Origin of the sequence: Flavobacterium ammonificans (assembly GCF_020886115.1) — a bacterium.
GTDB lineage: Bacteria > Bacteroidota > Bacteroidia > Flavobacteriales > Flavobacteriaceae > Flavobacterium > Flavobacterium ammonificans.
The window spans coordinates 1,787,818-1,845,488 of sequence record NZ_AP025185.1 but is presented as its reverse complement, the minus strand read 5'-3'; the positions used below and the strand labels follow the sequence as shown (position 1 = coordinate 1,845,488).

Below are 57,671 nucleotides of genomic sequence, written 5' to 3'. Positions count from 1 at the left end.
TTCTATTGGATTCATACTTTTAGTGATGTATACAATGTAAAAAGGAATAAAAATGCTTAAAAGAAAAGCTCCAATTCTACTGTTTAAATTTGCTTCAGAATCTAGAGTTAGAAAACCTATTACAAACATTAAAATTATATTTAATAATAAGTAGAAACATATATTCAATAAAATATATAAAACACTTTTTTTATGATTATTCATTGTGTTAGATTTAAATTCGGAGGGGTCAATTTCTAATATATCACAAATTAATTTTAAAGTTTTACCCCGAGGTTCGTTTTTATCATTTTCAATTCTTTGGATAGTTCTAAGATTGATTTTAGATAATTCTGCTAATTCCTCTTGAGTGTAACCTTTTACTTTTCTTAATTCAGAAATTTTATTACCAATTGAATTCATAATCATATTAAATTAATTTTATTCCAAAGTTATTCAATAATTATTTTCATTGTAACGGTTATATCTGACATTTATGCGGCATTTTAATTGTCGGTTTTAATGTCTTTCATAGTCTATTATAAAATGTTATTGATATTCCCTTTATCATAAAAGCACAATTCAAATTAAATCAACTAAAAAGAATTGATTTTGACTTTACTTTCATAAAACCCGTACTTGTTTTTCTACTGTTTGGCGTAGTTATTACTTTTTTATGTGATTTAAGATTTATTCATTTATAATGGTTGCTTCATTGATGAAACATTCAAAACCATTATGAAATTATGTTTTCTTATAAGCATTACAGTCTTGACGATTAATTCTATAACTCCAATAAATTAGCTTAAAAACTAAAAATTTAGTTAAATAACTATAAAAATAGTTGTTTAACTAAAATAATAGTTTTACGTTTGGTCTATAAAATTTATAGCCATGCAAAAACTTACCAACAAAGAAGAAGAAATAATGCACATTTTATGGAAGCTAAAAAGAGCTTTTGTAAAAGACATTATGGAAGAAATTGTAGAGGATAAACCACACTACAATACACTCTCAACAATTGTTCGAAATTTAGAAGAGAAAGGGTATGTAGGGTATAATGCCTACGGAAAAACCCACCAGTACTTCCCTATTGTTCCAATTGAGGAGTATCGAAAAGCATTTATGAATACCGCTATTACAAATTACTTTAATAGTTCATACAAAAATCTAGTTTCCTATTTTGCTGAAGAAGAGAAAATATCGGCTGAGGAGCTCCGTGAAATTTTAGCTTTAATCGAAAAAAAGGACTAGTATGGAAAACTTCCTACTCTATTTTGCTAAAGTAAATGGACTCATCATAGCGTTCTATTTATTGTATTTAGCATTCCTTCGTAAAGAAACTTTTTACGTTGGCAATCGATGGTATTTATTAATAGGATTGGTAACGTCAATTGTTTTACCCTTAATCACTTTTACTAAAACCGTTTGGGTTGACCCTGAACCGATCTCTCAATTCATAGAAGTAGTTCCAATAACTGAGAGTAAAGTTATAAAAGAACCCGTTGATTGGTCGCTAATTTTGAGTTCAGCTTATGTGTTGGTTTCCCTAATAATTATACTAAAAGTAGGAATCGAAATTGCTTCTTTTTTTAATAAGATTATCAAATTGAACAAACAGAAAGACACCAATTTCACTTTGATTTATTCTAACTCGACAGAAAATCCATTTTCTTTCTTTAAGTACATAGTAATTAATCCTACTCTTTTTTCTAAAGAGGAATACGAACACATTATAACGCACGAACGTATTCACGTCAAACAATTCCATTCCATTGATGTATTAATCTCAAAAGTTTACTGCGCGTTATTTTGGATTAATCCAATCATTTGGTTGTACCGAAAAGCGATGTTACAAAATTTAGAATTCATAGCAGACAATCACTCTTTGGAACAAATTGAAAATAAATACGAATATCAAAAAACACTTTTAAAGGTAGTCGCTAATCAACAATCATTAAGTATTACCAATCCCTTTTATCAATCTTTAATTAAAAAACGAATTATTATGTTACAAACAAATCAATCTCACAAAAGAAATGCTTGGAAGTATGCCACCATTCTTCCAGTATTAGTTGGCTTTATGTTGTTATTTCAAATTGAAACTATTGCACAAACCAAAATTGTAGTAAATTCAAAAGTTGTTGGCTATTATACCGAAGTTGAAACCGATAATTTAATCACTTCAAAAACAACAAATGATGAAATTAAAGCAATTGAGAAAAGTTTTACTACAGATGATACTACTCTAAAAATAAATAATGTTAAACGTAATAAAGACGGAGAAATCATTGCAATACGTTTAGAGTTAACTTCAAAAAAGAATCCTAAAACAAAAACTGTAAAAGAAGTTAGAGGAAACGAGCCTATAAAAACTATAGAAATTTATAATGAAAAAGATGAATATAATAAAAACAGTATAGGTTTTAAAGAGGTATCTAATATAGCCACTGCTTCATTAATAGCGAGTGAAACAGATAGTACTGATACTCCAAACTTAAAACAAGATAGGGCTTTAATTGTAAATCGCTCCGATTCAAACAATCAATTAAAAATTACCGCTGTTAAAAGTAATTCACCGGCTTCAATTGATAATGAAACTATAATTTACCTTAATGACAAGAAGATTTCTAAAGACGAAATGGAAAAAATTGTTGCTAGTACAATTAAATCAGTTGATGTAAAAAAAGGAAAATCAAATGGTGAAATTAGAATTGTAGCTAGTTCTAATTTTGTAAATGATGACCCTGAAATTCTTCTCGATAACAAAGTGATTTCTAAAGATGATTTAAACAAATTAGATAAAAATGAAATCGAATCTATTAATATAAATAATTATAATAGAAAAAAAATCATTGAAATACAGAGGAAAAATGCTAAAGCTATTCGTGAAAATTCCTTAATAGAAATTTCATATGAAGATTTAAACAAATTTGATAAATTAAATAAAAATGAAATCGATTCCGTTAAAATAGATAACAGAAAAAAAATCATTGAAATACAGAGGAAAAATGCTAAAACTATTCGTGATAACTCGATGAAAGAAGCAAAAGAAGAATTATCCAAAGCAAAAGTCGAATTAGAAAAGGCAAAAGCCGAAATTGAAAAAGCAAAATTAGAATTGGAAAAAGCCAAACTCGAAATAGCTAAATCAAGATCAAAAAACAAAAAGAAATAACTTAAAAATCCCGATTCACTCGGGATTTTTTTTAATTGAATAAAGCGCTACTGTTTAAAATGTTTTTAGATGTTTAAAAGAAGCTTGTTTTCTTATCAAAAAGTTAATTACGTTAAATTTTTGTAAAGGTGTTTTTGAGTGTAGAAATCAATTAATAGGTTTGCTTGTTTAATATCATAAATCACAACTTTTAATTTATTTTTTTTACTATGAATACTAGAAAACATTATTTCACATTAGCCCTTGCTTTTAGCTTAATTATTGGTGGTTCTATTTCTATTTTGGCACAAAATCAGAAGAAAAGAGAACTCATCGAAATCAACAATGAAAATAACGATGTGGTAATGACTTGGAACAAAACCACGCCCGAATCAGAAATGAATGACGATGTAAAAGCGCTAAAAGAATACGGCGTTACCATCAACTACTCCGATGTGAAACGCAATGATAAAAACGAAATTACGGGTTTAAAAGTGAGTTATGAAGATAAAAAAGGAAATAAAGGCGAATTGAAACTTAGCCAACAATCTCCTATTTCAACGATCCACTTTTACAAGTCTGGAAACGAAATTGGTTTTGGCACTCCTGAAAATTCCAACGGAATGGAAAATTTGTTCTTAAACGGAACTCCAAATAGAAAAATGCTAAAACAATTTGGATTCCACGACGAAGAAGGAAATCCATCAACTGACAATTTTAGTTTTAGTTTTACTGACAAAAACAAGTCTCCAAAATACACCACTAAATCCAGAATTATTGTTAAAAAACCGAATAAAAAAGATTTGATTATCGAAGATGGTATTGTTATCTCTGGTGCAGAAGATTATTCTGAAGAAGAAATAAAAAATTTAAAGAAAGATGCTCCAAAAAATCCCAATATATTTGACAATTCTGACCTGAGTGAATTAGGGGAATTTGATTTACGAAACGAAAATGGAGTTAAAGAGTTCAAAAAGAAAATCAAAAAAATGATTAATTCTGAAGATTCCGATGCTGACGAAAAATCAGAATTGGCTAAAGCCAAAGACGAAATGATCAAAGCAAAAGAAGAATTAGAAAAAGCCCGTATCGCCTTAGAGAAAGCCACCCAATCGAAATCTAAAAAGAAATAAATTAAAAAAGACCATTATATTGATGGTCTTTTTTATTTTTACCAAAAAAAAGCAATGTTCAAAGTCTTAGCTAAAATTAATAAAGTGCTGTTACCAAGTTTAACCAAACAACGCTTGGATGTGACCAAAGCAAAGAAGTGGCAGATGGCATTGATAGGATACCGTTATTATGTAACTTGTAGAGCCTTAGATAAATAAATACCAAAAAGCAGTAATAGTCCAAAAAAAGCCGTTATTTTTTAATTTTCGATTTGGATATCTATCAATTTTAGCTATATTTGCACCCGCAACAAGGCCTCGTGGCGCAACTGAATAGCGCATCTGATTACGGCTCAGAAGGTTACTGGTTTGAATCCAGTCGAGGTCACGAATAAATACAATGAAAAGAAAAAACGCCAAGCTCGCTTGAGCGTTTTTTTATTTTAATTGTCTTTTCAAAGCGGAGTTTTGCTGGAAATATAATCCAGTAAAATATAAATCCCTTCATATTATGACAACCTATTTCTTTGATAGCACTTACCAAGACACCACTTATGGTGAGGAAGACATGCACCTCAAAGAATTTGAATCCTGTCAGTTTATCCATTGTGATTTTACCGCTTGTAATTTCATTGGAGTTACTTTTATTGATTGCACGTTTACCAATTGCAATTTTAATAACACTAAACTCAATCATACTGCTTTACGAACCGTACAGTTCAACAACTGCAAAATGCAAGACATTAATTTCTCCATGTGCGATAAATTAATTTTTGAAATAGCATTTAACCGTTGTAATCTGGATTTTTCTAAATTTTATACGCTAAAATTAAAAGAAACACAATTTAAAAACTGTAGTTTGATTGCCGTCGATTTTATGGCAACCGATTTATGTGAAGTAGTATTTGATAACTGTGATTTGTATCGCGCAGAGTTTGACAAAGCGAACGCCACAAAAGCCGATTTTAGAACCAGCTACAATTACACCATTGATCCTGAAAAGACCAAAATTAAAAAAGCAACTTTCGCTTTAGAAGGTTTAAAAGGATTGCTGTATAAACACAATATCATTGTAGAGTAATTCTGTTTTAAATTTGAAATCGAAATTGAAATTGATTTTTGATTTTTGATATTGCTAACCGTGAATAGTCTCGTTTTTGCCATAGTTGGAAATAATAGAAGCTTCAAAATCCAACCATTCTCTCCAGCGTTTTTCTACATCGATACCTTCTCCGTATTTTCGAGCATAACCAATAAAAGTAGTGTAATGACCCGCTTCACTTTCCATCAAATTTCTATAAAAAGTAGCTAATTCTTCGTCTTCAATATTTTCAGAAAGTACTTTAAAACGCTCACAACTTCTGGCCTCAATCATAGCAGAGAACAACAAACGTTCTACCAATCCCGAAACCCTACTCCCAGTATTGCTGCGTTTCATGTACAAATACAACTCATTCACATAATCGTCTTTGCGTTCGCGACCTAATTTAAGTCCGCGTTTGATAATGATATTGTGTACTTGTTCAAAATGGTCGATTTCTTCTTTGGCCAAAGCCAATAAATCCTGAACTAAATCTTGATGCTCCGAATTGTGTGTAATTATTGTAATCGCATTGGTAGCTGCTTTCTGTTCGCACCAAGCGTGATCTGTCAGAATTTCTTCAATATTTGTTTCTACAATATTTACCCATCTTGGGTCGGTTGGCAATTTCAATCTCAGTATGGACATGAAATAGTAATTTAAAGTTTCAAGTTAAGCCTAAAAATAAAAATAAGGTTCTGCAAATACGTTTAGTAAATACAAAACCTCATTTTTTTGAATGTAATAAATTTAGAAAACGAAGATGGCTCTTTCGCTCATCATTTCATTTACTTCAGCAGCAACTTCTTCGATCACATCTTCGTCAGTATGATTCATCAAGACTTTATCAATAAGTGCTACAATAGTTTCCATATCTTCTTCTACTAAACCACGAGTAGTGATAGCAGCAGTTCCAACACGAATTCCTGAAGTAACAAATGGCGATTTGTCATCAAATGGAACCATGTTTTTATTTACAGTAATTTCGGCTTTTACCAACGCATTTTCAGCGTCTTTACCTGAAATATTTTTGTTTCTTAAATCAATCAACATCATGTGATTATCTGTACCACCAGAAATGATTTCGTATCCTCTTTTCACAAAAGCGTCAGCCATTGCTTTCGCATTTTTTTGCAATTGCATCGCATATGTAAAAAACTCATCTTGTAATGCTTCACCAAAAGCAACCGCTTTAGCAGCGATGATGTGCATTAATGGTCCACCTTGATTTCCTGGAAAAACAGCCAAGTCTAATAAATTAGACATCATTCTGATTTCTCCTTTTGGAGTAGTTAGTCCAAATGGGTTTTCAAAATCTTTACCCATTAAGATCAATCCACCACGTGGTCCACGCAGTGTTTTGTGAGTTGTTGTGGTAACAATATGACAGTGAGGCAATGGATCGTTCATCAATCCTTTGGCAATCAAACCTGCAGGATGCGAAATATCAGCTAATAAAATAGCACCAACGCTATCTGCAATTTGTCTGAAACGAGCAAAATCCATATCACGAGAGTAAGCCGAAGCTCCAGCGATAATTAATTTCGGTTGTGATTGAGTCGCAATTTCTTGAATTTTATCGTAATCCAATCGTCCTGTTTCCTTGTCAACACCGTAAAAAACAGGGTTATACAAACGTCCAGAGAAGTTTACTGGCGAACCGTGAGTCAAGTGACCACCGTGTGCCAAATCAAATCCTAAAATAGTATCGCCTGGTTTGATACAAGCGTGGTATACCGCAGTATTGGCTTGAGATCCAGAGTGAGGTTGCACGTTAGCATATTCAGCTCCAAATAATTCTTTAGCTCTATCAATAGCAATTTGTTCTACAACATCCACTACTTCACAACCGCCGTAGTATCTTTTTCCAGGGTATCCTTCAGCATATTTATTGGTTAAAACAGAACCTGCAGCTTCCATTACTTCGTCACTTACAAAGTTTTCTGATGCAATTAGTTCTATTCCGTGAATTTGTCTTTCTTGTTCTTCTAAAATAAGGTCAAAAATTTGTTCGTCGCGTTGCATGTGTGTAGTTTTTGTTATTGAACTGCAAAATTACAAAAAAAGCTTGTCTAAATAATGTGGTAAGTCTATATTTGGCAGAGTACTTTTTAACAAACTAATTAACAAAAGACATCTTGCCATTCGCTAGTATCGTTTTCGAAATAATAAAGTATCCCAAATTTAAACCAAGCCCAATGAAAAAAATTATTACCATACTCATCATCAGTTTACTAGTTAGTAATTGCGCTGTCAAACACACCCAAAAATTAGTCTATTCTGGCGACTATGATAATGCCATCACAATAGCCGTTTCAAGTTTAGCATCAAATAAAGATAAGAAGAGTAAGCAAGAATACGTTTTGCTTTTGGAAGAAGCTTTTGCTAAAGCTAAAGAAAGAGATTTAAATTCCATTTCACTACTCGAAAAAGAAGCCAACCCAACACAAATAGAACGCTTATATGAAATATATGTTGGGTTAAACAATCGCCAGGAAAAGATAAAACCTTTGCTTCCACTTCAAATAATCAACCAAAACCGAGAGGCGGTATTCCAATTTGACAATTACAATGAAAAATTAGTAGGTACTAAAAATGCACTTTCAAATTATTTGTTAGATAATGCGAAAGCGTTACTTAAGAAAAATATCAAAAAGGATTATCGCAAAGCGTTTGATGACTTATCCTATCTAAATCGAATCAATCCTAATTTTAAAGAGGTCAACGAACTCCTAAATGAAGCTAAATTCAAAGGCTCAGATTATGTTGTAGTTAGCACTAAAAATGAAACCAATATGATTATTCCCGAACGATTGCAAAGCGATCTATTGGATTTCAACACTTATGGGTTAAACGACAAATGGACTGTATACCACAATCTGGAACAAAATGGCATTACCTATGATTATGGAATTTCTATTCGTTTTAGAGATGTGATCATTTCGCCAGAGCAAATCAAAGAAAGAGAATTCATCAAAGAACGTAGAATCAAAGACGGTCAAAAGAAATTGATTGACGCGAATGGAAAAGAGGTTATAGACGAAAAAGGAAAAGTAGTTTTTGTAGATAATTTAAAAGACATTACGGTACGAATTAATGAATTTAGACAATTCAAATCCTGTCAGATTGAGGCGAAAGTAGAATATTCGAATTGGAAAACGAATGAATTGTTGCAAAGTTTTCCGTTGCGTAGCGAATTTATTTTTGAACATGTTTATGCCAATTATAAAGGAGATCGAAGAGCTGCAGAAGATAATTACTACTCCGTTTTTGATAAAAGAAGCATTCCCTTCCCTACAAATGAACAAATGATTTATGATACAGGAGAAGATTTAAAACAAAAACTTAAATCCATTTTATCTCGAAATAATTTTGATAAATAATTTCAAGTGATCTATTTAAATCATAACAAAGGCTTATAAATATGTTAGATATTTAAAAGTGTTACGTTTAATCGTAAAAAAGTAGTACTATTGCATTTCAAATGAATAACAAGAGTCTACATACTACTTCATTGTCACGGACAATTTTATTTTCTGCCTCTCCCGAGGTACGGACACTATAATCATAGTTTCCTCAGAAATAAATTATTTATTCATACAATCCTTTTTTTATTTTGAAAATTTTACCAATTCATTTGGAGTTAGTTATTACTAATTCTAAATCACTAAGAATTATCTTTTTGCAACAATTGTTTCCCTTTTGGGTAGTCTATTTTATTGATCAGTTGCATTCAAAACAAATAAATATCAATCATTAAATTTTAATTCAAACGCTTAAAATGGATATCAAAATAGTTGTAACCCAAGAAGAGCATTATCAATACGCTGAAACAATTTGCAATACAATTGAAATTTCTGCTAAATTAAGAGGTACTGGAATAGCCAAAAGAACACCCGACTATATTTTACAAAAAATGCAATCCAAAGATGCTATCATTGCTTTGGTCAATAACGAATTTGCAGGTTTTTGTTATATCGAAAGTTGGGAGCACGCCAAGTTTGTAGCGCATTCTGGTTTAATTGTTCATCCTAAATACAGAAATTTAGGCCTTGCCAAAAAAATCAAATCCAAAGTTTTTGATTACTCACTCAGAAAATACCCTAATGCCAAAGTCTTTGGAATCACTACTGGTTTACCCGTAATGAAAATTAATTCTGATTTAGGATACAAACCTGTTCCATTTTCAGAGTTAACAACTGATCCAAGCTTTTGGAAAGGATGTAAAACCTGTACTAATTATGAAATATTAAAGAGTAAAGACAATAAAATGTGCCTGTGCACTGGAATGTTGTACGATCCAAAAGAGAAACAAAAAATTCCACCTAAACATCCATTTAACCTAAAAGTTCTCAATAGATTAAAGAAAATAAAAGAAGCCTTATTCTTAAAAAAATAAAACTATGAAAAAAGTTGTATTAGCCTATAGCGGAGGATTAGATACCTCATATTGCCTGAAATATTTAAAAAATGAAAAAGGATATGAAGTGCATACTGTATTAATCAATACAGGTGGTTTTGACGAAGCAGAATTGAAAGCTATCGAAGAGAGAGCCTATGAATTAGGAAGTGCGCAACACGCAAATCTTACTATTCTGGACAAATACTACGATAAAGCCATTAAATATTTGATTTATGGCAACGTATTGAAAAACAACACCTACCCACTTTCTGTAAGTGCAGAACGTGTTTTTCAAGCTATTGAAGCGATTAAATATGCAACGTCAGTTGGCGCAAGCGCTATTGCTCACGGAAGTACGGGTGCTGGAAACGACCAAATTCGTTTTGATTTGATTTTCCAAACCATCGCTCCTGAAATTGAGATTATCACTCCTATTCGTGATTTAAAATTATCACGTCAGGAAGAAGTCGATTATTTGGCTAAAAACGGCGTACACTATTCTTGGGAAAAAGCACAATATTCGATCAATAAAGGACTTTGGGGAACTAGTGTAGGCGGAAAAGAGACATTAACTTCACACCAAGCATTACCAAGTGAAGCCTACCCTTCTCAATTGCAAAAACAAGGCGAAGAAAAAGTATCTTTAGAATTTCATGAAGGGCAATTGGTTGCTGTAAATGGTAAAAAAGACACGCCTCCAAACAACATTGTGATTTTAGAAAAATTGGCAAATGTCTATGCAATTGGCAGAGATATTCACGTGGGTGATACTATTATTGGAATCAAAGGAAGAGTGGGATTTGAAGCCGCTGCACCATTAATTATCATCAAAGCACACCATTTACTGGAGAAACATACTTTAGGAAAATGGCAACAATATTGGAAAGAACAATTGGGCAACTGGTATGGTATGCTATTCCACGAAGGACAATTTCTAGATCCAGTCATGCGTAATATCGAAACCTTCTTAGAAGACACTCAAAAAACTGTCAACGGAACGGTAACGGTAACTTTGAAACCGTACCACTTTTCATTGGACGGAATTGAATCTAAAAACGATTTGATGAATACTGGATTTGGACAATATGGCGAAATGAACAATGCTTGGACATCCGATGATGCCAAAGGATTCATTAAGATTTTAGGAAATGCACAAAATATATTTTCATCTGTAAACCAATTGAGTTATGATTAAAGTTGGAATAATTGGAGGTTCTGGATACACAGCGGGCGAACTCATCAGAATTTTGATGTTTCATCCCAATGCGACCCTAGATTTTGTTTACAGCACGACTAATGCTGGCAAACCCTTATCTATAGCACATCACGATTTGATGGGCGATATTGAAATGAATTTCACCGACCAAGTAAATCCTAACGTCAATGTGGTTTTCTTGTGTTTAGGGCATGGTAAATCAAAAGCGTTTTTAGAACAAAACCAATTTTCAAATCACACTAAAATCATTGACTTAGGAAACGATTTTAGATTGACAAAAGACGCTGAATTCGACGGAAAGCAATTTGTTTACGGTTTGCCAGAGTTGAACAAAACAGCAATTCAATCCGCTAATTATATTGCCAATCCGGGTTGTTTTGCTACGGCGATTCAATTGGCTTTATTGCCATTGGCAAAAAGTGGATTGTTAAACGATGACGTACATATCAATGCTACCACTGGAAGTACAGGAGCTGGAGTTAGTCCTTCAGAAACGACACATTTCAGTTGGAGAAACAATAATATGTCGCATTACAAAGCCTTTGAACACCAACATTTGGGAGAAATCAATCAAAGCATTCAGCAATTACAAGCGGGATATCCAAACGAATTGCTATTTGTTCCTAATAGAGGGGATTTCGCAAGAGGAATTTTTGCCACTTTATACACTACAATAGAAGAAAGTTTAGAAGATATCGTAGCAAAATTCGAAGCTTTTTATGCTGAACAACCCTTTGTAACGGTGACTACTACGAATATCAATATGAAGCAGGTAGTGCAAACCAACAAATGCATCATCAGTTTAATGAAAAAAGGAAACCGGCTTTTGATTACGTCAGTAATTGACAATTTAACCAAGGGCGCCTCAGGACAAGCCGTTCAAAATATGAACTTGTTATTTGGCTTAGAAGAAACCACAGGATTGCATTTAAAGCCTTGTGGATTCTAAATAAAATTGTTTCAAGTTTAAGGTTTAAAGTTCACTCGAAACCTGAAACCTGAAACTTCAAACTTTAAACTTTAAAAAAATGAACTTATTTGACGTTTATCCTTTATATAATATCACCCCTGTAAAAGCTGTGGATTGCACTATTACAGACAATAAGGGTGTAGAATACTTAGATTTATACAGTGGTCACGGTGTAATTTCGATTGGTCACACTCACCCCTATTATGTGTCAAAATTGAAAGAACAACTGGATGCCATTGGGTTTTACTCGAATGCTATTCAGAATCCATTGCAAGTAGAATTAGCCGAAAAGCTTGGAAAATTATCTGGTTATGACGATTACAGTTTGTTTTTATGCAGTTCTGGGGCTGAGGCCAATGAGAACGCACTAAAATTAGCTTCTTTCCATAACAACAAATCGCGTGTGATTGCTTTTGACAATTCCTTCCACGGAAGAACATCAGCAGCGGTTGCCGTAACTGATAACAAAAAGATTGTAGCGCCTTTGAATGCACAGCAAGTGGTTACCTTTTTGCCTTTGAACCAAATTGAATTGGTCGAAGCTGAACTTCAAAAAGGAGACGTTTGTACTGTTATCATTGAAGGAATTCAAGGTGTGGGCGGTTTGGACGAGGGAACTACCGAATTCTTTCAAGATTTAGAAAAAGTTTGCGCAAAATACGACGTTGTCTTTATTTTAGACGAAGTACAATCCGGTTATGGGAGAACAGGGAAATTCTTTGCACACCAACACCACAACATCAAAGCTGATATCATTTGTTTGGCCAAAGGAATGGGCAACGGTTTCCCTATTGGCGGTATTTTAATTTCACCCAAATTCAAAGCGAGTTATGGTTTACTAGGAACTACTTTTGGCGGAAGTCATTTGGCTTGTGCCGCAGGAATTGCTGTTTTGGATGTCATTAAAGAGGAAAATTTAATGGACAATGCAAATGAGATATACGCCTATTTCTTAGAAGTCATTCAACAAATTCCAGAAGTAAAAAAGGTAAAAGGAAAAGGTTTAATGCTTGGTGTAGAATTTGATTTTGAAATCAATGAGCTGCGTAAAAAAATGATTATTGACAAGCATATCTTCACTGGAAATGCCAATAACAAAAATCTATTACGAATACTTCCTCCATTGACAATCAATAAGAAAGGTATCGATACTTTAATTATTGCTTTAAAAGAAAGCTTAAAAGAAATATAGCCAATTCGTTGCCGCATTAATCAACAAATAAAATGAATTATACTACTATACAAGGAATAGATTCGCTTCAAGAATGGGTAAATGAAGCTATTGCAATCAAAAAAAATCCATTGCAAAACAAAGCCTTAGGCGAAAATAAAACCTTAGGAATGTTGTTTTTCAATCCTAGTTTACGAACGCGTTTGAGTACGCAAAAGGCGGCTTTGAATTTAGGAATGAATGTGATGGTGATGAACTTTACCAATGAAGGTTGGACACTCGAATTTGAAGATGGAGCCATCATGGATCAAGGAGCATCCGAACACATCAAAGAAGCAGCTCAAGTGGTATCTCAATATTGTGATATCATTGCCATTAGAGCTTTTGCTGAGCTGAAAGACAAAGAAAAAGACAATGCCGAAACTGTATTGTCAGGATTTTTAAAATACGCTACAGTCCCCATTGTGAATATGGAAAGTGCTACGGGACACCCCTTACAAGCGTTGGCAGATGCTATCACGATGGAAGAACACAAAACAGTTCACCGTCCAAAAGTAGTTTTATCTTGGGCGCCACATCCTAAAGCACTGCCACAGGCTGTTGCCAATTCATTTGTGCAAATGATGCAATTACAAGATGCTGATTTTGTTATCACGCATCCGGAAGGATATGAATTAAATCCTGAGATTACAAAGGATTCTAAAATTGAGTACGACCAAAACAAAGCGTTTGAGAATGCCGATTTCATTTATACCAAAAACTGGAGTAATTATAAGGAATACGGAAAAGTAACCAATACAGACCCGAACTGGACGGTTACCGCTGAAAAAATGAAATTGACTAATACTGCTAAATTCATGCACTGTTTGCCTGTAAGACGTAATGTAATTGTAGCAGACGAAGTGATTGACAGCGCAAATTCAATTGTGATTGAACAAGCTAATAACAGAACCTATGCAGCACAATTGGTTTTGCAAAAAATTTTAAAAGATGGAAAATAGACAATCCGTATCCATTATAAAAATTGGTGGAAATATCATTGATAATCCTACCGAATTAGCATCGTTTTTAGCTGATTTTGCAGCTTTGGAAGGCAAAACTATTTTAGTGCACGGAGGTGGAAAATTAGCAACTAAATTAGCGCAAAACATGGGATTAGTTCCTCAAATGATTGAAGGCCGTCGCATCACCGATGCACCAATGCTAGAAGTGGTGGTAGGAGTTTATGCTGGGCAAATCAACAAAGAAATAGTGGCGAGATTACAAGCTAATGGATTGAATGCAATGGGATTTTCAGGTGCTGATGGCAATTTAATTCTATCCGATAAACGAAATCATGCTACTATCGATTATGGTTTTGTAGGCGATGTAAAAAAAGTAAATACCAACTTATTAGCTAGTTTACTTGATAATGGCATTACACCCGTTTTTTGCGCTATTACGCACGATGGAAAAGGACAACTAATAAACACGAATGCCGATACCATTGCAAGCGAATTAGCCATTGCTTTGTCTGCAATATATGATGTAACACTAACGTATTGCTTTGAAAAACCAGGTGTTTTGTTTGATGCTGAAGACGATAATTCGGTTATTGAAGCAATCCATCCCGATTTGTATTCCAAATTAAAAGCGGAACAAGCGATTCATTCCGGTATGATTCCGAAATTAGACAACTGTTTCAACAGCTTATCCAAAGGGGTACAACAAATCCGAATTGGACACCATCGCATGTTACAAAACAAAAGGGCGACTTATACGACAATTACTTTATGAAGACTATAGAAATACTTACACAAGAAGCTATTGACTTGTTAAAAGCGCTAATTGAAACGCCTTCCTTTTCTAGTGAAGAAAATCAAACCGCTTTATTAATAGAGAATTGGTTTACTCAAAATGGAGTTCCTTTTCAAAGAGAGAATAACAATATTTGGGCTTTCAACCAACATTTTGACGAAAGCAAACCAACACTTTTATTGAATTCGCATCACGATACAGTAAAGCCTAATCAAGGCTATACGAACGATCCTTTTGAAGCCATTGTAAAAGACGGTAAGTTATTTGGTCTAGGAAGTAATGATGCAGGAGGTTGCTTGGTTTCGCTTCTAGCAACATTTGTTCATTTTTATGGACAAGAAAATTTACCTTATAATATAGTTATCGTTGCGTCAGCAGAAGAAGAAAGCAGCGGCAAAAATGGATTGAACAGTGTTTTACAACATTTACCCGAATTGGATTGTGCCATTGTCGGTGAGCCTACTTTAATGCAATTGGCAATAGCCGAAAAAGGTTTATTAGTATTGGATGTTATCGTCAAAGGAACAGCCAGTCATGCGGCGCACCAAAACAATGACAACCCAATTTACAAAGCAATGCCTATAATTGATTGGTTCAAAACCTATCAGTTTGAAAAAATCTCTGAGGTTCTAGGGCCTGTAAAAATGACCGTAACCCAAGTGAATGCTGGAAAACAACACAATGTAGTTCCTGCCGAATGTCATTTGGTTATCGATATTCGAGTGAATGATTGCTATAGCAATGTCGAAATTTTAGAAATAGTAAAAACTCATGTTCAAGCAGAAGTTAATCCGCGTTCAATGAATTTAAACGCTTCTTCTATTCCGTTGGAACATGGTTTAGTTCAAGCTGGAATTGCTCTGGGAAGAACTACTTATGGTTCGCCAACCCTTTCAGATCAGTCAGTATTGAGTTGTCAATCCTTAAAATTGGGTCCAGGAGAAACGCTTCGCTCCCACTCGGCTGACGAATTTATATTTATTAACGAAATAGAAGAAGGAATTCAGTTGTATATCAAAATACTAACTGACTTTTTCAAGCAATAAAAAATACGCCTATGAAACTCTGGGAAAAAGGAATTGCCACCGACAAACAAATCGAACATTTCACTGTTGGAAACGACAGAGAATTAGATTTAGTTTTAGCCAAATACGATGCGCTAGGCTCTATTGCTCATGCGAAGATGTTAGGTCAAATTGGTTTATTGACTGCCGAAGAAACCAATTCTTTGGTTTTGGCATTGGAGGAAATCATTAAAGAAGTCGAAGCCGGAAATTTTGAAATTGAAGATAGTTTTGAAGATGTGCATTCCAAAATCGAATACCTATTAACTGTCAAATTAGGTGATGCTGGCAAGAAAATCCACACAGCACGTTCTCGAAATGACCAAGTTTTAGTTGACGTCCATTTGTATTTAAAAGACGTAGTCAAAGAATTGAAAGAACAAGTAAAGGTGCTTTTTGATGTATTGATGGAATCGGCGGAGAAACATCAAAACGTTTTATTACCTGGATATACGCATTTACAAATTGCTATGCCCTCATCTTTTGGAATGTGGTTTTCGGCTTATGCTGAAAGTTTGATTGACGATATTACAATGCTGAATGCCGCTCTAAAAGTAGTAGATCAAAACCCATTGGGTTCTGCTGCAGGTTATGGAAGCTCCTTCCCTATTAACCGTACATTTACTACTCAGGAATTGCAATTTGAAACCTTAAAATTCAATGCGGTAGCTGCTCAAATGAGTCGCGGAAAAGCGGAGAAAACAGTCGCTTTTGCAATGAGTAGCGTAGCAGCCACTTTGTCCAAATTTTCTATGGATGTGTGTTTGTATATGAGTCAGAATTTTGATTTCATCAGTTTGCCGTCTCATCTTACAACGGGTTCTAGCATTATGCCTCACAAGAAAAATCCAGATGTATTTGAGTTGATTCGTGGAAAATGCAACAAAATACAAGCCCTACCTTATGAAATCACTTTGATAACCAATAATTTGCCAAGCGGTTATCATAGAGATTTACAATTATTGAAAGAAGGATTATTTCCTGCCATTCAAAATTTAAAAGCCTGTTTGGATATTGCAATTTTCGCTATCAAAGACATTACAGTAAAAGAACATATTTTAGACGATAAAAAATACGACTATTTATTTACGGTGGATTCCTTAAATGAAATGGTAGTGGCAGGAATTCCGTTCAGAGATGCTTATAAAGCCGTGGCAGAGCAATTAGAAAACGGAAGTTTTCAATCGCCTAAAGCTACCAAACACACTCATGAAGGAAGTATCAACAACTTATGTTTGGATGCTATAAAAGATAAAATGATGCAATCCTTTTAATTCAAATAGTTGCATAAAAAAAAGCTCCAATTTCTTGGAGCTTTTTTTATGTTTTTATACATCTTATTTTTTTACAACCAGTCGGAAACCTTCTCCGTGAATATTCAAAATTTCAACATTCTCATCTGATTTTAAATACTTTCTTAGTTTGGCAATATACACATCCATACTACGAGAAGTAAAATAATTATCATCTCTCCAAATTTTAGTTAAAGCCAATTCTCTTGGCATTAAATCATTTTCATGAAGAATTAACATTCTTAGTAATTCATTCTCCTTAGGTGATAATTTAATAGGCGCATCATTTTCAAAGGTCAAGAAACGCAACTTAGAATTTAGGTGAAATTTACCAATGTTAAACTCAAACTGTACTTGCTCAGTTTTCACATCAGATGATTTTCTCTGAATAATTGCTTTGATTTTCATTAACAAAACCTCTGAATCAAATGGCTTGTTCAAATAATCATCTGCACCCGCTTTGTATCCTTTCAATACATCCTCCTTCATGGATTTAGCAGTCAAAAAGATAATAGGCACTTCGGCATTTTTCTCTCTAATTTCTTTAGCTAATGTATATCCATCTTTATAAGGCATCATGACATCTAAAATGCATAAGTCATAATTTTCCTTCTTAAATTTCTCAAAGCCTTCCATACCATTTTTGGCCAAAACAACATCAAAGTCATTTAGTATTAAATAATCTTTTAATACTGCTCCAAAGTTAAGATCATCTTCAACCAGTAGGATTTTCTTATTATTTTCCATAATTTAATTGATTAATGGTAATTTTATGGTAAAGGTACTTCCTTTTCCTTTTTCACTTTCTACGTAAACTTGACCATTATGGTCGTCAACTATTTTCTTAACATAAGCTAATCCTAAGCCATGTCCTTTTACATTATGAATATCACCTGTATGTTCTCTGTAAAACTTCTCAAAAATTCGTTTTTGAGCAATCTTACTCATTCCCAATCCTTTATCTTGAACTTTAATCAATACCATATCTTTAATGTTTTCTGTGTAAACATCAATCTCTGGCGGATTAGGAGAATACTTTACAGCGTTCTCTAAAATATTCACGATAACATTTGTAAAATGATTATCGTTCACTAAAACAGAAGTTCGGGTAGCATTAAAATGCGTTTTAATGGTACCATTACGATCCTCTAAAATTAGACTAACATGCTCTATTGCATCGTTAATTACATCTTCAATAGGAATCGATTCCTTTTCTATCTCTAATTCTTTTTTCTCTAATTTAGAAATTCGCAAAACATTTTCCACTTGAGCATGCATGCGCTTATTTTCGTCGCGAATCATAGCTAAATAACGCAATACCTTCTCTTTGTCATCAATTATTTTTGGATTCCTAATGGCGTCCAAAGCTAAATTAATTGTTGCTATTGGTGTTTTAAACTCGTGCGTCATATTATTAATAAAATCCGTCTTGATTTCAGAAATTTGACGTTGTCGAATTAATTGACTTAAAGCACTTGAATAAGCAATGATAATAATGAGTGTAAATATAATCGACAAAATAGTAATACTCACCAACTCAGACAATAAGAATCGCTTCTTTTGAGGAAAACTGACCATCAACTTATATTGTTCATGTTCCTCATTATCTGTTAAAATTGGAATGGAATAACTGTTCTTTGGATTGTATTTAAAATTAGCAGACGCTACTTTAGTAGAAGCACCACTATTGTATACACCAAACTCAAAATTTATTTTTACTCCGTATTCTTCTAACTCCCTCTTAATTAAACTTTGAATATTTTCTATACTAACACGCTCTTCTAAAGGCATAGCTGAAGCAATATCTTTATAAAAGATTTCAAATTGTGCATTGTCTAAAACATCCAAACTTCCTGATTTCTCAATGCGTTCATCTGGAATCAAACTTTGATCCAACATTGCATTATCCAGCGGCTTATTGTTATAAATTTCAGTAATTCTCTTCGAACTAAAATTTTTAAACTTCGAACTATCCGTTTTCTTGTCAAAGAGAGAAGAACTAATATTAAAATCCTCAGCAATAATACTATTGGAGTACACAATAGTTTTATTTGTTTTCAAATTCTTTTGTACATAAGTAAATTCAAGTAAATCGTCTTTCTGTGGGATTTTACCTGTACTGTCTTTTAACTTGTTGTATCTATCGTAAAAACTATAGGCTTCTTGCTTTTGCAATTTTTCGGCAACATTACCTAAAACCTGCTTCACATGAAACTTAAATTGTTCTTCATTATTTTCAAACGAAGTATTAAACCAATAGACTTGCACGAGAATAATCCCAATTAGGGAAAGACTCATTAACAAAACTAATAATCTAAAAAACAACTTACTCATCAAAACAAAATTAGTATTTTAACAATATAGTTAATTATACATTAACCAAACATTAACATCTTTAATGTATATTGCTAATTGTATAAACTTTTAAGAATATGATCTATTTGTTGTTTCGCAGTTTCAGTATCTGCATTTTCAACAACAAAATCACTTTTAGCGATACGCTCTTCATCAGTCCATTGTGCACTGATGCGTTGCAAAACCTGTTCACGAGTACAATTATCTCTAAGCATCACACGGTTAATTCTATCTTCTAAAGGGGCAGTAATAGTAATCGTATAATCGCAAATAGTGTAACTACCGCTTTCAAATAAGATTGCTGCCTCATAAATCACAAAAGGTGCTGATTGGTATTGGTCAAGCCAAAGTTGAAACTGGGATCGCACCGCAGGATGAATAATACGGTTTAATTGATCTAACTTTTCTGCATCTGTAAAAACGATCGCCGCTAGTTTTTGCCTACTCAATTGCTTGTTATCAAAAACAATATCGCCAAAAACAGATTTGATCTGATCCAAAACTTCTGGCAACTGTGTTACCTTTTTAGCTTCATCATCAGCAATAAATAAAGGAATACCTATGGATTCAAAATACCGAACTAGGGTAGTTTTACCGCTTCCTATTCCGCCAGTGACTCCAATGATTTTTGCCATTACTATTTTTTAAAAAACAATTTTGGGAAAGCAACTTCAGGTTGTTGTTTCAAAATAATCACTTTAACATACGATTCTAAAAAACCCAAACCATAGCCATAAAATTGTTTCCAAACAGCAATTAAAGACAAATAGCCAATTTTAATGCTTCGATTTTGAATAGTAGAAGTTACAAACAAGATGAAAAAATACAACATATACAATTGTAATAAATGATCAAATGTCAATAACAACAAGGCTACCGAAAGAAAGAATCCTAAAATAAAAACCGTTGGAAAGAAAAAAGTCAACTTGTTGTGTTTTGGATACCAACTGTTCAAAATAGGTCGGGCTTTACCAAACTTACTTACTTGAACAGAGAATTTATCCCAATCAATTCGGCGTTTATGGTACACAAACGCTTTTGAAAACAAACGAGTTTCAAAACCTAAATTCCACAAACGAATAGATAAATCTGGATCTTCACCTGGGTGAATATTACCAAAACCTTTGGAAGCTTCAAACGCTTTTCGAGACAATCCCATATTGAAACTTCGTGGTTGGAACTTTCCTATTTTCTCTGAACCACCTCGAATTCCTCCTGTTGTTAAGAAAGATGTCATAGCAAAATTGATTGCTTTTTGAATGTCTGAAAAACTATCTAAAGCTTTGTCTGGTCCTCCAAAACAATCCACATAATCCTGCTTCAATGCCTTATCTACTTCATTCAAATACTGTTCAGGAATAATACAATCCGAATCAAAAATGATGAAATAATCCCCACTCGCCTTTGTCATTCCGTAATTTCGAGAATCTCCAGGCCCTGAATTTTCTTTATAAAAATAGGAAATGTTTAACTGCGCTAGGTATTTCTGAATCACTTCACCACAAGGAATAGTTGATCCATCTTCTACTATAACAATCTCAAAATCATTTTGATAAGTTGTTTTTGACAAGCTTTCCAATAACTCATCTACTTCGTCAGGACGGTTATATACCGGTATAATAAGAGAAAAATGCATATTCAAAGTTAAAAGTTGATTCCATAATGGATTGTAGTACAAATATAGTGTTTAAAGGCAATTGGCAGCAAAAAATAGTTGGGTCGATACAATAAGTAGTAAACCAATTAAAAAAAATCATTTCAAAATGGATTAAACTCAATAATTCGACTATTTTTGAACTCTTATTTTTATTGGGAATTCATGACATTATTTCTGCACTAATCCCAACAAATTTATATCCAATTATAGAAATAAATCTACTGAAGCTAAAGAATCCCATGAATAAAAAATTAATTTTTACACTACTAGTTGTTTTTATTACCAACCTAAGTTTCTCTCAAAATTCAAGATTACATCATAACAACACCATTGGATGGTATAACTATTTCGGAACTTTCAAACTGTCTGAAAAATGGGGTATTCATACGGAATATCAATTTCGTAGAGAAGAATTGATTACCAATTGGCAACAAGGACTTTTACGTGTGGGTGTAAACTTCTCCGTAAATCCAAGGGTTTTAGTTCGTGTAGGATATGCAATGGCAGAAACCTATCCTTATGGTGATGTTCCTTTGAACGGTATGGGTAAAGATTTTACAGAACATCGTGCTTATGAAATGCTACAACTTTCGCACAAAGAAGGTAGTGTAGATATTTCTCATCGTTTTATGCTTGAACAAAGATTTATTGGTCGTTATAGTAATGCTAATTTAACTTCAGAAGACGAATTCCCTTTTTCCAACCGAGCGAGGTACATGATTCGGGTTCAAATGCCTTTGAAAGGAAAAGAGATGAAAGATAAAACGCCCTATATAGCTGTTTATGACGAAATCATTATTGGTTTTGGAGAAAATGTAAATGCGAATATTTTTGATCAAAACCGATTAGGTGTAGCTTTAGGATATCGCTTTAATAAAGGCTTCCGACTTGAAGCAGGTTATCTAAACCAAGTAATTCAATTTGGGCGCTTAATTAATGGCAAAAACATCATTCAAAACAATAATGGTCTGGTGTTGAGTGCCAACTTTAATTTTGACTTGACTAGGTAGTGTTCAAAAAATAGCATAAAAAACTTACGCTACATAGCTTTTATTTAAAATAATTGAATTACTTTTGATTACGTTTTTATTATAAATGCAGTTGTACTCCCCACAATACACAACTGCACTACAGTGACTTTTCTGTCATTGTATTTTCACAAAAGAGGTAAAATAGATTAGTCTAGCAATGGAATGGCTTTGCCGTTGTTATTGATTAGTTCAAAGGAATTATGCTATACTATAATTTCTACAAAAAACACATAGATCTAAAGCACTCTATATGAGTATTATAAATAAATGTTTAACTTAAATAAATTAAAAATGATTAAAAGAGCAATGAAAATGATGGCAGTTCTATTTGGCGCATCAATGGTTTTAACTTCTTGTTATTCTTACACAAGTGTAGTTGGTAAAGGTGCACAAGGGAATAGTCAAACTACAAAATGGAATCATTATGTGATTTATGGACTAGCTCCTGTTGGAGTTTCTGACTCAAAACAAATGGCAGACGGTGCAGAAAATTATACCGTTCATACAAGACAAACTTTTGTAAACGGTTTAGTTTCAGGTTTAACTTTTGGAATTTATACACCAACCGTTACAACTGTAACTAAGTAATTGTAATTAAGGGTTTGTCTAATTGACAAACCCTTTCTATTTATACTACATGAAAAAAATCATATTTTACCTATCATCAGTGGTATCGGTTATATTGCTCATAAATACATTCAAAATCATTTCAACTGACAGTAATAGACTAACAAATTATGGATTTGGTTACTTGGTTGGAAAACTTTTTTTGTTGGTAGTATTTGTGACAATTGCATTTAAATCTAGGTCAAAATAATCTTAAAGAGAATCGAATCAACCACAAGAAAATAGCATTAAAACAAACAAAATAAACTGCTGAGAGAATATGTTGCTAGAACTATACTAAGCACATCAATTCTAAAAGCGAATTTTTACTAGCAATCTATGAATGTGTAACCAAAACTATCTCATTTATGAAATTGAAATTCAAGAAAAAAAGATTCATTTATAATTTACTCTTAGGAGTATTTTGGACTGGGATAGCATTAGACAGCATTCTAGAATTAGAAAAAATCCGTTGGACAAAATATATCGTTTTAGGTCTAGGAATATCCTATTTAGCAAAGTTTCTCTACGAAATGAAATACCAGTACATTATAATTAAAGATGGGACCCTACAACGAAGCGGACTTTTTCATTTTCACAGAAAAATAAATTTAAAAGAAGTATATGCTATAAAAGAGATACAGGGCACCTATTATCTTAAAACAGATAAAACAGTATTTAAAATCGATACCGATTTAATTGACACCAGCTCCCTCCTACACCTACATAGTTTATTAAAAGAGCTTGATTTACCTGCTAACAAAACACCTTTTTATAACTAATCCATTTGCAAGTTGAACCAATCGCCCCCAATAATAAAAATCAAATTCAAGAAAAAAAGAATAGTGTACAATCTAATATTTAGCACTATATATGTGGCAGTTGGACTTTACCGAATAGTCTCAAACGAACATATCTACTGGATCAAATCTGGTTTTTTTGTCATAGGAATACTTTATTTAATTAGTGCTCTTTTTGAAATCATCACGCACTATATTGTTATTAAAAACGGAACCCTCAGAAAATATAGCTTTTGGGCATTTCATAAAGATATTGAACTTCAGAATATCATTGAAATCAAAAGCGTTGCGGAGGATTACATTGTTTTTACCGAAAGCACAAAACTCAAAATTCAAGTCGAACTCATAGCTGATGATTCCCTTGAGGAACTGAAACGCATTTTATCTGAACTCGATTTACCCGCTGATAAAACACCTTTTCAATAAAATCAATTCTAATCTCTCGAAGGGTTTTGAAACCCTTCAAAATTTAAAAAAAAATGCACCCAATTGGGTGCATTTATATAATAGTGTAACTCTAAATTACGAAATGCTAGGTATTTGTACCATCTCGTTAGCATCAGCTAAATAATCTACTCCATCAAATCCAAAACCAAATAGGTTCAAGAAATCTTGCTTGTATCCAGCTAAATCACCAATTTCTGGTAATGATTCTGTAGTAGATTCTTTCCACAATGCAGCCACACGAGCTTGAACATCTTCACGCATTTCCCAGTCGTCAATACGAATTCTTCCTTGATCGTCTGTAGGAACGGCTTGTCCTGAGTACAAACGTTGTTGGTACAAACGTTGAATTTGCTCGATACAACCTTCGTGAATGCCTTCGGCTTTCATTATTTTGTATAACAATGAAATATACAATGGAATCACTGGAATAGCTGAACTCGCTTGGGTAACTAACGCTTTGTTAACAGAAACATAGGCTTTACCATTCAAAGAAGCTAAGTCTTTTGTAATTTCAAAAGCAGTTGCCTCCAAATGATCTTTGGCACGACCAATAGTTCCTTTTCTGTAAACCGCTTCAGTAACTTCAGGTCCAATATACGAATAGGCAACTGTTGTAGCGCCTTCCGCCAAAACATTAGCCCCTTTCAAAGCGTCCATCCACATCGCCCAATCTTCACCACCCATAACCACAACCGTGTTATCGATATCTTCTTGAACCGCTGGTTCGATAGAAACTTGTGTAACATTCCCGGTATGGAAATCAACCGTTTTGTTCGTAAACGTCCCTCCAATTGGTTTCAAAGTAGAACGGTGCAATACTCCTGTTGATGGGTGCATACGGACTGGCGAAGCCAAACTATAGATCACTAAATCTATCTGACCCATATCCGCTTTGATTACATCAATCGCTTGTTGTTTTACTTCGTTAGAAAAAGCATCTCCATTGATACTTTTAGCATACAAACCTGCTTTGGTTGCTTCTTTTTCAAAAGCAGCAGAATTGTACCAACCTGGTGAAGCTGTTTTCCCTTCTGAAGGTGCTTTTTCAAAGAAAACACCTAATGTTGCTGCATTAGAACCAAACGCACTTGTAATTCTTGATGCTAATCCAAATCCTGTAGAAGCACCAATAACCAATACGCGTCTTGGACCATCAATAGCGCCTTTAGATTGTACGTAAGCAATTTGATTTTTTACATTTTGCTCGCATCCAGCTGGGTGCGCTGTCAAGCAAATAAATCCTCTCATTCTAGGTTCTATAATCATATCTTTAATTCTAATTAATATTCTTGTTTAGTAGTGTGCAAATATAAACCAAATCTTTAGTTCAACAAGGATTTAGCGTGATTTAGCGCCGAATCAGAAACAACTGCACCGGATAACATTTGGGCAATTTCTAAAACTCTTTCATCCTCATTTAATAACTTCAATTCCGATTGTGTATCGTCTCCAACGGTAGATTTGAATACTTTGAAATGTGCATTTCCTTTAGCCGCAATTTGTGGCAAATGCGTAATGGCAAAAATTTGCATCGTCTGACTCATTTCTTTCATAATCTCCCCCATTCTAATAGCGATTTCACCAGAAACTCCAGTATCTATTTCGTCAAAAATTAATGTAGGTAATTTGGAATACTGCGCCAAAATCGCTTTTACAGCCAACATAATACGTGACATCTCGCCTCCTGAAGCTACCTTTTTAAGCAAACCAAAATCAGTTCCTTTATTCGCCGAAAACAATAACTGAATTTCGTCTTTACCGTTTTGGAAATAGGTTTCAGTAGCCTTAATTTCAATATTAAATCGCACATTGGGCATTCCCAAAGTAGCTAAAATAGCAATCAATTTGTCTGATAAAACCGGAACGGCTTTCGTTCTTTTTTGATGAATAGCCAAAGCTAAAGCATCCAATTGACTCGTTTTATCTTGAATCGATTGGGTCAAAGTAGCAATGTCACTTTCTAGATTTCCTAGTTCAAAAAGAGTCGTTTCTAAAGTATTTTGTATCGCCAATAACTCTTCGACAGTAGTGACTTGATGTTTCTTTTGCAGATTGAATAGCAACTGTAGTTTCTCACTAATCAAATCCAATTGAATTGGATCATTGATTAGTTTTTCGGAACAATTGGTTAATTCATCTGAAATATCGTTTAATTCAATAGCTAAACTACTAATACGCTCTAACAGCAAAGCATATTCTGGCGCGAAAGAAGCTATTTTTTGTAAGGCAATCTTAATCTCTTTCAAAGTAGACAAGGCTCCTATTTGCTCTTCATTGGCTAAAGCCAACGATTTATCTACCGCTTCTTTAATAGTTTCTACATTATTCAGCTTTTCAAAATCAGCTTCTAATTGTTCTTGTTCACCGGATTTCAATTGAGCAGCAACTAATTCGTTCAATAAAAAGGTGTTGTATTCTTGTTCCTTAATGGATTCTGCTTGCTTTTTTAAGAGCGAATTCAAATTGGACTTATCTTCTTTGTAGCTTCTTAAAAGTGTTTGATAACTACTAATTTCAACTTGATTATCAGCTAGAGCGTCAACAATTTTGAATTGCACCGTTTCATCGGATAATTCTTGGGTTTGCTGTTGCGAATGAATATCAATTAAAAACAAACTCAAATCCTGCAACTCTTGTAAATTCACCGGACTATCATTAATAAAAGCTCTTGATTTTCCTGAAGGAAGTATTTCTCGACGAATAATTGTCTCGTCTTCGTAATCCAAGTCATTCGCTTCAAAAAAGGGTTTTAAATTGTATTTCGAAACATCAAAATAGGCTTCAATAACACACTTTTCTTCTTTATTTTTAAGCGACGTTAAATCGGCTCGTTTTCCTAAAACCAATCCCATCGCCCCCAAAATTATCGATTTACCTGCACCTGTTTCTCCAGTAATAATAGAGAATCCTTTTGAGAAATCGATAGCCAATTTCTCAATCAATGCATAGTTTTTTATCGAAAGTGATGTAATCATAGTAGCAATTGAACTTAGGGTTAATTTAGTACTTAATACTACTCCATTTACTAGAGTTCATAGGAGAAACTCGGTTCAAAGTAGTCACCAAATCGGTGATAGATATACTAGGTCCGCCTGAAAAAATTGAAACAATTTCATCTGATTTGGCATCAAAAAATACTCTAGTTAAAAAAGCATTGGGACGAACCGAATGCACTTTACTCAATCCCATAAGAGCCGATTTCACATTTTCCTTTGCTGATTTCAAATCCTTACTCATTCCGTCTAAGGCAGTAGCATAGTTGTAATTTGCAATACGAATATCATTAAATGTAGGCGAAACCAAATCGTTGATTAAAAAGTACCTGTTTTGATTGCCATCTCCTTGCGTCCAACCTTTATAACCACTTAGCTGACCCAAGTTAGCAATGTTTAATGCGGCATCGTAGTAAGTTGTACCGCCTAGTTCTTGAAAAGAATCCGCATCCAATCCTAAAATCAGATTGCAGTAAAATGCGATTACGCCAACTAAATTAGAATCAAAAGAATTGGGGTTGTACACTAAATTTTCAAATTCAGCATAGGAAAAATTAAAATCTTTATCGTTAAAATTGAAAATCGGACTAGAATAAGAGGAATCAAAAATCGGTCGAGATGATAGAACTTGAATTGTTCCTGAAAATTGATTGGTAGTTCCGCTTTGAAGCGTAATAAACATAGAACAATTAATGCGTTCATTTTGATTCAAAAGTTGACCATTCCAATCGGTTTTATTCACTAAATCAGTTAATGCACTTTGAAGATTGGTAAAAATTTGAGGATTGATATTTGCCAATTTTTGAGCATTCACAGTAACCGTACAATTCAACTGTTGTGAATGAACGAATACGCTACAAACTAAAGAAAGAAAAACTAGTAGTTTACGCATTAAAATGGCTAATTATCTTGTTTACAATATCGGTTGCAACTGCCTCCTTTGACTTTAATTCCATTGGTTCAACACTGAAATTTTTATCAATAAAAGTAACTTTATTGGTTGCTTTTTTGAAACCTGCTCCCTCATCTTGAAGCGAATTCAAAACAATCAAATCTAAGTTTTTTTTCTGAATTTTCAACTTGGCATTTTCAATTTCATTTTCAGTTTCTAAAGCAAAGCCAATTAAGAATTGATTCTTTTTGGATGCACCTAATGAAGCCAAAACATCTTGCGTTTTTTCTAACTCAATAGATAACTCAGCCTCTGATTTTTTTATTTTTTGAGAAGCAATTGTTTTGGGCTTATAATCAGCAACAGCTGCTGCTGCAATTGCAACATCAACTTTAGCATAATGCAAATGACAAGCGTCAAACATTTCTTGAGCAGAAACAACAGGAATTAGTTCGATAGCAGAATGTGTTACTTTGCAATGTGAAGGTCCGGAAACCAATACAACAGAAGCTCCTTGTTCTGCCGCAGACTGCGCAATATCATAGCCCATTTTACCCGAAGAATGATTCCCAATAAATCGAACTGGATCAATTGCTTCGTAAGTAGGGCCTGCAGTAATCAATATTTTTTTACCTTTAAGTGGCAGTTTACTTTCTAAATCGGCCTCAATAAAAGCCAGGATATTTTCTGGTTCTGCCATTCTGCCTTCGCCAGACAAACCACTTGCTAATTCACCGCTTTCAGCAGGAATTATAGTATTTCCAAAACTGTGTAATGCTTTAAAATTAGTCAAGGTAGTTGGGTGTTTGTACATATCTAGATCCATTGCTGGCGCAAAATAGACAGGACATTTTGCCGACAAATAAGTGGCTAAAAGTAGGTTATCACAAGTTCCAGATGCCATTTTAGAAAGAGTATTGGCAGTAGCAGGAGCAATTACCATAAAATCAGCCCATAGCGCTAATTCAACATGATTGTTCCAAACGCCTTCCCCTTTCACTTCCGTTAATTTGGAAGATACATCGTCAGGTGTCTCGTAAAAAGTAGAATAAACAGGATTTTTGGATAAGGTTGCCAAGGTAAGTGGCGTAACAAAAACCTTAGAAGCAGGTGTCATGATCACTTGGACATGTGCACCTGCTTTTATAAAGAGTCGGACCAATGAGGCAGTTTTATAGGCTGCAATTCCGCCAGAAACTCCTAGCAAAATTTTCTTACCGTTTAAAACTGACATGGAACGGATTTTATTTATTAGATTCTCTGTGGTAGATTTTATCGTCTAACCACTCTTGAACTGCTAAAGCATGTGGCTTAGGCAATTTTTCATAGAATTTTGATACCTCGATTTGTTCTTTGTTTTCAAAAACCTCTTCAAGACTATCATTGTAAGTAGCAAATTCTTCTAACTTTTCTGTCAATTCTTTTTTGATTTCAGAGTTGATTTGATTGGCTCTTTTAGCCATAATAGTAATCGCTTCATACACGTTACCAGTAGGTTGTTCAATAACAGTTTTGTTGTAAGTTATTGTGTTTACTGGAGCATTCGTCTTTTTTAAATCCATGACTTTATTTATTTAGTAAATTTTGTAAATCTTTTTCAATGCGAACCAACATCTCGTCCGCTTTTTGTTTGTATTGAGTATCTGGCTTGAACTTGATCAAATTAGCGTACGCTACTTTTGCCACATTCAAACGTTCTTCCATTTTAGATGGAATACTGTTAACTCCTAATTTGTATGCCGAATCCAATCGGTAATACAAGGCCTCTTCTTTGTATGAAGTTCCAGGAAAATCAGCAATAAAATTATCTAAAGCAATTAAAGCTGATTTATAATCGGATATAGTGTTGTAGCCTTTAGCATTTTCAAAAACTTTCTTTTCTAACTTTCCATTAAGTGTTTTCGTAATTGTATTGGCTTCTGCTATAAATTCTGAATTAGGATAATTATCGATGAACAACTGTAATTTTTCAATTGCTTTATTCGTATCCGTTTGATCTAAAGAATAAACTGGAGATAACATAGAATAACTTTTCGCCCCTAAAAAAGCAGCTTCAATCACTTTGTCACTCTTTGGATAAGCCGACACAAAACTTTCAAATTGATAGCCAGCTAAATAATATTGTCTTGTTTTATAATACGATTGAGCATACATATAAAACAACTGCTCAGCATCAGGTCTACCTCTATACACACCAGCAATTTGCTCTATTAATCGCAATGATTGATTGAACTTACCTAATTCATACATCTTAGTAGCCATATCCAATTTTACCGTTGGATCTTCATTCTTAAGCGCCTTTTGATACTCGCTGCACGAACTAAATAAAACAATAACAATAAGAAAATAGAGTAAATTTTTCATTTAAAAATTTTAATTACATCCCTTATAAAAGCCAACTTGCTACACAAGTGAAGGCAAAATAAGAGCACAAATTTAGGTATTAATTTAGCGAATACAAAATATATTTTTGGAGCACTAAAAATACCAATAAAAGACAGCTTATTTTTTGCTCACTTGAACAAAAGAATGGATTCGATCAGCTAAATTTTGATCCACATGTACCAGTGGTAATCGAACCGTATTTTCAGCAATACCCATGGATTCAAATACTTGCTTAATTCCGGCAGGATTGCCTTGCTCAAAAATCATATCTATAATTGGTGCTAACTCATACTGAATAGAAAAAGCCTGATCTACTTTTCTGTTCAATCCCAAACGAATCATTTCAGAAAAAGTGGTCGGGAATCCTTGACCAATAACAGAAATAACTCCTGAACCACCAGCAAGAACTAAAGATAAAGCGGTCATATCATCACCTGAAATTACTAGAAAATCTTTGGGTTTGTTTTTGATAATTTCAAAACATTGCACTAAATCACCGGTTGCTTCTTTAATGGCAATAATATTTTTAAAATCAGACGCCAAACGAACCACTGTTGAAGGCAACATATTGCTAGAAGTTCTACCCGGCACGTTGTACAAAATAATTGGCAAAGGAGAAACTTCTGCTATAGCTTTAAAATGCTGATAAATACCTTCCTGTGTTGGTTTAACATAATAAGGAGAAACCGAAAGAATAGCAGTAAAATGAGACAAATCTCTGGTCTTTAATTCGGATACCACTTCCATAGTATTGTTACCACCTACTCCTAAAACTAAAGGCAATCGACCTTTGTTAGCTTCTATCACAGTGGCAATTACTACTTCTTTTTCTGTAGCAGATAATGTTGCATTCTCAGCTGTTGTTCCTAAAACAACAAGGTATTCGATTCCACCATCAATTGAAAAATTAACTATTCTAGCTAAGGCTTCTGTATCAACAGTACAATCCTTTTTAAAAGGAGTTACCAGAGCAACACCTGTTCCTATTAATGATTCCATACTACTACTTGATTTTATTTAATATTTTTAAATATTTGATTAACTCATTAACAAACACCCTATACTCTTCAATTGCAGTAGTAATCATAAAATGATTAAAACGTTTATTAACTGATGAAAAACCTACTTTAAATTTTGCTTTAGAACTTTCGGTTACAAACAATAAAGCTGACTTTTCCTGATTGTAATAACTAATCAACATATCAAACTCTTGATTAACAAATTGAGTGACCACTGGGTCTTTAAAATTTCCGTTCCAATCAATGCTTTCCAATGAATATGAAGAACAAGGATAGGGTATTTTAGGATTAATTGTTTCTCTATGAACTAAGATACTAATTGCATTTGCCTGAAAACCTTTAGCCATTAAATCTTCAATTAAAGCTGCCTTCTCTTTGAATGCTACTTCGTCTATTAGTATTCCAATAGACGTAATGGTTAAGCCACTAGAGAATGGAACAACTTCTCGCCATTTATTTTTTAGTGTATATTTTAGAAAATAATTCTTTAAATAATTTAAAAACATAGTACTTTTACCTTGTTACAAAACTAATTAATAAAGTGGCTTTAGAAATGGTAAAACTAAAAAAGTATAATCAATTTTTCAAACTTTTTGTTATAATTATAACAACATTAACAATTTACTCTTGCGGAAGTTCTCGCTTCCAATTGACCACAATTGAAGGAAAAAAAATACCAATTACCGCTTCTGCGGGTACTAATGAAACAATAGAAAAATTTGTACAACCTTACAGAGAAACTATCGATACAGATCTAAGTGCAGTATTGGCTTACAATCCAGTAACATTGGATAAAAACAATGGAAAATGGCAATCACCTCTTGGTAATTTAATGGCCGATGTAACGCTTAAAGCGGGAGATAAAATTTTTAAATCAAGAGAAAATAAATCTATCGCCATCTGTATTTTAAATAGTGGCGGGATTCGTTCTACACTTGCCAAAGGTAATGTAACTGCTCGAACTGCTTATGGAATTATGCCTTTTGAAAATAGTCTAGTGGTAATTGCTTTGAAAGGAGAACAGATTCAAGAATTGGTAGATTATTTTATCGCAACAAAAAAATCACACCCATTGTCTGGATTGACATTTACAATTGCTAAGGATAAATCAGCTAAAAACATCCTAGTACAAGGACAAGCTTTAGATAAAAATGCGATTTATTATGTGGCGACCAACGATTATTTAGCCAATGGTGGTGATAATATGAACTTTTTCAAAAAAGGAATTCAGCTATACGATTTAGATTATAAATTACGTAATATACTTATTGACTACTTTAAAGAAGTGGACACCATTCCGGTGATTAATGACATCCGAATTACAGAAGAATAAATTCCAAAAAACAGAAAAATGAAAAGAAGAGATTTTATAGAAAAGACAGCAGCAGGTTCTGCTTTTGTAGGTTTGGGATTGTCATTAAGCAGTTTTAAATCCGATGCAATTAAGAAGATTACTGTTTTGCATACAAACGATGTACACAGTCATATTGATTCATTCCCTTTGGACGATCCAAGGAATGCTGGAATGGGTGGAGTGAGCCGAAGAGCTGCATTAATTGAAAGCATCCGACAAGAAAATCCAAATGTCTTACTTTTAGATGCTGGTGATATTTTTCAAGGAACGCCTTACTTTAATTATTATGGCGGTGAATTGGAATTCAAATTAATGAGTATGATGAAATACGATGCATCAGCTATTGGAAATCACGATTTTGACAATGGTATTGAAGGCTTGCACGCACAAATGCCTCACGCTACTTTTGAATTCATTTCAGCCAATTACGATTTCAAAAACACAGTAATGGATGGTTTGGTTAAACCGTATAAAATTTTCATCAAAGACGGAATTAAAATTGGTGTGTTTGGATTAGGGATTGAATTTGAAGGTTTGGTAGATAAAAAGCTTTACAAAGAAACTGTTTACAATGACCCTGTCGAAATTAGCCAAGATATGGTTCGCATCTTGAAAAAAGAACAACAATGTGATTTGGTGATTTGTTTGTCACACCTGGGTTACAAATACAGTAAAGAAGACGCTGATAAAATCAGCGATTTGAAACTGGCTGCTTTAACCGAAGACATAGATTTAATTATTGGTGGTCACACCCATACTTTCTTGGACAAACCAACTATAGTCAAAAACAAAGCAGGAAAGGAGGTCTTAGTCAACCAAGTCGGTTGTTATGGAATAAACCTTGGTAGAATTGATTTTTACTTTGATAACAACAAACAGAACATCGCAAAAGGCAAATCGATTGTTGTATAAAAATTAGTTTACTAATTGTTGAAAATCTTCCTCTGAGATAATTGGAATATTAAGTTTGTTGGCTTTATCTAGTTTGGCTGGTCCCATATTGTCGCCTGCTACAACATAATCAGTTTTAGCTGAGATAGAACTTCCTACCTTTCCTCCATTATCTTCAATGGCTTGTTTCAATTCATCTCTTGAATACAGTGAAAAAACTCCCGAAACTACAAAGGTTTTTCCTTCTAATTTATCGGTAGCATTTGGGTTTATTTTTTCTACGATTTCAAGCTGAATACCGTAGTTTTTTAATCTTTCAATAATAATCTTATTCTCTTGATTGTCAAAAAAGTCAATAACACTTTGAGCAATACGCTCTCCTATTTCGTCAACCAAAATTAAATCCATCAAACCGGCTTGACGTAAAGCGTCTATATTCTTATAATGTTTGGCTAATTTCTTCGCTACGGTTTCTCCCACATACCGAATGCCTAAAGCAAACAATACACGCTCAAAAGGAATAGTTTTAGAAAGTGCTACACCATAAACTAAATTTTCCGCAGATTTCTGTGCCATTCGTTCCAATGGCAAGATTTGCTCCACTTTGAGTTCATATAAATCGGCATAATTATGAACCAAGCCATTATTGAATAATAAAGCCACTGTTTCTCCACCAAGTCCTTCAATATCCATTGCTTTTCTGGAAATAAAATGCTGAATTCGACCAATAATCTGTGGAGGACAGCCATAAAAATTAGGACAATAATGATTGGCTTCTCCCTCAATACGTACCAGTTCAGCTTGACATTCTGGGCAATGTGTTATATACTGCGTTGGATCTGTAAACAATGGGCGTTGCGCCAAATCTACAGCGATAATTTTAGGAATAATTTCTCCGCCTTTTTCAACAAAAACAGTATCTCCCACCCGAATGTCTAATTTTTCAATTTGATCAGCATTGTGCAACGAAGCACGCTTCACAATAGTTCCGGCCAATTGCACAGGTTCCAAATTAGCGACAGGTGTTATTGCTCCTGTACGTCCTACTTGATAAGATATTGAATTCAAACGAGTAGCAACCTGCTCCGACTTAAATTTATAAGCTATAGCCCAACGAGGCGATTTCGCAGTATAGCCTAATTCTTCTTGGTGCTGAAATGAATTTACCTTTACCACTACGCCATCCGTTTCATAAGGTAAATTATGACGGTGCGTATCCCAATAGGCTATAAATTCAAACACTTCTTCTAAATTACTAGCCAACCTCGCTTCTTTAGGCGCTTTAAACCCCCAAGCTCTTGCCGACTCTAAACTTTCAAATTGAGAATTGAAAGGCAATTGATTGCCAATTAAATAATACAACAAGCAATCCAATGGACGCTTTGCCACTTCTTTGCTATCTTGTAATTTTAAACTTCCAGAAGCGGTATTTCTTGGATTGGAATAGGGTGTTTCACCTATTTCAATCAACTCTTGATTCATTTTTTCAAAACCGGCAAATGGCAAAATAATTTCACCGCGTATGTCAAACTTTGGAGGATAGTTCCCTTTTAGTTGTAACGGAACTGATTTAATGGTTTTGATATTATTCGTCACATCATCTCCCTGAAAACCATCTCCACGAGTGACAGCCCGATCTAGTTTTCCGTTTACATAGGTAATACTAATCGAAGCTCCGTCGTACTTCAACTCACACGTATATTCCAAAGGTACTTCTCCCAGTACTTTTTGAATTCGTTTTTCCCATTCGATTAGATCTCCTTTGGAATACGAATTATCCAAAGAATACATTCGATGTTCGTGAACAACCGTTTCGAAATTCTTAGTAATTGCTCCTCCAACACGTTGTGTAGGCGAACTTTCGTCGTAAAATTCAGGGTGTTGCGTTTCTAATTCTTGTAATTGGGCCAATTTCAAATCAAACTCATAATCCGAAATAGTTGGATTGTCCAACACATAGTAATTATGATTGTGTTGGTGTAATTCCTCTCGTAAGTTTTGAATTGTAATATGAATGTCCATAGAAAAAAGAATTGGCTATTTTAGTTTTGAAATAGTGTACTAAAATAGCCAATTTAATAGAAATACCAATACTATTGCGATTCAATAATAGAATTTATTTGTTGGTACAATTGTCCGTCGCTTAAAATAGCTCCTTGCTGAATTAAAGCAAAAATAGAAGTATTTCGTTCTTCGGTAAAGACTTTTTTACCGATTTTCATTTCGATAGTTTCGGTAAACATATTATCACTCAACCATTGCAAACCCTCTTTAGTTAAAAAATCTACTTCTGGAACCAATGATTTTAAAACAATTGAATTCACATAAGTGTCAAAACATTGAAAAAGAAAAATATGATTTTTAGAAAAATGTTCTAAAAATTCAGCTCTAGTTAAAACCCCTTCCCAAATCAAATCAGAAAACACGTCCAGTTCTTGTTCAGCTACTTCAGGTTTGTTTTCTTTAATAGAATCCCATTCCGCTTTATCAATGGATTGGCTTGCCAAAAAATTAATAAATTCTGGATGCAATTCTTCAAACTGTTCTTTAGTTAATCTTGTGTATTTCATTTATAATAAAAATTAATTGCTTTTTTCTGAAATAAAAAAGCCCTCTAAAAGAGGGCTAATTTACTATATATTTTATTTATATTAGAAAATATATCGAATACCAAATTGTGCTTGCCATCTTGAAGCTAAACTAGAATCATAGTTAAATGTTCTTGTCTGTTGTCCATTGAAAGTATAAGTTGGAACTTTTGTAACAGCATCTACAGCAACACCAATTGGCTGAACGCTAGTTGGTAATTGAACTAATCCCCAATTTGAATTAATCATATTACCAAAGTTTAAGATGTCGATACTAAATTGAATAGTATTTGTTTTAGCAGAAGATGAAACTTTAAAATTATAATCTTGAATCAATTTCATATCCCATTTACCTCTCCAAGGAGATAATGCTCCATAACGTTCTGCATATTGACCTCTTCTAGAGTTCAAGTAATCATCTTGTTTGATAAAGTTATCATACGCTGCACCTTGTCCTGGTCCAGAAAAAGTCATAGAACTAATTTCAGTAGTTGTTGGAACATAAATTAAATCATTTCCAAAAGCACCATCATTATTAATATCTCCTCCATAGGTATAAGAGAAACGACCCCCTTGAGCATATTCAAAAAATGTAGAAACAGTAGTCGACCATTTATCATTTGTACCATAAGTCCATTTTTTAGAACCTACTCCAATAAATCGATGTGTATCACCATATTTAGAGTTAGACAAAACAGCATCATTAACATTTCCTAATGCAGGATTAAATACGAAAGCATCTCCAGTAATTTCTGCTTCAATTGAGTTAACATCTCTAGCTACTAAATAGTTATAAGCTAAGCTTGTATAAAAACCATTGTCAAATGTTTTTTGCACTTTTACAGAAGAATTAAAAGCACTTCCTTTATTGGTGTTAGTCATAACATAAGCATGAGAATCTGCTGGAAAACCAAAATCAGTCCAAACACCTTTATCAGATGCCCCATAAATTGCTCTTTGATCTACACCAGCTAATCTGCTTGTTGGAGTTTTCAATCCCCAATCTTGAACATGTACTCCATTTATGTCTTTGTTGTAAGACATGTCAACAGTTAAGATATAGTTATTTTCAAATTTGTGATCAAGACCTAAACTAGTTCTAAATACTTGAGGGAATTTAAAGTCATTGTCAACTACTTGGTAAAAGAAAGGATCAATTCCACTTACTTGGTTACCAATCCAAACGAAAGGTAGTCTACCAGTAAAAATACCAGAACCTCCTCTAATTTGAGTAGTTTTCAAACCTTTCACATCCCAGTTGAAGCCAATACGTGGTGACCACAAAATAGCATTTCCTGGTAATTTAGTTGAATCAAAATTTACAGTATTACCATTTTTTGGATCATAATAATTGATACCAGGTAAATAACCTTCTGAATTATCTGTATCGATAAATTTCTGAATCAAATCAGATGTATTAAAATACATCGGTTTATCAGCTCTTAATCCATATGTTAATTTAAAATTGTCATTAACACTCCATTCGTCTTGAACATAAAAAGCCAATTGACCTACAGTAGTTTCTGATAAATTCCAACCACCATCGGTTCCAGCAGCATTTTGGTTTCTTAAGTTAAAAGTGGATTGAGCATCTGCAAAAGCTTTTGCATAATAACCGTTGGTTAAGTTAGCTCTGAAACCATTCATATCAACACTTCCAAAAACATCAAATCCATATCCTTTTAAGTTGAAAGAATTTTGAAATTGAAACTTTTCAAATGAAAATCCAAGAGTGAATGTATGATCACCTTTAATAATGTTTAAATTATTAGTTAATTGAAACACTTTTTGATCTAATTTATTGTTGATTGAAAATGGCTCATGACCAGCAATAATATAAGGTGAACCGTCTTTAGTAATACTAATTACTGGCGCAGGAGATGAAAATGGATTTCTAAAATCATCAAAGTGAGAATATCCTGCTTGTAATTTATTAGTTACAGTTTCAGAAAACTTAGAATTCAATTCGATTAAAACAGAATTCAATTCATTGTTTATTTGATATCCAGAATTAGCAAACTGCATTGTATTAAAATCAGGACCTCTTCTTCTAATTGCAGTTGGGTGAGCTGGTTTATCTTTAGATGCATCTAGAAAATTATAAATGAAAGCAAATTTATGATTGTCATTAATATTCCAATCCAATTTGATAATTCCTTTATTCGATTTTGAATAATGGGTAAAACCTTGATAAGCTCCAGTATTATATCCTAATTTTCCAAGTTCAGATGATACGAAATTTAAATCTGAAGCTAAAACTCTTGATTCATTTACACCTGCAATTCCATCACCGTCATTTGCAACTACATTTGAACCAGCATCATTTCTATCATCAACCTCAAAATTGGCGAAGAAAAATAATTTGTCTTTTACTAATGGACCTCCAATACTAAAACCTGCTTGAGTTTGTTCTAAGTTTGGAACTACAATTTTTTCTCCATTAACTTTATTTCCAGTCATAGCATCGTTTCTGAAGAAACCATATGTAGTAACGTGAAATTCATTTGTACCTGATTTTGTAACAGCATTAACAGAAGCACCTGTAAATCCAGACAAGGTAACATCAAAAGGTGCTGTTGCAACCTGAATTTGGTCAATTGCATCCAAAGAAATTGGCTGTGCTCCAGTTTGTCCACCAGGTGTAGCAGCATCTAATCCAAATGGGTTATTGAAAATAGAACCGTTTAATGAATAATTATTAAACTTATTGTTTCTACCTCCAAAAGAACCCCCGCTTGCAGATGGCTCTAAACGAGTAAAATCATCAGCTGAACGTGAAATTGTTGGCAAAGTAATTAACTCTCTTCTACCAATAGTGGTTTCAGCTCCAGTACGGTTACTTGAAAAAACTTTGTTTTTAGCTACAACTTTCACTTCATTTAATTGCTGACTTTCGTCTTCTAAAACAAAATCTAAATTAGAAGCTTTACCTAGTTCCAAATAAACATCGCTTATTTTTTGACTTTGGCTACCAACAAAACTAACTGTAACTACATAAGGTCCACCGACTCTCATGTTTAATAAATTAAATCTACCGTCTCCATTGGAAATAGCGGTATATTTAGTTCCTGAAGGAGTGTGAATTGCTAAAACAGAAGCTGCAGGAAGCGCCTCCAATTTTCCATTTTTCACAACACCTTTAATGCTTGAAGTCGTAGTTTGACCAACAATTTGTTGCAAGCCAAGTACGAAAAACAATAAAATAATGATTTTTTTCATTTGAAATGGTTTAGGGTTTTTTAAAAGGTTGCGCAAAATTAGACAAAAAAAAATCACCCCAAAGGGTGATTTTAAAAAATTATTAACAAAAAATATTAAATAAACGAAAATTATGCTTTTTCAGCAACAATTTCGTAATCTAATTCTACGATAACATCTCTGTGTAAACGAACAGAAGCAGTATATTTTCCTGTACGTTTAACAATTCCGCTAGTAACGAATTTTCTATCAATTACTTGACCAGCTTTAGCTAACGCTTCAACAATGTCAATGTTAGTAATAGATCCGAATAATTTTTCGCCACCTGCTTTTGCAGTAATTTTAATTTCGATAGCTTTTAAAGTTTCAGCTAATGCTTTTGCATCTGCTACTACTTTAGCTTCTTTGTGCGCTCTTTGTTTCAAGTTTTCAGCTAATACTTTCTTTGCAGAAGGTGTAGCTAATTGTGCGAAACCTTGTGGGATTAAATAATTACGACCGTAACCGTTTTTTACAGTAACTACGTCATCTTTAAAACCTAAATTTTGAACGTCTTGTTTTAGAATCAATTCCATGTTGTTGTCCTTGTTATAGAAGTTAGGTTCTCTTGGAGGAGAAACCAACAACTGAGTTTAAATTATTTTAATAAATCGGCCACGTATGGCATTAAAGCTAAGTGACGTGCTCTTTTCACAGCAACAGATACTTTTCTTTGGTATTTCAATGAAGTTCCTGTTAAACGACGAGGAAGAATTTTTCCTTGTTCATTTACAAATTTCAATAAGAAATCAGCATCTTTATAATCAATATATTTGATACCTGATTTTTTGAAACGACAATACTTTTTAGTTTTGTTAGTTTCTATGTTTAAAGGAGTAAGATATCTGATATCTCCGTCTTTTTTTCCTGAAGCAGATTGTTGTAATGTAGCCATGATAATTACGCTTTTTGAGATTTAAGTTTAGTTCTTCTTCTTTCAGCCCAAGAAATAGCGTGTTTGTCCATACTTACAGTAAGAAAACGCATTACTCTCTCGTCACGTCTAAATTCAGTTTCAAAAGCTATTAGTACTTCACCAGCAACTTTGAATTCGAATAAATGGTAAAAACCACTTTTCTTGTTTTGAATTTCGTAAGCCATTTTTTTAAGACCCCAGTCTTCTTTCGATACCATTTCAGCTCCACGACTAGTAAGAAATTCTTCAAATTTGCTTACTGTTTCCTTTACCTGAACATCAGATAAAACGGGATTTAAAATGAAAACAGTTTCATAATGATTCATAAATAATATATTTATTTGTTAAATTGGGTGCAAAAATAGTCATTATTTTCAAATATCCAAACACTTATTAAGAAGACTCGTTATTTTTAAGCAGCTCATTCCCTATTATAGCTGTTTTTGTAGTTATTTATCACTATATTTAAGATAAATCAACACTTAATCAGATGAAGTTAAATTGTTTAGTAATCGAAGATAGCGCTGTTCAACGAATGATTGTGGTAAAATTAGTCAACAATAACACGCAATTGCACTTAGTAGGAGATTTTTCAAATGCGATTGAAGCTCGGAATTGTTTGAACATTCATAGTATTGATTTGATATTCTTGGATATTGAAATGCCGGTCATTAATGGTTTTTCCTTTTTAGAAGGTTTGAAAACTAAACCTCAGATTATATTTGTTACTGCCAAAGCAGAACACGCCTTGCGTGCTTTTGATTATGCACCAACAGATTATATCAAAAAACCTGTGACTTTAAACCGATTTGAAATAGCCGTTCATCGTGCTCTGCATTTGCATCAATTGGAACACGAAACAAAAGAAGAAACGGGAGAACACATTTATATTAAAAGTAATCTCAAAAAAATCAAAATATTCACTTCCAAAATAAAATGGATTGAAGCCTTTGGTGATTATGTAAAAGTAGTCACTGACGAAAGTAGTAATCTTGTTTTATCCACAATGAAATCCTTTGAAACCAATTTAAATCCAACCCAATTTGTTCGTGTTCACAAATCCTTCATTATCAATACTGACAAAATTGAGCGCTACAATAGTAAGTTTGCAGAAATTGGAACTTCAAAAATTCCATTGAGTCGCAACAAAAAAGATGCTTTGGTAAAAGCTTTGGCAATTGAATAAAATAGTACTAATACAATCGCCTATTTTCGGGATGAAATCCAATCAAAAGCGGCACCAATTGCAGCACCAACAGCTACACCTAATGCGATATTTAATGAAGAGTCTTTAAAAATTATTTTATAAGCTAATACAATGGCTAATCCCAAAGCAGCACCAACCCCAATTGAGTTTCCTTTTTGACTTTTATTTTTTTCTTTCATATCTTAATAATAATCTACGTTAACAGCTACTTTAATAGATCGGTATTGAGGAACCGCTTCAAAACTCGTTAGCATTTTTTGAATTGTTTTTTTGGTGTTTCCTATAGGTGCCGTTTGCGGTATCTTTATCAAAATAGTTCGAATGTACTCGTTTCGGATTCGGCTAATTGGCGGTTCTTCTGGACCTAAGACTGGCATATTCAAATTCTGACTCATTACTTGATACAACCACATAGAACCCTCTTTGACTTTGTCAAAATCACGATGCTTTAACGTCAGCCTTATGATTCTAAAATAAGGTGGATATTTATAAATTTGACGGTCGTACAATTGTTCTTTATACATCCCAACATAATCATTTCGAGTCACTTGTTGAATCGTATTATGCTCTGGATTATATGTCTGAATAACTACTTTTCCTTGCTTTTCTGAACGACCTGCCCTACCAGCCACTTGCGTCATCATTTGGAAACTTCTTTCAAAAGCCCTAAAGTCTGGATGATACAACATAGTGTCGGCATTCATAATTCCAACTAAACTCACATTATTAAAATCCAATCCTTTGGCTAACATTTGGGTACCAACCAAAATCTGAATTTCTTGATTCTTAAAACTATCGATAATTTTTTCAAAACCAAACTTTCCACGAGTGGTATCTTGATCCATTCTCCCAGTTTTAGCATCGGGAAAAATGGCTTTTAATTCTTGTTCAATTTGTTCCGTACCAAAACCTTTTGTAGCCAAATCAATACTCGAACAACTATGACATTGCGTAGGCTTTGCCATAGCATAACCACAATAATGGCAACGCAACTGGTTTTTATGTTGGTGATAGGTCAAACTCACATCACATTGCTGGCATTGCGGAACATTTCCACAAGTTAAACATTCAATTATTGGCGAATAGCCTCTCCTATTTTGAAACAAAATAACTTGTTCTCCTAAAGATAAAGCCGCAGTTATTGCTTCGATCAAAGTAGCACTAAAATGCCCCGTCATTTTCTTGCGAAAATAACTATCCTTTAAATCGACCAATTCAATTTCAGGCAACTGAACATTTCCATAACGCTCTGTTAATTCGACTAAACCGTACTTATTGGATTGAGCATTAAAATAGGATTCAATACTTGGTGTCGCCGAACCTAAAAGAACCTTGGCTTTATGGTAGTTTGCTAAAACAATAGCTGCATCACGAGCGTGATATCGCGGTGCGGGATCTACTTGTTTGAATGTTTGTTCGTGTTCTTCGTCAACAACAATTAGACTTAAATTAGAAAAAGGTAAAAACAAAGCCGACCTTGCTCCTATTACAATTTGCGCTTTTGGAGATTGTTCTAAAACTTGTTTCCACAATTCAACACGTTCATTGGTACTGTATTTGGAATGATACACGCCAACTTTGTCACCAAAGTAGGTTCGCAAACGTCCTACTAATTGAGTTGTTAGAGCAATTTCTGGCAACAAATACAACACCTGTTTTCCAGATGCTAATTGTTCTTCAATAAGCTTGATATAAATCTCTGTTTTTCCGCTTGAAGTAAGTCCGTGTAATAAACATACTTCTTGAGTTGTAAAACTAGTTTGGATTTGATGAAATGCTTCTTGCTGAGCATTACTTAACTCCAAAGCGTTTTCTTGCGGATTTCCAATAAAATTAACTCGGTCTTCTTGAATAAAATAGTCTTCAAAAATTTGCTTTTCGATCAATGCTTTCAGAATGGCAGAACTAGAATTAGCGGTTTCAACTAATTGTTTAACTGATATGGGTTGTTTATCCTTAGCGCTTAATTGAAAATACGCTAGGACGATTTCTCTTTGTTTGGAAGAACTTTTCAAACTTTCCAATAAATCACCTAAACCTGAATTCAAGTCATATTTTGAATGCAATCGGACGTAACGCACCAATTTTGGCTTGTACAATTCTTGTACTTCTTCGTGCAGAACCAAAACTTGTTTATCAATCAATTTTTGGATAACTGGAAATACATTTTTTTTATTTAGTATGGCAGTAATATCTTGAATTCGAAGTGAACTTTGATGTTGTAAAGCTTGGTATACCAAAAATTCATCATCTGTAAGCTCAGCCTCTTCAATAATTACCGATTGTTTTTGAGAAATTATTGTTTCGCTTTCTAACAACAATGCACTGGGCATGGCTCCGCGATAGACATCTCCAATAGCACACATATAGTAACTAGCAATCCATTGCCAATGCGTAATTTGAAATTGAGTTACAATAGGTTTTTCGTCTAGAATTTGATCAATTTCTTTGGCTTCATATAGAGTTGGCTCATTTTGATGCTTATCAATAATCAATGCCGTGTACATTTTACTTTTGCCAAAAGGCACTACTACCCTCATTCCATTTTTTACAAAATGAAATTCGGCTTCTGAAACCCTATACGTAAAGGTTTTAGCCAATGAAAGCGGTAAAATTACTTCGACGAAAAACATCTAATGATTAGAATTAATTAACTCGATGCCAATATTGCGTTCTTCCTAATAAAGAAAACCCAATATAACCACGAATCTTTAGTTTGTCTTTGGATTCCAAAGAAAGTGCACATTTGTATAGTTTACCGTTTTTTGGATCTAGAATTTCGCCTGAATTGTATTCGGAGCCGTCTTTAGATAATCCTTTGATAATGGTAAGACCAAGGATAGATTTATTTTTATCTTCCCCTGAACATTTTTTGCAAACGCTATTTTTATTGGCAGGATCTAAAATCTCGACCACTTTAGCATAAATTTTTCCTGATTTTGAAAATACTTCAACAATAGATTTTGCTTCACCAGTCTCATCATCAATCGTTTTCCATTTTCCAATAACCGATTGAGAATACATGGATGAAGTTGCTAAAACACAAATAAGTAATGTAATAAATTGTTTCATTGTAAGTCATTTAAAGAATTTTGTTTTTTAAGTTTTCGTATCGTGGCATTCAATTCAAAGCCTAACAATAAAATCATACAGTTAATCCAAATGTAAAACATCAAAATTAACAAGGTTCCAATAGAACCATACAATTCATTGTATTTGGAAAATTTAACAACCCATATTCCAAAAAAATAGGAAGAAATAATAATTAAAATCGTAGTAAAAACAGAACCTATACTGATGAATCTGGGTTTATGAAATTGTTTGGTTCCAAAGCGTAACAATATAGAACTTGTAATTAAAATCATCAGTATTACAAATGCATAACGTCCTAATTCAATTAATGGAATTCGGTCGGTTAGAACATCTTGTATAATAGTTTGCTGAATGATTACCTCAAAAATTACTACCGCAGCAACGGTTACTAAAAGTAAAACCGATAAAAGCATTGAAATCCCTAAAGCAACTAAATATTGATTGAGAAAACCTCTTTTGATAAGTACATGTTTTGATGATTCAAATCCTCCCAAAATACCTAAGATACCGTTAGCCATTAAAAAAATAGAAAGTAAAAAACCGTAGGACAACAAACTAGATTGACTATTATTCAAAATATCACTAATTATTTTATAAATAGCGTCATAGGTATTGGGTGGAACGCCATCTTTGACAAACTCTAAAAAATCAGCTTGAAACCCTTCAATTGGAATATAAGGAATCAAATTCAGTATAAATAGAGCAAAAGGAAACAAAGCCATAAAAAAACTAAACGCTACTGCACTGGCATGATAAGTAAGACCGCCTTCGACAATACCTGAAATATACAATTCTATTAAATCGTATAAAGACAAGCCTTCTAACCAAGGTAATTTTATGCGTTGCAAAATTTGCACTACAGTGCGAAGAACAGGAATTTTTAAAAGCTTATTTTCTATTGCTGATGCCATATTACAATGCTTTTAAACTCAAGTCCATATTATAAACAGAATGTGTCAACGCACCTGATGAAATATAATTAACACCACACTCAGCATACTGACGAATGGTCGTCTCGTTAATATTACCTGACGACTCTGTCTGGCATTGGTTACCAATTAAAGTAACTGCTTTGCGAGTATCTTCGAAATTAAAATTATCAATTAAGATTCGGTGTACTCCATCACTCTTCAAAATTTCTTTGATTTCTTCCAAATCACGTGCTTCCACAATGATCTTTAAATCCAGATTATTTGCTTTCAAAAAATCTTTTGTTTTGGCAATAGCCAAAGTAATTCCGCCCGCAAAATCAATATGATTGTCTTTCAACATAATCATATCGTACAAAGCAAAACGATGATTCTCGCCACCGCCAATTTTTACAGCCCATTTCTCTGGAGCTCGAAAGCCTGGAGTAGTTTTTCTAGTGTCTAGAATCTTTGTTGAAGTGCCATCCAACAATTGAACATACTGATTCGTTTTAGTTGCTATAGCCGACATCCGTTGCATTGAATTCAATACTACACGTTCTGCTTTCAATATGGATTGCGAACTTCCCGAAACATGAAAAACGACATCTCCTTTCTTAACTTTGGCACCATCTTCAATAAAAGTGTCTATTTGCAAATCGGCATCAACATAATCAAAAATCATTTTAGCAAAAGCCACTCCGGCAATAATGCCGTCTTCTTTCACCAATAGTTGTGCTTTTCCTGAAGCAGAATCAGGAATACAAGCTAACGAACTATAATCGCCAGGGCCTACATCTTCACGTATAGCATTGGCAATTACTATTTCTAATTCTTTTTTAAATTGGGATTCGCTAATCATTTCCAAATAATTTTAAGAATGGCTAAAGTAGCATATATTTTGTGTAAAAAAAAGGAGAAAAAGTATTAATCAAAGCAGCCAAAGACTAAAATAGTAAACAATTGATGATCACTATAAAATAAAATCCTATTTTTGAAATTCATACCAATCAGAATACAAATGAAAAATTATATTGGACTACTACTACTTGCAGGATTGGCATTAAACTCCTGTAAAAACGAGCAAGAGACAAAAGAAAGCACCCCAACTGCTGTAATTCCTTTTACTGAAGTTGGCAATCAAATGCGTAATGAAGCAGCTGCAAAAGGAGCTACACCAACTAACACCACTGGAACTAATGCACCGATCGTAGCAACAGCTAAAGGAATGAATCCGCCGCATGGACAAGCTGGACATCGTTGTGATATTCCTGTTGGAGCGCCTTTGAATTCACCAGCTGCTCCTGCACAACCCAATTCAAAAGTCACAACAACACCGCAGATGACAGTTACACCAACTACTACATCGACTACAGCGACTGCTACACCAACTCCTGCTACACCCACTCCAGAAGGTATGAATCCACCCCATGGACAAGAAGGCCATCGATGCGATATTGCTGTAGGTGCTGCTTTACCAAAAGAATAATCTAATGAGTTTATTTACTTTTCAACTTATCTAAAAATGAATATCAAACTCATTGCCATTGGAAAAACTGACAACAAAGCATTACAAACACTTATAGACGATTACACCAAACGCTTGTCATTTTACATCAAGTTTGAGTTGGATATTATTCCCGATATCAAAAATGTAAAAAATTTGTCCGAAAGCCAGCAAAAAGAAAAAGAAGGCGAATTAATTTTATCTAAAATCACCCCAACAGATCAGTTAATTTTATTGGATGAAAATGGTAAGAATTTTTCAAGCGTTGGTTTCTCAGAAGAACTACAAAAGAAAATGAATTCTGGAATAAAAACTTTAGTATTTGTAATTGGCGGACCTTACGGATTTTCGGATGCGGTTTATGCTAAAGCACAAGGCAAAATTTCACTTTCGTTGATGACATTCTCGCATCAAATGGTACGCTTATTTTTTATCGAACAATTGTATCGCGGATTTACGATTTTGAAAAACGAACCCTATCATCATCAATAATATTCGATTTACGAAGTGTGATATACGATTTACAATATACGTTTTTCAAAAATTACACATTCCCCTCTTGAGAGGGGCTGGGGGTGTGTTTTTTAATTTACGAAGTGGGATTTAGGACCACGCATTAATAAACAAATTCTTCTTTTGAAACGTTGGATAAATTTAATTTTTGAATTGCTATTTTATACTGAAGATACTTTTCAAAACTTAAATTTTTATCAAATTTCAAACTAGCATTAGCTTTTGTTTTCTTCAATTTTTCAAGCGAAAAACCATTCTTTGAAATAAATACAAGCTCTCCTCCCTTTGGACTTGTCAATTGGTAATTGACTTTAGTAAAAGGCAAAAAAGCTAAATTCTTGCGAATACTATCTGAATACGAAAAATAATTTTCAGAGGTTTCGGATTTATGTGCACTTCCCTCCTTTTTGGCTTGTAACTTGATTATTTCAGGAATAACCAAACGCAATGGCAAACGTTTATCAATATGAAAAATCCAATTGGTTGAACTAATAGCATTTTTCCTATTCACTTCTACTAAAGTATCTTTCCCATTGGTTTTAAAAAACAAATAAACAGGAGAATAATCTTGAACGTCTTTAACACTAGTTATATTTGACTGGGGCAACGAAACCGATTCTTTTTTTCCACAAGAAAACAGAACCAACAACAATAATACACTTAGATTTTTCATGAGTTCATCGCATTAAATAAAGTGACACATTCCACCGCTTCTTTTACATCATGCACACGGAGAATTGAAGCACCTTTAACCAACGAAATAGTATTTAAAGCTGTGGTTCCGTTAAGGGATTTAGATGCTTTTGTATTCAACACTTTATATATCATTGATTTTCTAGAAACTCCAGCTAAAATTGGCAATTCTAATTGTTGCAATAACTCCATTTTTTGAAGTACTTCATAATTCTGTTCTAGCGTTTTGGCAAAGCCAAATCCAGGATCTACAATCAAATCATGAATACCTAAACTTCGTGCAGCGGCGATTCGTTCGGAGAAATACAAAAGCACTTCTTTAACCACATCTTCGTATTGCGTAAGTGTTGTCATCGTTTGTGGTGTCCCACGCATGTGCATCATAATGTAGGGCACATTATATTTTGCAACAACGCCTAACATAAGTTCGTCTAATTTTCCTGCTGAAATATCATTGATTAATGCAGCACCTTTTAGAATACACGCTTCGGCAACTTCAGATCGGAAAGTATCAATTGATATCAAAATGTTCGGAAATTGTTGAACGAGCAATTCAACAATAGGAACTATTCTGGCGATTTCTTCTTCTACTGATACAAATTCAGCATTCGGTTTGCTAGAATAGGCGCCAATATCAATAAAAGTAGCTCCTTCAGACAGCATTTTTTGAACCTGAGCTACTATTTCGTCAGCATTTTTATACTTCCCACCATCAAAAAAAGAATTCGGAGTTACATTCAAAATTCCCATTACTTTAGGCTTTGATAAATCGATGAGCAGTCCTTTGCAATTAATCGTCATTTCATTCTGGTTTTAAAGAGCTTGTTTTTCTTCTTTCAAAAAAATTATTCTTATTTTTGAAAAATTTTGAATACAAATATACATCAATAATGAAGAATACTTCACAAGAATATGATGCCGTTATCGCGGTATGTCGCTCTTTATTCAACAATAAAATGAAAGATTACGGAAGTGCTTGGCGTATATTACGTTTGCCATCACTTACCGACCAAATATTTATTAAAGCACAACGCATCCGAAGTTTACAAGAAAACGAGGTTCGTAAAGTAAACGAAGATGAATCTGGCGAATTTATTGGCATCATTAACTACTCCATTATGGCTTTAATTCAATTGGAATTAGGAATTGCAGATCAGCCCGATTTGGATGTTGCAAGAGCTACCGAATTATACGATGCCAAGATTAAGGAAACCAAAGAATTAATGGAAAATAAAAACCATGATTATGGTGAAGCTTGGCGTGATATGCGTGTGAGTTCTTTGACGGATTTAATTCTGCAAAAATTACTTCGCGTAAAACAAATTGAAGACAACAAAGGAAAAACATTAGTTTCTGAAGGCATAGATGCCAATTACCAAGACATGATTAATTACGCCGTTTTTGCATTAATTTTAATGAAGTAATCACCTTTATCTCAAATTATACAATGATGAATTTTAAGAATATAATCACTCAATTCTCCCGAATTTTTGTTGGGATTCTATTTATTATTTCAGGATTAATCAAACTGAACGACCCTGTAGGTTTTTCTTATAAGTTGGCCGAATATTTTGGTGAGCCTGTTTTCAATCTACCTTTTCTCATTCCATTTTCACTAGCATTAGCACTTTTCATAGTGATTCTTGAAGTGGTTTTAGGAGTTATGCTTTTGTTAGGATATCAATCAAAACTAACGGTTTGGTTATTATTACTTCTAATCATCAAGTTTACTTTCTTGACATTTTACTCTGCTTATTTTAATGTGGTCAAAGATTGTGGTTGTTTTGGAGATGCTTTGCATTTAACCCCATGGGAATCCTTTACAAAAGATGTTGTTTTGTTGTTCTTTATTTTGATTTTGTTTGTCAATGTAAAATTGGTTCAGCCTTTATTTACGGCTAAAATCCAAAATTTATTGGTTGGAATCAGTTTGGTTTTATGCGGAATCATGGGATATTGGGTTTTAAATCATCTACCAATTATTGATTTTAGACCTTTCAAAGTGGGTAATAATATCCAGAAAGGAATGGAGATTCCAGAAGGGGCGCCGCAATCAGTAGTTGAAATGGTATTTATTTATAAAGTAAATGGCGTAGATACTGAATTTACTGAAAAAGATTTAATGAATATCCCAGCCGGAGCAACTTTTGTGGATCGGAAAGACAAGATATTAGTAGAAGGTTACGTTCCTCCTATCCATGATTTTACAATGGAAAAAGATGGTTTTGATCAAAAAGAAAAATTATTGCGCCATTATAAATTGCTCGTTTTTGTTGCATATGATTTGGCGATTGCAAATAAAGATGGAATGCTCCTTTTGAAAAATGTACAAAAAGAAGCCGAAGCTAAAGGATATAAAGTTATTGGGATGACAGGTTCAACTCAAGAACAAATTGAAAAAACAAAAAAAGAGTTCGGTTTTACATTTGACTTCTATTTTTGCGATGCGATTGCTTTAAAAACAATTGAAAGAGCCAATCCAAGTATTGTCATTTTAGAAAAAGGTACTGTAAAGCAAAAAGTACATTATAATGACATTGAGGATTTAAAATTATAACTAGTTAATAGTTGACAAGTAGATAAGTTATTAACTATAACGATGGTAAATCGGCTTAACGTTTGAATTCTACCATTTTTAATTTGACTTTACCTTAAATTTGATAAATATTTACGCATTATGAAAAAATTAGTCGCTTTAGTAATTGCTTTCGCTACATTCTCTTGTACCAGCAATGCACAGAAAACATCATTTTCAAAAACCGCTTTATCTGAAACGCTTATGACTACCAATGGAGGTCAAATAGCATTTAAAGACATACTTAAAAATCATAAAGGAAAAACAACCGTTATTGAGGTTTGGGCTTCTTGGTGTGGCGATTGTGTAAAAGCAATGCCTAAAGTAAAAGAATTGCAGGCCAATCATCCAGAAGTAGCATTCACTTTTATTTCGATGGATAAAACAGCGGATAAATGGTTAGCTGGTATTGAAAAACACGAATTAAAAGGAGCTCATTATATGGCTAACGACCAAATGAAAGGTGTTTTTGGACAAGCCATTGATTTAGATTGGATTCCAAGATACATTATCTTAGACAAAACGGGAAAAATAGTATTGTACCGAGCTATTGAAAAAGATTTTGATCTTATCAATGAAACTCTAAACAAGTTAAAATAAACTAAAACTATTATAATTAATACAACTGAAATGAGAAAAAAGATTGTTGCAGGTAACTGGAAAATGCATAAAAACGCTGAGCAAACAGAAGATTTATTGAATGATTTAATTGCAAAAGTACCAACTGATTGTACTGCACAAGTAATTGTAGCTCCAACTTTTGTTAACCTAGCTTCTGCTGTAGATCATTTAGAATTCACTAACATTGATGTAGCTGCTCAAAACGTTCACCAAGCTGAAAGTGGTGCTTTCACTGGAGAAATATCTGCTGATATGTTGAAAAGCGTTGGTGTAAACACAGTAATCCTTGGACACTCTGAGCGTAGAGCAATTTTCAATGAAATAGATGCTTTAATTGCAAATAAAGTAGATGCGGCATTGGCTCACGAAATGACCGTAATTTTCTGTTTTGGTGAAGAATTAAAAGACCGTCAGTCTAACAATCATTTCAATGTGGTAGAAAATCAATTGAAAGATGGTTTGTTCCATATTAAAGCAGCTAGTTGGGAAAATGTAGTGTTAGCTTACGAACCGGTTTGGGCTATTGGAACAGGAGAAACTGCATCTCCAGAACAAGCACAAGAAATGCACGAATTCATTAGAGAAACTGTACGTAAATCTTTTGGTAGTGATGTAGCTGAAGACGTTTCAATCCTTTATGGAGGAAGTGTAAAACCTGAAAACGCAAAAGAAATTTTCTCTAAACCAGATGTTGACGGAGGTCTTATTGGTGGAGCTGCTTTGAAAGCAGATGATTTCGTAGCTATTATCAACGCAATCTAAATTTTAGAATTCGAAAATACAGAAAGAGGTTTGTTCATTCAAACCTCTTTTTTTTTGTTTTGATTGGTCACAATAAATAAAGAGAAACTGTACATTTGCAAAAAAATAAAACATGTCAAATAGTTATATCGGATACCATTTTACTATTGAACCAAAAGAACTAGGTTCAGAAATTCTAATTGCCGAATTAGGAGAAAAAGCATTTGAAAGTTTCACAGAAACTGAAACAGGCATTGATGCTTTTGTACAAAAAGACTTATGGGACGAAAATATACTTGATGATGTTTACATTCTTCAATCAGAGGAGTTCAAAATCGACTATACTTTCGAGGAGATTGAACAAGTCAACTGGAATGAAGAATGGGAGAAAAATTTTGAACCTATAGAAGTAGATGGAAAATGTCATGTTCGCGCTCCTTTCCACCCAAAAACAGATGCCGAGTTTGATATTGTTATTGAACCAAAAATGAGTTTTGGAACAGGACATCACGAAACTACTCACATGATGATTCAGCATTTACTAGAAATGGATATGAATGGTTTAAAAACCTTAGACATGGGATGTGGAACTGCAATCTTAGCTATTTTAGCTGAAATGAAAGGCGCACAACCGATTGATGCTATTGACATTGACAATTGGTGCTATTTGAATTCGATTGAGAATGCCGAACGTAACCATTGCCAACACATTAGCGTCTATGAAGGAGATGCCGCTTTACTACAAGAAAAAAAATACGACTTGATTATTGCTAACATCAACCGAAATATTCTATTAAACGATATGCAATCGTATGTAGATTGTTTGAATCCTGGAGGAACTATTTTGTTTAGCGGTTTCTACGAAGAAGACATTCCGTTTATTGATGGTTCTTGTACTGAAAAAGGCTTAACTTTCATCAAAAAATTCCAAAGAAACAATTGGGTTTCGTTAAAATATGTAAATTAGTATTGTAATTACCAAAGTACAAAACCTACCCTCAAATGAGTACTAAAGAAAAAGTAAGAGAACGAGTTCGTACCCAAGAAACGACAACTGCCAATAATGAAATTGTAGTGTACAATGACGATGTCAATACTTTTGATCACGTAATTGAAACTTTGGTTCGCGTATGTGATCATACTCCAGAACAAGCAGAACAATGTTCGCTAATTATTCATTACAACGGTAAATGTACAGTCAAGACAGATATCTATGATAAACTAAAGCCACAATGCATTCAATTATTGGCAGCAGGGCTAAGTGCTGAAATCATCTAATCTTATATTTTTTTTCCTTTATTCAAAAAACAAGCGGTTTTATTTTATATTTGATAAAATAATTGACTTGTATGAAAGAATATGCTGCTATTTTAGTTTACGCAATGCCGATTTTTTTGGTATTGATTATCATTGAAAAATTGTATGGATATTACAAAGGAGAAGATACAGCTCCCTTAATGGATTCTGTATCAAGTATTAGTTCTGGAATAATAAACTCATTAAAAGACGTCTTGGGACTAAGTGTGACTCTATTATCTTACGAATGGATGTCAATTCATTTAGCATTATTCCAACAAGAGGTTTCAATTGCTTCTATATTAATTGCTTTTATTGTAATTGATTTTTATGGCTATTGGTCGCACCGTTTATCGCATCAAATCAATTTTTTATGGAATAAACACGCTATTCACCATAGTAGTGAAGAATTTAATCTATCTTGTGCTTTACGCCAAAGCATTTCAAGTTTTGTCAATCTTTTTACTTTCCTTTTATTACCAGCAGCTATCGTAGGAGTTCCTGCCAAAGTGATTGCTATAACATTGCCAATTCATTTGTTTTTACAGTTTTGGTACCATACCAAGCACATTAAGAAAATGGGGATTTTAGAAAAAATAATTGTGACACCATCACACCATCGTGTACATCATGCCATCAATCCAGAATACATGGATAAAAATCACGGACAGATTTTCATTTTTTGGGATAAACTATTCGGAACATTCCAAGAAGAGTTAGACGATGTACCAGCTGTTTTTGGAATCACAAGACCCGCTCAAACTTGGAACCCATTCCGTATTAACTTTCAACATCTTTGGTTATTAATTTCGGATGCTTGGCGCGCTGAGAATTGGAAAGATAAACTGACTATTTGGTTTCAACCAACTGGTTGGCGTCCGGCTAATTTTGAAGAAAAATATCCAGTTGCTAAAATCACTAATGTATATCAATTTACAAAATACGGTTCGCAACATTCAAAGCTATTATTGTACTGGTCTTTATTTCAACTATTTCTAACCTTAGGATTAGTAAGTATTCTATATCTTTCAATTGCCAATCTAAGCTTAGAAAATATTTTCATCTATGCTTTCTTCATCTTTATCAGTGTGTATAGTTATACCGAATTAATGGATACAAATAAATATGCCATGCTATGGGAAACCATTCGTTTTACTTATGGTACAGGTGTAGTTGTTGCGTTAGGAAATTGGTTTCAAATTGATCAACTCATTCCATACGGAACCTATTTAGTAATGGCATTCATTAGTATTTCATTTTTTGGAACTTTGTATTTTGTAAGTACCGATTTCAAGTCAGAAAAATTAGCAATAGCATAACTATTTTGAAATATGAAAAATAAAACCGTATTGTTTATTTATTTAGGATTTAGTTTCCTCTATTTAGCTATAACTGCACTAGAGCAAGAAGAAATGTCTCGTTTAATGAAACCCTTTTTACTTCCCTTTTTACTAATTGCGGTATATGTGTCAGAAAAGTTCAAAACTAAGTCTACTCTTTTAATTGCGTTGACTTTTTCATGGATTGGTGATATTGTTTTATTATTTGCTAATAAAGGGGAACTCTATTTTATAATTGGTCTAGTAGCATTCTTGATTTCTCATGTATTTTATATCGTGCTTTTTAACCAACAAGCGGTAACTGCATCCATTTCCAACAAAATTAGTTTTGGAGCCGGAATAGGACTTATTTTACTTTATTTTTTTGGAATGATAACTACATTAGGTCCGAAGTTAGGACCGCTTACTGTGCCTGTTATAGTGTATGCTGTTGTAATTAGCAGTATGTTGTATTTTGCATTAAAAGGAAGTTATCAATGGGCTAAAATACCCTATCAATCCGTATTAATTGGTGCAATTCTATTTATTGCTTCTGATAGTATTTTAGCATTTAACAAATTTTACCAAGCCATTCCATTTGCTTCCTTTTTAATTATGGTTACTTATTTGGCAGCTCAATATGGTATTGTTTGGGGAATTTTAAATTTAAACCAAAAAAAATAGCATTTTCTAATTCAAGAAAATGCTACTCAATAGTAAATGGATTGTTATTTAGTGTGGTAATTTTTTCTTCAAAATTCCATACAAAGTAGTTCCAATCAAAGCACCTATAAATACTACAATTACAGGTAGAAATCCAGCTCCTAATAAAATAAAGATCGGTCCTGGACAAGAACCTACTAATCCCCAACCTAATCCAAAAAAGATACCTCCAAAAATATATCGAGCGGTGCTGTTGTCTTTATCCTTAATTACAATGGCAGAACCATCTAATGCTTTTATATTATTCCTTTTAATAAGTTGAATGCCAATAATTCCTGTTGCAATGGCAACTGAAATAATTCCATACATATGAAATGATTGAAAATGAAACATTTCATAAATGCGGTACCAAGAAACTGCCTCTGATTTGGTTAAAACAATCCCGAAAACAAAACCTACAAGTAAAAATTTAAAATATTTCATAATTTAAAAAATTAGAGGTAAAATCAAATGTGCCATAATCAATCCGCCAATAAAAAACCCAATCACGGCTTTCAATGAAGGAAGTTGTAAATTACTCAATCCTGAAATAGCATGTCCAGAAGTACAGCCTCCAGCATAGCGCGTTCCGAAACCAATTAAAATTCCACCAATTAATAAAATGAAAATACTTTTAGGTGATTCAAATATTTGATTTCCAAAAAGAGCATCGGGTGCTAACTTTCCATCAGGAGCATCAATTCCAAGTGTAGACAATTGATAAACCGTAGCTGGATTTATCGTAACATTAGTTGGATCACTCATAAAGTTAACGGCAACAAATCCGCCAAGCATAGCGCCTAAAACTACCATCAAATTCCATTTATTGGTTTTCCAATCAAAATTGAAATAAGAAACTTTTTTACCTAATCCTGACATGGAACAAAGTGTTTCTAGATTGGATGACATACCGAATTGTTTTCCGAAAAAAATCAAACTTAACATAATCAAACCAATTAGAAAACCTGAAACATACCAAGGCCAAGTTTGAAAAAATACATTCATAATTATTTAATTAATTTCTGTAAAAATAAGAATTCTTATTGGCAATAAAAACAATTAATTTGGGCATAATTATTGTTATTTTTAACAAGCCTACAAAGTTCTATTTATATTTGTTGGAGTTTTGTAAACAGTTTTGGCATTTAAAACTTTATAAATTATGAAAAAAATTATATCTATTTTAAGTATTTCAATTCTACTAAGTTCCTGCGTAAGCACTCGATCTACCTTAAAAAATGTCGATGATTCAGCTCCTGACCTAGTAGTAAATAAAGACAATACATTTGTCATTAGAGAATTCAGTACAGATAAAAAATACGGCTACGACAAAGATTATCCTATCAATATATTTTACAAAACTAGTGCTACCGATGCCAACCAAGATCGTTTTTTAAATGCTTTGGCTGGGCCAAGAGGAGAAAAAATAACCTACACTAAACTGGGAAGTTGCTGCCCCTTCCCTACTAAAAGAAGTGATATGGGTGCTGGTTTCTTAGATGTTTACGAACTAAAATGGGAAGGACAAACGAAACCAATTGTATTGTATATTAACATTTACGAAAAAGGAATTGTAAAAGTACCCCTTGGACTAAGGCTTAGAAATAAATAATGGAATTATATCAAAACAAAAAGAGCACCAATTTGGTGCTCTTTTTTATTCATCACAAATGCTTTACTGTACTTGAAACAAAGCATTACTAAATAGCAGGATTCCATTTTCCCAAAATCCTCTAAACAAAGGATTGTCTATCATATAAATCAAAGTTCCTTTGTTCTTTTTCTCTACTGCAAACGTAACCGTTTCAGCTAATTGCTTCTTCAATTCATGTCCAATAAAACCATAACTTCTGTAGTTTTTAGGAACATAAATCACATTAGAGGCATTCGTCAATAAGGAATATTTTCTTGCATCCGTTTTCAAACTAAAATAATTGGAACCTAATCCAAATGCCAATGGATGAGAAGCATCTATCGAATTTTCGATAATTGCTCCTGGAATAGAAGATGAAATTAATCTTCTTTCATGATTGTGGTAATCTAGCAAACGACTCTTAAGTTCTTTTTCTTTGGCAGCATTTTCA

62 protein-coding genes, 1 tRNA gene and 1 pseudogene (2 of these 64 only partly in view) are annotated in these 57,671 nt (G+C 33.5%); 33 read left to right on the top strand and 31 right to left on the bottom strand.

Annotated features, from left to right (window positions below; all coding sequences use genetic code 11):
• Positions 1-402 carry the 5' portion of a helix-turn-helix domain-containing protein gene (locus tag LPC20_RS08195; protein ID WP_229324315.1) on the bottom strand. It extends 174 nt beyond the left edge of the window, so the window shows 402 of its 576 coding nt (coding positions 1-402); its start codon is at positions 400-402; the stop codon falls past the left edge of the window.
• A 471-nt stretch (positions 403-873) separates the two neighbouring features.
• On the opposite strand from LPC20_RS08195, the gene LPC20_RS08190 reads away from it, so the two are divergent.
• The 6 genes from LPC20_RS08190 to LPC20_RS08165 all read left to right on the top strand — a co-directional run bounded on the left by LPC20_RS08190 (position 874) and on the right by LPC20_RS08165 (position 5,329).
• The gene (locus LPC20_RS08190) at positions 874-1,233 is read left to right on the top strand and encodes a BlaI/MecI/CopY family transcriptional regulator (RefSeq protein WP_229324064.1); all 360 of its coding nucleotides are present in this window, start codon (positions 874-876) and stop codon (positions 1,231-1,233) included.
• A gap of 1 nt (position 1,234) precedes the next feature.
• Positions 1,235-3,157, top strand: coding sequence for a M56 family metallopeptidase (locus LPC20_RS08185; RefSeq protein WP_229324313.1), 1,923 nt, complete (start codon positions 1,235-1,237; stop codon positions 3,155-3,157).
• 209 nt (positions 3,158-3,366) lie between these two features.
• Positions 3,367-4,269 (top strand): hypothetical protein, encoded by a 903-nt coding sequence (locus LPC20_RS08180; protein ID WP_229324311.1) that lies wholly within the window; start codon positions 3,367-3,369, stop codon positions 4,267-4,269.
• A 54-nt stretch (positions 4,270-4,323) separates the two neighbouring features.
• Positions 4,324-4,467, top strand: coding sequence for an SsrA-binding protein (locus LPC20_RS08175; RefSeq protein WP_229324309.1), 144 nt, complete (start codon positions 4,324-4,326; stop codon positions 4,465-4,467).
• 95 nt (positions 4,468-4,562) lie between these two features.
• Positions 4,563-4,636 (top strand) — tRNA-Arg (locus LPC20_RS08170).
• 123 nt (positions 4,637-4,759) lie between these two features.
• Positions 4,760-5,329, top strand: coding sequence for a pentapeptide repeat-containing protein (locus tag LPC20_RS08165; protein ID WP_229324307.1), 570 nt, complete (start codon positions 4,760-4,762; stop codon positions 5,327-5,329).
• Positions 5,330-5,383: 54 nt separating this feature from the next.
• Here LPC20_RS08165 and LPC20_RS08160 read toward each other — a convergent pair whose 3' ends face one another.
• Together LPC20_RS08160 and glyA are read right to left on the bottom strand one after the other, a co-directional pair.
• The gene (locus LPC20_RS08160) at positions 5,384-5,971 is read right to left on the bottom strand and encodes a MiaE family protein (protein WP_272490533.1); all 588 of its coding nucleotides are present in this window, start codon (positions 5,969-5,971) and stop codon (positions 5,384-5,386) included.
• 108 nt (positions 5,972-6,079) lie between these two features.
• On the bottom strand, positions 6,080-7,354 hold the full coding sequence (gene glyA / locus LPC20_RS08155; RefSeq protein ID WP_229316595.1) for a serine hydroxymethyltransferase: 1,275 nt from the start codon (positions 7,352-7,354) through the stop codon (positions 6,080-6,082).
• Positions 7,355-7,527: 173 nt separating this feature from the next.
• Between glyA and LPC20_RS08150 the strand changes: the two genes are divergently transcribed.
• From LPC20_RS08150 to argH, 9 genes are all read left to right on the top strand, one after another.
• Positions 7,528-8,712 (top strand): hypothetical protein, encoded by a 1,185-nt coding sequence (locus LPC20_RS08150; protein ID WP_229324303.1) that lies wholly within the window; start codon positions 7,528-7,530, stop codon positions 8,710-8,712.
• Between the two features lie 398 nt (positions 8,713-9,110).
• Positions 9,111-9,728 (top strand): GNAT family N-acetyltransferase, encoded by a 618-nt coding sequence (locus LPC20_RS08145; RefSeq protein ID WP_229324301.1) that lies wholly within the window; start codon positions 9,111-9,113, stop codon positions 9,726-9,728.
• A 4-nt stretch (positions 9,729-9,732) separates the two neighbouring features.
• Positions 9,733-10,926 (top strand): argininosuccinate synthase, encoded by a 1,194-nt coding sequence (locus LPC20_RS08140; protein WP_229324299.1) that lies wholly within the window; start codon positions 9,733-9,735, stop codon positions 10,924-10,926.
• On the top strand, positions 10,919-11,896 hold the full coding sequence (argC, locus tag LPC20_RS08135) for an N-acetyl-gamma-glutamyl-phosphate reductase (protein WP_229324297.1): 978 nt from the start codon (positions 10,919-10,921) through the stop codon (positions 11,894-11,896). The genes LPC20_RS08140 and argC overlap by 8 nt, the downstream gene beginning before the upstream one ends.
• 79 nt (positions 11,897-11,975) lie before the next feature.
• Entirely contained in the window at positions 11,976-13,109 is a 1,134-nt protein-coding gene (locus tag LPC20_RS08130) for an aspartate aminotransferase family protein (protein WP_229324295.1), read from the top strand.
• A 32-nt stretch (positions 13,110-13,141) separates the two neighbouring features.
• Entirely contained in the window at positions 13,142-14,089 is a 948-nt protein-coding gene (locus tag LPC20_RS08125) for an N-acetylornithine carbamoyltransferase (protein WP_229324293.1), read from the top strand.
• Positions 14,079-14,864, top strand: a complete 786-nt coding sequence (gene argB / locus LPC20_RS08120) for an acetylglutamate kinase (RefSeq protein WP_229324291.1) — start codon at positions 14,079-14,081, stop codon at positions 14,862-14,864. Before LPC20_RS08125 ends, argB begins: the two co-directional genes overlap by 11 nt.
• A complete protein-coding gene (locus LPC20_RS08115) occupies positions 14,861-15,931 on the top strand; it encodes a M20 family metallo-hydrolase (protein WP_229324289.1) in 1,071 nt (356 codons plus the stop codon). The genes argB and LPC20_RS08115 overlap by 4 nt, the downstream gene beginning before the upstream one ends.
• Before the next feature lie 11 nt (positions 15,932-15,942).
• Positions 15,943-17,223, top strand: coding sequence for an argininosuccinate lyase (argH, locus tag LPC20_RS08110; RefSeq protein WP_229324287.1), 1,281 nt, complete (start codon positions 15,943-15,945; stop codon positions 17,221-17,223).
• Between the two features lie 63 nt (positions 17,224-17,286).
• Here the strand turns inward: argH and LPC20_RS08105 are convergent, their stop codons facing one another.
• From LPC20_RS08105 to LPC20_RS08090, 4 genes are all read right to left on the bottom strand, one after another.
• Complete coding sequence (locus tag LPC20_RS08105; RefSeq protein ID WP_229324285.1) at positions 17,287-17,988, bottom strand: response regulator transcription factor; 702 nt, start codon at positions 17,986-17,988, stop codon at positions 17,287-17,289.
• Between the two features lie 3 nt (positions 17,989-17,991).
• Positions 17,992-19,575: a sensor histidine kinase gene (locus tag LPC20_RS08100; protein WP_229324283.1), complete on the bottom strand. Its 1,584-nt coding sequence runs from the start codon at positions 19,573-19,575 to the stop codon at positions 17,992-17,994.
• A 74-nt stretch (positions 19,576-19,649) separates the two neighbouring features.
• The gene (gene coaE / locus LPC20_RS08095) at positions 19,650-20,231 is read right to left on the bottom strand and encodes a dephospho-CoA kinase (protein ID WP_229324281.1); all 582 of its coding nucleotides are present in this window, start codon (positions 20,229-20,231) and stop codon (positions 19,650-19,652) included.
• A 2-nt stretch (positions 20,232-20,233) separates the two neighbouring features.
• Entirely contained in the window at positions 20,234-21,232 is a 999-nt protein-coding gene (locus LPC20_RS08090) for a glycosyltransferase family 2 protein (protein WP_229324279.1), read from the bottom strand.
• A 260-nt stretch (positions 21,233-21,492) separates the two neighbouring features.
• Between LPC20_RS08090 and LPC20_RS08085 the strand changes: the two genes are divergently transcribed.
• The 4 genes from LPC20_RS08085 to LPC20_RS08070 all read left to right on the top strand — a co-directional run bounded on the left by LPC20_RS08085 (position 21,493) and on the right by LPC20_RS08070 (position 24,116).
• On the top strand, positions 21,493-22,263 hold the full coding sequence (locus LPC20_RS08085) for a DUF2490 domain-containing protein (RefSeq protein ID WP_229324277.1): 771 nt from the start codon (positions 21,493-21,495) through the stop codon (positions 22,261-22,263).
• Positions 22,264-22,575: 312 nt separating this feature from the next.
• A complete protein-coding gene (locus LPC20_RS08080) occupies positions 22,576-22,872 on the top strand; it encodes a Bor family protein (protein WP_229324276.1) in 297 nt (98 codons plus the stop codon).
• 386 nt (positions 22,873-23,258) lie between these two features.
• Positions 23,259-23,672 carry a hypothetical protein gene (locus LPC20_RS08075; protein ID WP_229324273.1) on the top strand — a complete coding sequence of 138 codons (414 nt, stop codon included), beginning with the start codon at positions 23,259-23,261 and terminating at the stop codon, positions 23,670-23,672.
• Between the two features lie 93 nt (positions 23,673-23,765).
• On the top strand, positions 23,766-24,116 hold the full coding sequence (locus LPC20_RS08070; RefSeq protein ID WP_229324271.1) for a hypothetical protein: 351 nt from the start codon (positions 23,766-23,768) through the stop codon (positions 24,114-24,116).
• Positions 24,117-24,212: 96 nt separating this feature from the next.
• Here the strand turns inward: LPC20_RS08070 and fabV are convergent, their stop codons facing one another.
• The 8 genes from fabV to LPC20_RS08030 all read right to left on the bottom strand — a co-directional run bounded on the left by fabV (position 24,213) and on the right by LPC20_RS08030 (position 31,932).
• Positions 24,213-25,403 carry an enoyl-ACP reductase FabV gene (gene fabV / locus LPC20_RS08065; protein ID WP_229324269.1) on the bottom strand — a complete coding sequence of 397 codons (1,191 nt, stop codon included), beginning with the start codon at positions 25,401-25,403 and terminating at the stop codon, positions 24,213-24,215.
• Positions 25,404-25,459: 56 nt separating this feature from the next.
• Complete coding sequence (recN, locus tag LPC20_RS08060) at positions 25,460-27,112, bottom strand: DNA repair protein RecN (protein WP_229324267.1); 1,653 nt, start codon at positions 27,110-27,112, stop codon at positions 25,460-25,462.
• A gap of 25 nt (positions 27,113-27,137) precedes the next feature.
• On the bottom strand, positions 27,138-28,022 hold the full coding sequence (porD, locus tag LPC20_RS08055) for a type IX secretion system protein PorD (protein ID WP_229324264.1): 885 nt from the start codon (positions 28,020-28,022) through the stop codon (positions 27,138-27,140).
• Complete coding sequence (coaBC, locus tag LPC20_RS08050) at positions 28,015-29,256, bottom strand: bifunctional phosphopantothenoylcysteine decarboxylase/phosphopantothenate--cysteine ligase CoaBC (protein WP_229324262.1); 1,242 nt, start codon at positions 29,254-29,256, stop codon at positions 28,015-28,017. Before coaBC ends, porD begins: the two co-directional genes overlap by 8 nt.
• A 10-nt stretch (positions 29,257-29,266) precedes the next feature.
• A complete protein-coding gene (locus LPC20_RS08045; RefSeq protein ID WP_229324260.1) occupies positions 29,267-29,584 on the bottom strand; it encodes a DNA-directed RNA polymerase subunit omega in 318 nt (105 codons plus the stop codon).
• Positions 29,585-29,588: 4 nt separating this feature from the next.
• Positions 29,589-30,386, bottom strand: a complete 798-nt coding sequence (locus LPC20_RS08040; protein ID WP_229324258.1) for an outer membrane protein assembly factor BamD — start codon at positions 30,384-30,386, stop codon at positions 29,589-29,591.
• Positions 30,387-30,524: 138 nt separating this feature from the next.
• Entirely contained in the window at positions 30,525-31,406 is an 882-nt protein-coding gene (gene dapA, locus LPC20_RS08035; RefSeq protein ID WP_229324256.1) for a 4-hydroxy-tetrahydrodipicolinate synthase, read from the bottom strand.
• 4 nt (positions 31,407-31,410) lie between these two features.
• The gene (locus LPC20_RS08030; RefSeq protein ID WP_229324254.1) at positions 31,411-31,932 is read right to left on the bottom strand and encodes a DUF6913 domain-containing protein; all 522 of its coding nucleotides are present in this window, start codon (positions 31,930-31,932) and stop codon (positions 31,411-31,413) included.
• A gap of 47 nt (positions 31,933-31,979) precedes the next feature.
• On the opposite strand from LPC20_RS08030, the gene LPC20_RS08025 reads away from it, so the two are divergent.
• Both LPC20_RS08025 and LPC20_RS08020 read left to right on the top strand, forming a co-directional pair.
• A complete protein-coding gene (locus LPC20_RS08025) occupies positions 31,980-32,759 on the top strand; it encodes a 5'-nucleotidase C-terminal domain-containing protein (RefSeq protein WP_229324252.1) in 780 nt (259 codons plus the stop codon).
• A gap of 18 nt (positions 32,760-32,777) precedes the next feature.
• On the top strand, positions 32,778-33,692 hold the full coding sequence (locus tag LPC20_RS08020; RefSeq protein ID WP_229324250.1) for a bifunctional metallophosphatase/5'-nucleotidase: 915 nt from the start codon (positions 32,778-32,780) through the stop codon (positions 33,690-33,692).
• Between the two features lie 3 nt (positions 33,693-33,695).
• Here the strand turns inward: LPC20_RS08020 and ligA are convergent, their stop codons facing one another.
• The 6 genes from ligA to rpsF form a co-directional block, all read right to left on the bottom strand.
• A complete protein-coding gene (gene ligA / locus LPC20_RS08015) occupies positions 33,696-35,693 on the bottom strand; it encodes an NAD-dependent DNA ligase LigA (RefSeq protein WP_229324248.1) in 1,998 nt (665 codons plus the stop codon).
• 71 nt (positions 35,694-35,764) lie between these two features.
• Entirely contained in the window at positions 35,765-36,241 is a 477-nt protein-coding gene (locus LPC20_RS08010; protein ID WP_229324247.1) for a DUF6495 family protein, read from the bottom strand.
• A gap of 81 nt (positions 36,242-36,322) precedes the next feature.
• Positions 36,323-39,478 carry a TonB-dependent receptor gene (locus tag LPC20_RS08005; protein WP_229324245.1) on the bottom strand — a complete coding sequence of 1,052 codons (3,156 nt, stop codon included), beginning with the start codon at positions 39,476-39,478 and terminating at the stop codon, positions 36,323-36,325.
• Between the two features lie 110 nt (positions 39,479-39,588).
• Positions 39,589-40,032 carry a 50S ribosomal protein L9 gene (rplI, locus tag LPC20_RS08000; protein ID WP_229324243.1) on the bottom strand — a complete coding sequence of 148 codons (444 nt, stop codon included), beginning with the start codon at positions 40,030-40,032 and terminating at the stop codon, positions 39,589-39,591.
• A 62-nt stretch (positions 40,033-40,094) separates the two neighbouring features.
• A complete protein-coding gene (gene rpsR / locus LPC20_RS07995) occupies positions 40,095-40,391 on the bottom strand; it encodes a 30S ribosomal protein S18 (protein ID WP_007138295.1) in 297 nt (98 codons plus the stop codon).
• 5 nt (positions 40,392-40,396) lie between these two features.
• Entirely contained in the window at positions 40,397-40,738 is a 342-nt protein-coding gene (rpsF, locus tag LPC20_RS07990) for a 30S ribosomal protein S6 (RefSeq protein ID WP_229324241.1), read from the bottom strand.
• Between the two features lie 164 nt (positions 40,739-40,902).
• Between rpsF and LPC20_RS07985 the strand changes: the two genes are divergently transcribed.
• Entirely contained in the window at positions 40,903-41,598 is a 696-nt protein-coding gene (locus tag LPC20_RS07985) for a LytR/AlgR family response regulator transcription factor (protein ID WP_229324239.1), read from the top strand.
• A 20-nt stretch (positions 41,599-41,618) separates the two neighbouring features.
• Here LPC20_RS07985 and LPC20_RS07980 read toward each other — a convergent pair whose 3' ends face one another.
• The 5 genes from LPC20_RS07980 to nadC are packed head-to-tail and all read right to left on the bottom strand — an operon-like array spanning position 41,619 to position 46,482.
• A complete protein-coding gene (locus tag LPC20_RS07980; protein WP_229324237.1) occupies positions 41,619-41,798 on the bottom strand; it encodes a hypothetical protein in 180 nt (59 codons plus the stop codon).
• Positions 41,799-41,801: 3 nt separating this feature from the next.
• Positions 41,802-44,252, bottom strand: coding sequence for a replication restart helicase PriA (priA, locus tag LPC20_RS07975; protein ID WP_229324235.1), 2,451 nt, complete (start codon positions 44,250-44,252; stop codon positions 41,802-41,804).
• A 13-nt stretch (positions 44,253-44,265) separates the two neighbouring features.
• Complete coding sequence (locus LPC20_RS07970; protein ID WP_229324233.1) at positions 44,266-44,691, bottom strand: DUF2147 domain-containing protein; 426 nt, start codon at positions 44,689-44,691, stop codon at positions 44,266-44,268.
• Positions 44,688-45,623: a YihY/virulence factor BrkB family protein gene (locus LPC20_RS07965; RefSeq protein WP_229324231.1), complete on the bottom strand. Its 936-nt coding sequence runs from the start codon at positions 45,621-45,623 to the stop codon at positions 44,688-44,690. Before LPC20_RS07965 ends, LPC20_RS07970 begins: the two co-directional genes overlap by 4 nt.
• Position 45,624: 1 nt before the next feature.
• Positions 45,625-46,482: a carboxylating nicotinate-nucleotide diphosphorylase gene (nadC, locus tag LPC20_RS07960; protein WP_229324229.1), complete on the bottom strand. Its 858-nt coding sequence runs from the start codon at positions 46,480-46,482 to the stop codon at positions 45,625-45,627.
• 354 nt (positions 46,483-46,836) lie between these two features.
• Here nadC and LPC20_RS10755 point away from each other — a divergent pair.
• A pseudogene (locus LPC20_RS10755) lies at positions 46,837-47,109 on the top strand (hypothetical protein); the annotation flags it as partial.
• A gap of 36 nt (positions 47,110-47,145) precedes the next feature.
• Positions 47,146-47,619 carry a 23S rRNA (pseudouridine(1915)-N(3))-methyltransferase RlmH gene (rlmH, locus tag LPC20_RS07950; RefSeq protein ID WP_229324225.1) on the top strand — a complete coding sequence of 158 codons (474 nt, stop codon included), beginning with the start codon at positions 47,146-47,148 and terminating at the stop codon, positions 47,617-47,619.
• A gap of 124 nt (positions 47,620-47,743) precedes the next feature.
• On the opposite strand, the gene LPC20_RS07945 is transcribed toward rlmH, so the two are convergent.
• Both LPC20_RS07945 and folP read right to left on the bottom strand, forming a co-directional pair.
• Positions 47,744-48,313 carry a hypothetical protein gene (locus tag LPC20_RS07945; RefSeq protein ID WP_229324223.1) on the bottom strand — a complete coding sequence of 190 codons (570 nt, stop codon included), beginning with the start codon at positions 48,311-48,313 and terminating at the stop codon, positions 47,744-47,746.
• Complete coding sequence (gene folP, locus LPC20_RS07940) at positions 48,310-49,134, bottom strand: dihydropteroate synthase (RefSeq protein ID WP_229324221.1); 825 nt, start codon at positions 49,132-49,134, stop codon at positions 48,310-48,312. Before folP ends, LPC20_RS07945 begins: the two co-directional genes overlap by 4 nt.
• Positions 49,135-49,223: 89 nt before the next feature.
• Between folP and LPC20_RS07935 the strand changes: the two genes are divergently transcribed.
• From LPC20_RS07935 to LPC20_RS07900, 8 genes are all read left to right on the top strand, one after another.
• Positions 49,224-49,757, top strand: a complete 534-nt coding sequence (locus LPC20_RS07935; RefSeq protein ID WP_229324219.1) for a DUF1599 domain-containing protein — start codon at positions 49,224-49,226, stop codon at positions 49,755-49,757.
• A 23-nt stretch (positions 49,758-49,780) separates the two neighbouring features.
• Positions 49,781-50,890, top strand: coding sequence for a BT_3928 family protein (locus LPC20_RS07930; RefSeq protein WP_229324217.1), 1,110 nt, complete (start codon positions 49,781-49,783; stop codon positions 50,888-50,890).
• 120 nt (positions 50,891-51,010) lie between these two features.
• Complete coding sequence (locus LPC20_RS07925) at positions 51,011-51,508, top strand: TlpA family protein disulfide reductase (protein ID WP_229324215.1); 498 nt, start codon at positions 51,011-51,013, stop codon at positions 51,506-51,508.
• A 30-nt stretch (positions 51,509-51,538) separates the two neighbouring features.
• Complete coding sequence (tpiA, locus tag LPC20_RS07920; protein WP_229324212.1) at positions 51,539-52,291, top strand: triose-phosphate isomerase; 753 nt, start codon at positions 51,539-51,541, stop codon at positions 52,289-52,291.
• 112 nt (positions 52,292-52,403) lie between these two features.
• Positions 52,404-53,237: a 50S ribosomal protein L11 methyltransferase gene (gene prmA, locus LPC20_RS07915; RefSeq protein WP_229324210.1), complete on the top strand. Its 834-nt coding sequence runs from the start codon at positions 52,404-52,406 to the stop codon at positions 53,235-53,237.
• A gap of 35 nt (positions 53,238-53,272) precedes the next feature.
• Positions 53,273-53,548: an ATP-dependent Clp protease adaptor ClpS gene (locus LPC20_RS07910; RefSeq protein WP_229324208.1), complete on the top strand. Its 276-nt coding sequence runs from the start codon at positions 53,273-53,275 to the stop codon at positions 53,546-53,548.
• A gap of 71 nt (positions 53,549-53,619) precedes the next feature.
• Entirely contained in the window at positions 53,620-54,885 is a 1,266-nt protein-coding gene (locus LPC20_RS07905) for a sterol desaturase family protein (protein WP_229324206.1), read from the top strand.
• A 12-nt stretch (positions 54,886-54,897) separates the two neighbouring features.
• Entirely contained in the window at positions 54,898-55,569 is a 672-nt protein-coding gene (locus LPC20_RS07900) for a lysoplasmalogenase (RefSeq protein ID WP_229324204.1), read from the top strand.
• Between the two features lie 48 nt (positions 55,570-55,617).
• Here the strand turns inward: LPC20_RS07900 and LPC20_RS07895 are convergent, their stop codons facing one another.
• Together LPC20_RS07895 and LPC20_RS07890 are read right to left on the bottom strand one after the other, a co-directional pair.
• Entirely contained in the window at positions 55,618-56,031 is a 414-nt protein-coding gene (locus LPC20_RS07895) for a DUF6691 family protein (RefSeq protein ID WP_229324202.1), read from the bottom strand.
• A 3-nt stretch (positions 56,032-56,034) separates the two neighbouring features.
• Positions 56,035-56,592 carry a YeeE/YedE family protein gene (locus LPC20_RS07890; protein WP_229324199.1) on the bottom strand — a complete coding sequence of 186 codons (558 nt, stop codon included), beginning with the start codon at positions 56,590-56,592 and terminating at the stop codon, positions 56,035-56,037.
• A 157-nt stretch (positions 56,593-56,749) separates the two neighbouring features.
• Between LPC20_RS07890 and LPC20_RS07885 the strand changes: the two genes are divergently transcribed.
• Positions 56,750-57,199: a 2-dehydro-3-deoxyphosphooctonate aldolase gene (locus LPC20_RS07885; protein ID WP_229324197.1), complete on the top strand. Its 450-nt coding sequence runs from the start codon at positions 56,750-56,752 to the stop codon at positions 57,197-57,199.
• Positions 57,200-57,262: 63 nt separating this feature from the next.
• Here LPC20_RS07885 and LPC20_RS07880 read toward each other — a convergent pair whose 3' ends face one another.
• Positions 57,263-57,671, bottom strand: the final stretch of a protein-coding gene (locus LPC20_RS07880) for a M14 family zinc carboxypeptidase (RefSeq protein ID WP_229324195.1). The gene runs 2,099 nt beyond the window's last position; 409 of the gene's 2,508 nt are visible here — the last part of the coding sequence; its start codon lies beyond the right edge, outside the window; its stop codon occupies positions 57,263-57,265.

Bases quoted from the DNA above. Each gene is read 5' to 3' on its own strand.
- LPC20_RS08190 (WP_229324064.1), top strand. From the start codon at position 874: ATGCAAAAACTTACCAACAAAGAAGAAGAAATAATGCACATTTTATGG.
- LPC20_RS08185 (WP_229324313.1), top strand. From the start codon at position 1,235: ATGGAAAACTTCCTACTCTATTTTGCTAAAGTAAATGGACTCATCATA.
- LPC20_RS08180 (WP_229324311.1), top strand. From the start codon at position 3,367: ATGAATACTAGAAAACATTATTTCACATTAGCCCTTGCTTTTAGCTTA.
- LPC20_RS08175 (WP_229324309.1), top strand. From the start codon at position 4,324: ATGTTCAAAGTCTTAGCTAAAATTAATAAAGTGCTGTTACCAAGTTTA.
- LPC20_RS08165 (WP_229324307.1), top strand. From the start codon at position 4,760: ATGACAACCTATTTCTTTGATAGCACTTACCAAGACACCACTTATGGT.
- glyA (WP_229316595.1), bottom strand. From the start codon at position 7,354: ATGCAACGCGACGAACAAATTTTTGACCTTATTTTAGAAGAACAAGAA.
- LPC20_RS08150 (WP_229324303.1), top strand. From the start codon at position 7,528: ATGAAAAAAATTATTACCATACTCATCATCAGTTTACTAGTTAGTAAT.
- LPC20_RS08145 (WP_229324301.1), top strand. From the start codon at position 9,111: ATGGATATCAAAATAGTTGTAACCCAAGAAGAGCATTATCAATACGCT.
- LPC20_RS08140 (WP_229324299.1), top strand. From the start codon at position 9,733: ATGAAAAAAGTTGTATTAGCCTATAGCGGAGGATTAGATACCTCATAT.
- argC (WP_229324297.1), top strand. From the start codon at position 10,919: ATGATTAAAGTTGGAATAATTGGAGGTTCTGGATACACAGCGGGCGAA.
- LPC20_RS08130 (WP_229324295.1), top strand. From the start codon at position 11,976: ATGAACTTATTTGACGTTTATCCTTTATATAATATCACCCCTGTAAAA.
- LPC20_RS08125 (WP_229324293.1), top strand. From the start codon at position 13,142: ATGAATTATACTACTATACAAGGAATAGATTCGCTTCAAGAATGGGTA.
- argB (WP_229324291.1), top strand. From the start codon at position 14,079: ATGGAAAATAGACAATCCGTATCCATTATAAAAATTGGTGGAAATATC.
- LPC20_RS08115 (WP_229324289.1), top strand. From the start codon at position 14,861: ATGAAGACTATAGAAATACTTACACAAGAAGCTATTGACTTGTTAAAA.
- argH (WP_229324287.1), top strand. From the start codon at position 15,943: ATGAAACTCTGGGAAAAAGGAATTGCCACCGACAAACAAATCGAACAT.
- LPC20_RS08105 (WP_229324285.1), bottom strand. From the start codon at position 17,988: ATGGAAAATAATAAGAAAATCCTACTGGTTGAAGATGATCTTAACTTT.
- LPC20_RS08100 (WP_229324283.1), bottom strand. From the start codon at position 19,575: ATGAGTAAGTTGTTTTTTAGATTATTAGTTTTGTTAATGAGTCTTTCC.
- coaE (WP_229324281.1), bottom strand. From the start codon at position 20,231: ATGGCAAAAATCATTGGAGTCACTGGCGGAATAGGAAGCGGTAAAACT.
- LPC20_RS08090 (WP_229324279.1), bottom strand. From the start codon at position 21,232: ATGCATTTTTCTCTTATTATACCGGTATATAACCGTCCTGACGAAGTA.
- LPC20_RS08085 (WP_229324277.1), top strand. From the start codon at position 21,493: ATGAATAAAAAATTAATTTTTACACTACTAGTTGTTTTTATTACCAAC.
- LPC20_RS08080 (WP_229324276.1), top strand. From the start codon at position 22,576: ATGATTAAAAGAGCAATGAAAATGATGGCAGTTCTATTTGGCGCATCA.
- LPC20_RS08075 (WP_229324273.1), top strand. From the start codon at position 23,259: ATGAAATTGAAATTCAAGAAAAAAAGATTCATTTATAATTTACTCTTA.
- fabV (WP_229324269.1), bottom strand. From the start codon at position 25,403: ATGATTATAGAACCTAGAATGAGAGGATTTATTTGCTTGACAGCGCAC.
- recN (WP_229324267.1), bottom strand. From the start codon at position 27,112: ATGATTACATCACTTTCGATAAAAAACTATGCATTGATTGAGAAATTG.
- porD (WP_229324264.1), bottom strand. From the start codon at position 28,022: ATGCGTAAACTACTAGTTTTTCTTTCTTTAGTTTGTAGCGTATTCGTT.
- coaBC (WP_229324262.1), bottom strand. From the start codon at position 29,256: ATGTCAGTTTTAAACGGTAAGAAAATTTTGCTAGGAGTTTCTGGCGGA.
- LPC20_RS08045 (WP_229324260.1), bottom strand. From the start codon at position 29,584: ATGGATTTAAAAAAGACGAATGCTCCAGTAAACACAATAACTTACAAC.
- LPC20_RS08040 (WP_229324258.1), bottom strand. From the start codon at position 30,386: ATGAAAAATTTACTCTATTTTCTTATTGTTATTGTTTTATTTAGTTCG.
- dapA (WP_229324256.1), bottom strand. From the start codon at position 31,406: ATGGAATCATTAATAGGAACAGGTGTTGCTCTGGTAACTCCTTTTAAA.
- LPC20_RS08030 (WP_229324254.1), bottom strand. From the start codon at position 31,932: ATGTTTTTAAATTATTTAAAGAATTATTTTCTAAAATATACACTAAAA.
- LPC20_RS08025 (WP_229324252.1), top strand. From the start codon at position 31,980: ATGGTAAAACTAAAAAAGTATAATCAATTTTTCAAACTTTTTGTTATA.
- LPC20_RS08020 (WP_229324250.1), top strand. From the start codon at position 32,778: ATGAAAAGAAGAGATTTTATAGAAAAGACAGCAGCAGGTTCTGCTTTT.
- ligA (WP_229324248.1), bottom strand. From the start codon at position 35,693: ATGGACATTCATATTACAATTCAAAACTTACGAGAGGAATTACACCAA.
- LPC20_RS08010 (WP_229324247.1), bottom strand. From the start codon at position 36,241: ATGAAATACACAAGATTAACTAAAGAACAGTTTGAAGAATTGCATCCA.
- LPC20_RS08005 (WP_229324245.1), bottom strand. From the start codon at position 39,478: ATGAAAAAAATCATTATTTTATTGTTTTTCGTACTTGGCTTGCAACAA.
- rplI (WP_229324243.1), bottom strand. From the start codon at position 40,032: ATGGAATTGATTCTAAAACAAGACGTTCAAAATTTAGGTTTTAAAGAT.
- rpsR (WP_007138295.1), bottom strand. From the start codon at position 40,391: ATGGCTACATTACAACAATCTGCTTCAGGAAAAAAAGACGGAGATATC.
- rpsF (WP_229324241.1), bottom strand. From the start codon at position 40,738: ATGAATCATTATGAAACTGTTTTCATTTTAAATCCCGTTTTATCTGAT.
- LPC20_RS07985 (WP_229324239.1), top strand. From the start codon at position 40,903: ATGAAGTTAAATTGTTTAGTAATCGAAGATAGCGCTGTTCAACGAATG.
- LPC20_RS07980 (WP_229324237.1), bottom strand. From the start codon at position 41,798: ATGAAAGAAAAAAATAAAAGTCAAAAAGGAAACTCAATTGGGGTTGGT.
- priA (WP_229324235.1), bottom strand. From the start codon at position 44,252: ATGTTTTTCGTCGAAGTAATTTTACCGCTTTCATTGGCTAAAACCTTT.
- LPC20_RS07970 (WP_229324233.1), bottom strand. From the start codon at position 44,691: ATGAAACAATTTATTACATTACTTATTTGTGTTTTAGCAACTTCATCC.
- LPC20_RS07965 (WP_229324231.1), bottom strand. From the start codon at position 45,623: ATGGCATCAGCAATAGAAAATAAGCTTTTAAAAATTCCTGTTCTTCGC.
- nadC (WP_229324229.1), bottom strand. From the start codon at position 46,482: ATGATTAGCGAATCCCAATTTAAAAAAGAATTAGAAATAGTAATTGCC.
- rlmH (WP_229324225.1), top strand. From the start codon at position 47,146: ATGAATATCAAACTCATTGCCATTGGAAAAACTGACAACAAAGCATTA.
- LPC20_RS07945 (WP_229324223.1), bottom strand. From the start codon at position 48,313: ATGAAAAATCTAAGTGTATTATTGTTGTTGGTTCTGTTTTCTTGTGGA.
- folP (WP_229324221.1), bottom strand. From the start codon at position 49,134: ATGACGATTAATTGCAAAGGACTGCTCATCGATTTATCAAAGCCTAAA.
- LPC20_RS07935 (WP_229324219.1), top strand. From the start codon at position 49,224: ATGAAGAATACTTCACAAGAATATGATGCCGTTATCGCGGTATGTCGC.
- LPC20_RS07930 (WP_229324217.1), top strand. From the start codon at position 49,781: ATGATGAATTTTAAGAATATAATCACTCAATTCTCCCGAATTTTTGTT.
- LPC20_RS07925 (WP_229324215.1), top strand. From the start codon at position 51,011: ATGAAAAAATTAGTCGCTTTAGTAATTGCTTTCGCTACATTCTCTTGT.
- tpiA (WP_229324212.1), top strand. From the start codon at position 51,539: ATGAGAAAAAAGATTGTTGCAGGTAACTGGAAAATGCATAAAAACGCT.
- prmA (WP_229324210.1), top strand. From the start codon at position 52,404: ATGTCAAATAGTTATATCGGATACCATTTTACTATTGAACCAAAAGAA.
- LPC20_RS07910 (WP_229324208.1), top strand. From the start codon at position 53,273: ATGAGTACTAAAGAAAAAGTAAGAGAACGAGTTCGTACCCAAGAAACG.
- LPC20_RS07905 (WP_229324206.1), top strand. From the start codon at position 53,620: ATGAAAGAATATGCTGCTATTTTAGTTTACGCAATGCCGATTTTTTTG.
- LPC20_RS07900 (WP_229324204.1), top strand. From the start codon at position 54,898: ATGAAAAATAAAACCGTATTGTTTATTTATTTAGGATTTAGTTTCCTC.
- LPC20_RS07895 (WP_229324202.1), bottom strand. From the start codon at position 56,031: ATGAAATATTTTAAATTTTTACTTGTAGGTTTTGTTTTCGGGATTGTT.
- LPC20_RS07890 (WP_229324199.1), bottom strand. From the start codon at position 56,592: ATGAATGTATTTTTTCAAACTTGGCCTTGGTATGTTTCAGGTTTTCTA.
- LPC20_RS07885 (WP_229324197.1), top strand. From the start codon at position 56,750: ATGAAAAAAATTATATCTATTTTAAGTATTTCAATTCTACTAAGTTCC.